This window comes from Prosthecobacter sp. (assembly GCF_029946185.1).
Lineage (GTDB): Bacteria > Verrucomicrobiota > Verrucomicrobiia > Verrucomicrobiales > Verrucomicrobiaceae > Prosthecobacter.
The window spans coordinates 1-43,341 of record NZ_JAQSEA010000133.1; the positions used below are offsets into that span (position 1 = coordinate 1).

The window sequence follows — 43,341 nt, forward strand, 5'->3', positions numbered from 1 at the left end:
ATGCAAGTTGCTGAACTCGTGAAATCCCTCGAAGAGAAGTGGGGCGTTAGCGCCGCTGCTCCTGCTGCCGCCGCCGCCGCTGGTGCTGGCCCTGCAGCCGTCGTGGAAGAAAAAACCGAGTTCGACGTCATCCTGACCGAAGCTGGCACCAACAAAATTGGCGTCATCAAAGAAGTCCGTGGTGTTGTTCCTGGCCTTGGCCTTGCAGAAGCGAAGAAGCTCGTCGAGAGCGCTCCGCAGACCCTCAAGGAAGGCTGCAAAAAGGAAGAAGCCGAAGAGATCAAGAAGAAATTGGAAGCCGCTGGCGCCAAAGTCACGATCAAGTAGTCCTCGTTCCCTCCTGTTCTTTTCCGCGTGGCGTTTGCCATCAATCCGCAGCGCCGCGCGGTCAGGAGCAATTAGTCAGTGTCAGTTTCAATCCCCCGTTTGTTTCGTTACATCGCATGCCCGCATCCGCTCGTGATCCCCGCCAGAACCTCCGCAGCCATTGCTACGGTTCCGGGGCACCTCGCGAAGTGCCGCATGCTTCTGACCCCTTTACTGGCCTGAATCCGGACTCGTTTCTGGATTCCGGCTGCTTCGTTTTTGCGACCATCGTAAATAATGCCGGGCTGGCCGCCTGACATTATTCTTTTGTTGCTTCGCGGAACTCACATTCCGCATCCCGTGCCACCGCCCATCGCCCCCTAACCGCCTCATCACTGCCTTATGTCCCAGCGCACCAACTTTGGCAAAATCCACGAAGTAGTCGAGCCCCCAAATCTCATCGAGATTCAGCTCCGCTCATACGAGGAATTTCTCCAGAAAAACATCTCGCCCTCGAAGCGCAAAGACCTCGGCCTCCAGGCCGTGTTTCGGGAGGTTTTCCCGATCACGAGTTATGATGAGAAGATGACGCTCGATTTCGTCATGTACGAAATCGGCGATCCCAAGCTCAGCTCCCTCGAAGCCATTCATGAGGCCGAGACCTTCAGCGCCCCGCTGTACGTAACCTATGAGCTCAAAGACGAGCAGGGTGCGAAGCAGGAACGCGTGTACATGGGTGAAATCCCCCTCATGACGGTGCGCGGCACCTTCGTCATCAATGGTGCTGAGCGTGTGGTCGTCTCCCAGCTTCATCGTTCCCCCGGTATCTGCTTTGAAACCAGCCAGCATCTCAATGGCCGCTGGCTCCATGGCTTCCGCATCATTCCTGACCGCGGTACCTGGCTCGAAGTGCAGTTCGACACGAACGATCTGCTCTACGTCTATCTCGACCGCCGCCGCCGCCGTCGTAAGTTCCTCGCCACCACGCTCCTGCGCGTGATCGGCTTCCCGGGCGATGAGGACATCCTCAAACTCTTCTACGAAATCCAGGACCTCAAGCTCAAGGACAGCCTGTCCGAAGAAGAAGTCGCCACCAAGATCCTCTTCAAGGACATCCTCGACGGTGAACTCATCGTCGCCCGTGCCTACGAGCCGTTGACCTCCGGCGTCATCCGCCAGCTCATCCAGCTCGGCCACAAGTCCGTCAAAGTCGTCACCGCCTCCCCGGATGACCTCCTCATCACCTCCCTGCGCAAAGACACCGCGAAGGATGAAGATGAAGCTCTGAAGGAAATCTACCGCCGTCTGCGTCCGGGCGATCCTCCGACCACGCCGAATGCACGCGCCCTTGTGAAGCGCCTGTTCTTCGATCCGAAGCGCTATGACCTCACCCGCGTCGGTCGTTACAAGATCAATCAGAAGCTCTCGCTGAAGACCGACACCGAAATGCGCATCCTCACTGCTGAGGACGTCATTTCCGCGCTCCGCTACCTCTTCCACTTGCGTGAAGGTCAGGGCATTCTGGATGATATTGACCATCTCGGCAGCCGCCGTGTGCGTGCCGTCGGTGAATTGCTCGCCAACCAGTGCCGCGTGGGTCTTTCCCGCACCGAGCGTCTGGTCAAGGAGCGCATGACCCTGTTCGACGTGAACATGGACACCATGACTCCCGCCAAGCTCGTCAACCCGAAGGCGCTTTCCGCCGTCGTGCGTGACTTCTTTGGTCGCAGCCAGCTTTCCCAGTTCATGGATCAGATCAATCCTCTGGCCGAACTGACCCACAAACGTCGTCTCTCCGCACTCGGGCCTGGTGGTCTGAATCGTGACCGCGCCGGCTTCGAAGTTCGTGACGTTCATCCGTCCCATTATGGCCGTATCTGCCCGATTGAGACCCCGGAAGGTCCGAACATCGGTCTGATCAACTCCCTCGGCAGCTATGCCCGCATCAACGAATTCGGCTTCATCGAAACGCCGTATCGTCCGGTGAAGGACAGCGTCGTCTCGGAAAAGATCGAGTATCTCACCGCCGACCAGGAAGAGAAGCACTACATCGCTCAGTCGAACAATCCGATCGACGAGAATGGCCACTACAAAGGCACGAAGATCACCGTCCGCTATCGCGGCGAGTTCATCGAAGTCGAGCCGGCCATGGTCACCCTCATGGACGTGTCGCCGAAGCAGCTCGTTTCCGTGGCTGCTGCGCTCATCCCGTTCCTGGAGCATGATGACGCCAACCGCGCGCTGATGGGTTCGAACATGCAACGCCAGGGCGTTCCTCTCCTCGAAGGTGAGTCCCCGCTCGTCGGCACCGGCATGGAAGGCAAGGCTGCCCGTGACTCCCGCTCCGTGATCGTCGCTGATGCGAACGGCACCGTCGCTGCTGCGACTGCTGACGTCATCATCGTCACCAAGGACGGCAACCTGCCGATCAAGGACGACAAGTTCCTCGAAAACCCGATCAAGTCGGTGGTGACCGACGAAGACAAGGGCACCCACGTGTATCCTCTGCGCAAGTTTGGCCGCAGCAACGCCGGCACCTGCATCAACCAGAAGCCTCTGGTGAAGCGCGGTCAGAAGATCAAGAAGGGCGATGTCATCGCCGACGGTCCTTGCACCGACCAGGGTGAGCTTGCCATCGGCAAGAACATGCTCGTCGCGTTCATGCCTTGGAACGGTTACAACTTCGAAGATGCCATCACCATCAGCCGCCGCGTGGTCAAGGAGGACATCTACACCTCCATTCACATCGAAGACTTCGAAGTCATCGCTCGTGACACGAAGCTTGGGCCAGAAGAAATCACGCGTGACATCCCGAACGTCGGTGATGAAGCCTTGAAGAACCTCGATGCCCAGGGCGTCGTGCGCATCGGTGCGGAAGTGAAGCCTGGCGACATCCTTGTCGGCAAGATCACCCCGAAATCCGAAACTGAGCTCGCTCCTGAAGAACGCCTCCTGCGCGCCATCTTTGGTGAGAAAGCCGCTGACGTGAAGGACACCTCCCTGCGTGTTCCCTCCGGCTGCACCGGCATCATCATGGACGTCCGCATCGCCCAGCGCGGCATGGGCGCCGACTCTGAGAAGGAGAAGCTCTCCCCGTCCGAGTACAAGAAGCACATCAAGCAGATCGAAGAAGACTATCGTGCGAAGAAGGAAGACCTCACCGAGCAGCTCACCGAGCGTCTCTCTGACATCCTTCTCAACGAGAAAATCCCTCTCGACATCGTGAACGGTCAGACCGGCGAGCCTCTCGTCGGCGCGAACAAGAAGATCACGAAGACGATGCTTCGCCACGTGGCTGAAAGCTACGACACCATCGAAATCGACCCGAGCCCGATCCGTAACAAGATCTTCGACATCATCCAGACCTTCGAACAGAAGTTCTCCGATGCCGACATGGAACGTGAGCGCAACCTCGACAAAATCGAGTCCAGCGAAGACACCGCCGACAGTGGCGTGGTCAAGCAGGTCCGCGTCTTCATGGCCAGCAAGCGCAAGCTTTCGGTCGGTGACAAGATGGCCGGCCGCCACGGAAACAAGGGGATCGTTGCCAACATCGTTCCTGAAGAAGACATGCCGTTCCTCGAAAACGGCACTCCGGTGGACATCGTTCTGAACCCCCTCGGCGTGCCATCACGCATGAACGTGGGTCAGGTGCTTGAAACCCATCTCGGCCTTGCCGCGAAGGCGCTCGGCATGAAGATCGCCACACCGGTGTTCGACGGTATTCCTGAGTCCAAGATCATGGAGTACATCAAGGACGCCAAGAAGGTTCCTGGGTACGAATGGATGGGCCTCAACGGCAAGTCGAAGCTCTATGACGGTCGCACAGGTGACGCCTTCAGCCTCGATGTCGTCGTCGGTTACATCTACATGCTGAAGCTGAACCATCTTGTCGCAGACAAGATCCACGCCCGTGCGGTTGGACCTTACTCGCTCGTCACGCAGCAGCCTCTGGGCGGTAAAGCCCAATACGGCGGCCAGCGTTTCGGGGAAATGGAAGTGTGGGCACTTGAAGCCTACGGTGCTGCGTTCACGCTGCAGGAACTCCTCACCGTCAAGTCTGACGATGTTCAGGGCCGCACGCGTATTTACGAACAGATCGTCAAAGGTGACCACGCTCTTGAAGCCGGCACGCCTGAGTCCTTCAACGTGCTTATCAAAGAAATGCAGTCCCTCGGCCTCGACGTTAAGGTGCACAAACGCGCCAACGCCAATGCTGACGCGGAAGCTCTCGAAGGCTTCGTCTCCTCGGTGGGTGCCTAACTCATCTTCCCCAGAAACCCAGCGCATAAACCTGCCACCCATCTCCACACATCATGAATGCTGACGCGAGCTTGAAAGAAATCTTCGGGGAACCCAAACACGGCGAGGAGTTCGACTATGTGTCGATCTGTATCGCCTCTGCGGACCGCACCCGCTCCTGGTCCTCCGGTGAAGTTAAGAACCCAGAAACCATCAACTATCGTACGTTCAAGCCTGAAAAAGGCGGCTTGTTCTGCGAGCGTATCTTCGGACCCACCCGTGACTGGGAGTGCGCCTGCGGCAAGTACAAGCGCATCAAGCACAAGGGGGTCGTTTGCGACCGCTGCGGTGTTGAAGTGACTCTGTCCCGCGTTCGTCGCGAGCGCATGGGCCACATCGAACTCGCTGTGCCAGTGACGCACATCTGGTTCTACAAGTGCATGCCTTCCCGCATCGGCCTCATGCTCGACATGACCGCCCGTTCGTTGGAGCGCGTGATCTATTATGAAGACTACATGGTCATTGATCCAGGCAGCACCCCGCTTCAGCGCGGCCAGCTCCTGACCGAAGTCGATCTTCGTGAAGCCGAAGAGCAGTACGGTGCAGACGCCTTCCGCGTCGGCATGGGTGCTCAGGCCATCCGCGACATCTTCGCCCAGCTCAACCTGGCGGACGTGACGAAGGAACTCGAAGAGGCGATGACCAAGACGCGCTCCAAGCAGATCCGCAAGAAGCTCGCCAAGCGCCTCAAGCTCTGCCAGGGCTTTGCTGAAAGCCACAGCCGTCCGGAGTGGATGATCCTCGAAGTGCTGCCGGTCATCCCGCCAGACCTTCGCCCCCTCGTTCCTCTCGAAGGCGGCCGCTTTGCGACCTCCGACTTGAACGATCTCTATCGTCGCGTCATCAACCGCAACAACCGTCTCAAGAACCTTCTTCAGCTTCGCACACCGGATGTCATCATCCGCAATGAAAAGCGCATGCTGCAGGAAGCTGTGGACGCCTTGTTCGACAACGGCCGCCACGGCCGCCCAGTGACCGGCGCAGGCAACCGCCCGCTGAAGTCCATGTCCGACATGCTCAAGGGCAAGTCCGGCCGCTTCCGTCAGAACCTTCTCGGCAAGCGCGTCGACTACTCCGGCCGTTCCGTCATCGTTATCGGACCTGACCTTCTGCTGCACCAATGCGGTCTGCCGAAGAAGATGGCCCTCGTGCTGTTCGAACCCTTCATCATCCGCCGTCTCAAGGAGATGGGCTTGGTGCACACCGTGCGCTCCGCGAAGAAGATGATCGAACGCCGCACCCCAGAAGTGTGGGACATCCTTGACGAAGTGACCAAGGGTCACCCCGTCCTCCTCAACCGTGCTCCGACCCTCCATCGTCTTTCGATCCAGGCTTTCGAGCCGAAGCTCATCGAAGGTGACGCCATTCGCGTGCATCCCCTCGTTTGTACGGCCTACAACGCCGACTTCGACGGTGACCAGATGGCCGTCCACGTCCCGCTTTCCATCGAAGCTCAGATGGAAGCCCGCTTGCTCATGCTCGCGCCGAACAACCTGTTCAGCCCTGCCAGCGGCAAGCCGGTGATGAATCCTTCCCAGGACATTCCTCTGGGCTGCTACTTCCTCACCTACCTGCGTGAGTTCCCGAATCAGGATGCCAAGGCCAAGAAGGGTGATGTCGAAGGTCGCGTGCCGATCTTCAACGACGCCTCCGAAGTTGAGTTCGCCATTTCCGAAGGCGGCTTGACGGTGAACGACAAGGTGCGTTTCCGCAATCCTGACTGGAACATGCCGAAGCGTCCGTTTGGTGACGGCAGCAAGGCCGTGATCGAAACCACCGCAGGTCGTGTTCTCTTCAACGAAACCTGGCCTGAGGGCCTCGGCTTCATCAACACCACCGTCGGCAAGAAGCAGATCTCGGACATCATCTGGCGCTGCTTCCAGACCGTGGGCCAGAAGGAAACCGTCAACGCGCTCGACCGTCTTAAGACGCTCGGCTTCCGCGAAGCGACTCGTTCCGGTTGTTCCATCGGTATCACCGACATGGTCATCCCGACCGCCAAGGCCGCTGGTCTTGAGAACGCCTACAAGCAGATCGAAGAAATCGAGAAGCAGTATCGCCGTGGTATTATCACCAACGGTGAGCGCTATCAAAAGATCATCGACATCTGGACGCAGGTGGGTGAAATCGTCGCCGACGAACTCTTCCGCACGTTGGAATACAACGAAGGCAAGAAGCACCACAATCCGCTCTACGTCATGGTGAACTCGGGTGCCCGAGGCAACCGTACGCAGATCAAGCAGCTTGCAGGTATGCGCGGTCTGATGGCCAAGCCTTCCGGTGAAATTATCGAACGTCCGATCACCTCGAACTTCCGTGAAGGTCTGAGCGTGCTCGAATACTTCATCTCCACTCACGGTGCTCGTAAAGGCCTTGCCGATACCGCACTTAAGACGGCTGACTCCGGGTACATGACCCGTAAGCTCGTCGATGTGTCTCAGGACGTCATCGTCACTGAGGAAGATTGCGGCACGGTCAACGGCATCACGCTTGCTTCCATCTATCAGGGTGACGAAGAAATCGTCGATCTCAAGACCCGCGTCTATGGCCGTGTCTCCTGCGAAACGATTCACGATCCCGTGGACAAGAGCGTCGTCATCAAGGCCGGTCAGCTCGCTTCCGAAAAAGAAGCCGCTCACCTCGCCAAGATCGGTGTCGAGAAGCTCAAGATCCGCTCCGTGCTCACTTGCGAAAGCAAGCGTGGCTGCTGCTCGAAGTGCTACGGCCTCCACCTCGCCACGCACAAAATGGCGAAGATCGGCGAAGCCGTCGGCATCGTCGCTGCTCAGTCCATCGGCGAACCCGGAACTCAGCTCACCATGCGTACCTTCCACGTGGGTGGTGCTGCCACGGCCTCCTTCAAGCAGCCCTTCATCAACGTCAAAAACGCTGGTACCGTCAAGTACACCGACATGCGTGCGGTTACCACGATCGAAGGCACCTGGATCGCTCTTACCAAAAACGGTATCCTCTCCATCCATGACGACGACGGTCGCGAACTCGAAAGCCACAAGCTGGTCACGGGTGCCGTTATCGCTGTCGAAGACGGTGGCAAGGTCAAGAAGGGCCAGCAGGTCGTCACTTGGGATCCGTATAACGTGCCAATTATCACCGAGAAGGCTGGTAAGCTGGAGTTCCGCGACATGATCTCGGGCATCACCATCACCAAGGAAAAGAACGAGTCCACCGGCAACGAAGAAACCGTCGTTATCGAGCACAAGGAAGATCTCCATCCGCAGGTCGTCGTTGTGAATCCGAAGACGCACGAAGTTCTCGCCAGCTACACCATTCCAGCGGGCGCTCACTTGAGCGTGAAGAACAACGAGAAAGTCGAAGCGGGTACCACCATTGCCAAGACGCCACGTAAGGCATCGAAGACGAAGGACATCACCGGTGGTCTTCCACGTGTGGCAGAACTCTTCGAAGCCCGTAAGCCGAAGGACGCCTGCGAAATCGCCCGTATCGACGGCACCGTCGAAATCGGTGGTCTGGTCCGTGGCAAGCGCCGCGTGATCGTCACCGACAACAAGACCGGCCAGCAGGAAGAACATCTCATTCCCCGCAGCAAGCACATCTTGCTGTTCAACGGCGACCACGTCAGCAAAGGCGACCAGATCACCGATGGTCCAGTCGTTCCGCATGACCTCCTCGAAATTCTTGGCCCACAGGCTCTCCGTGAGCACTTGGTCACGGAAGTTCAGGAAGTGTACCGCGCCCAGGGTGTGGAAATCAATGACAAGCACGTTGAGATCATCATCCGTCAGATGCTCCGCAAGGTGAAAGTCACCGACACCGGCGACACCGAGTTCCTCTGGGGCGACCAGATCGACCGCGGCGAGTTCGAGAAGGAAAACAACCGTGTCATCGAAGAAGGCGGCAAGCCTGCGGAAGCAGAGCCCGTCCTCCTCGGCATCACCAAGGCTTCCATCGAAACCGAATCCTTCATCTCGGCAGCTTCCTTCCAGGACACCACCCGTGTGCTCACCGAAGCCGCCACCCTTGCCAAGTCCGACTTCCTGCGCGGCTTCAAGGAAAACGTCATCATGGGTCACCTCATCCCAGCCGGCACGGGCTTCATCACCAACCGCAACTTCGAACTCCACGAAACCGAGCGCCCTGCGCTGCCTGTCCTCGTGGACGAAGACGCGGCCTAAGCCCGACCGTCCGTTCAAACCTCACCCGCCTCCCTCGGTGCAAACCGTCGGAGGCGGTTTTGCGTACCGGGGGGCGGTTGCCATGGTTGCATCCCATGCGTCGGTTCGCGGTTTTGAAGGTGGATTTGAAACGGGTCGGATTGTTTGGCTTCTCCCAAGGAGCGGTGGTGGCTGCTGATCTTGCCACTCTTTATCCGAACTCGAAACCGAACGCCCAGCGCGGCCGCCCTCCCTGATGAATCGCTCAGGCGTCCAATCGACGCTGTTGGGACGAAACCATGATTGAAACCAAGCATGGCATCCGATCGCCCTGAGACTTTCTTCACTCATTACCTCCCCCCAAATACAGATGAACACGATCTTAATCCAAGGCGTCTGGAACATCCTCAAGGGCAAGCTCAAGCAGACTTGGGCGTTGATCACAGGCGACCGTGTGGACTACCAGGAAGGGCGGGCGGAGGTATTTCTCGGACGCATCCAGAAGAAGGCTGGCGTAAAACGTGCGGCGATCAAGAGAGCCCAGCGTGAGTGCGAGAAATTGTGGCTGCAGATCGACCCGTGCTCGAAGTGATTGTCCACGCGGGATGCTGACTGTTCATGGTTGGCCCTGCAACCGTCAACCAGGTTAAACTTCCCCTCTCAGCGTGGCACAATGCCGATGTAGTTCCGCACCGTGCTCCAGCCGGGATCGGTATGTTCGCGGCCGTCGTTGGTGCGGTAGTAGAGGGCGGAGGAGCGGCCGCCGTCGAGATTGAGGGCACGGTTGACGGTGAATGCTGGCATGATGCCGGGAGTGGTGAGGAGCTCGGCGAGTTCACTCAGACTGATGTCGTGGGCGGTGCCGATGAGCCATTGATTGCCGCCGTCGTTGGCGATGAAGGTGCGGTTGCTGCGCTTGCGGCTATCGAGCTTGGGCACGGCCTGACCGCCATCGACCAGACGCGGGCCTGCTTGCACCAGCTCAGTTGCTGCGTCGGAGTTCACCTCCGCATTCCAGAGCAACTGGAGTTGCGACGTGACAACGACTGCTCCCGTGAGCAGCGGGCCTGTCTGCCAGGAGCCGGTGCGCTGACCATTGGCGATCATGAGACCCATGGGCTTGAATTCAGGTGTGAAGAAGCCGCCATTCACGCCCGCGACGGCTGCGGCGCCGTGCATGCATTCGGTGATGCGGCTGCCGCCGGACCAGTCTTCGGGCTGGTCGATGACCTTGAGATCAAACTGACGGCTGTCGAAGACTACGACCTGCACTTGGAAGGAGTGGTGTTCGCGGCCGATCTTGTACTGGATCAGCGAGGCACCGCCGAAAAGCGGCTGACCGTTGAAATCGGAGATGGCGGTCCACTTCGCCGACGGGGTTGGCTTGGGCGGAGGTTGGGCGGCCACTTCATCCGCCGAAGGATAGGGCGGGGCGAGGGGCGTCGGCGGCTCTGGATCTGCAATGGCCGGCGCTTGCCGTGGCGGTGTGGCGCAGCTTGCCAGCGCCAGGGAGAGGATGAAGATCAGCGGGCGCATGGGTTCAGGCCAATGAGGCGAGTTGTTCCTTCATTTCCGCGAGGGCGCGGGCACGGTGGCTGAGCTGGTTCTTGGTCTCGGCAGGCAGGACGCCGAAAGTCTCCGTGAAGCCCTCAGGAATGAAAAGGGCATCGTAACCGAAGCCACCCGCACCCACTTCCTCGGTGAGGAGCTGGCCTTCGACACTGCCATGCGTGACGTGCAGAACTTTGCCATCGCGTGCAAGGACCATGCAGCACTGGAAGCGCCCGCTGAAGGGTGCAGGCTGTCCCAGTTTGGCGAGTTCGGTTTTCAGTTTGGCACGGTTGTCAGCGGCATTGGCATCTTCTCCCGCATAGCGGGCGCTGCGCACTCCAGGTGCACCGCCGAGAGCATCCACCTCAAGACCGGAATCATCCGCGAGCACCAGCAGGCCTGGGGTGCCACGGCTGCCGCTCACGGCTTTGATGATGGCGTTGGCCTCGAAGGTATCGCCAGTTTCTTCATCGAGCATGACCCCGGGATGGCCCCGGAGATCTTCAACCTGCCATGCGTCTCCGAGGATGGCGGCGACTTCTTCAGTCTTGTGGGCGTTGGAAGTGGCGAAGATGAGACGGGGCATGGGGGAGTGACGAAGGTGGAGGTCAAGGAATAGTCAAAGGATGGTCAGGAGGTCAAGGCTCGACTCTTGACCCTGCTTGACAACATTGGGCCTTTGACCGCGATACCGACGAATGAATCGTGGGCTTGGAGCCAACCATCGTCAACCACCGTGAGCTCCGCCTTTCCCCTTCAATGCATCAGCGGTTCGAGCAAACGCTCCTCCGTAATCAGTCCCAGAGGCTGCTGGCGTTCATCGACGACGATGGCGAGGCGGCGGCCGGATTTGCGCATGCGCTGCAGGGCGTGCAGGGCTGGCAGGCTGGCAGAAATGACGTCGAGCGTGCGCATGTGGTGCCGTACGAGGCGGTCAGGTGGAATGATGGCGGGCAGTTCGGTGGTGTCCAGCAGACCGATGAAGCTGCCGCTGTCACCGAGCACGGGGAGCAGGGTGCAGTTTTGTTCCCGGGCGACGATCAAGGCCGTGCTAAGCGGGATCTCAGCGGCGAGGGCGATGCTGCGTGCCAGAGGCTGCATGACGTCGCCGGTGCGCAGTTTTTTGTAATCCAGCACGCGTTCGATGAGATGCGTGGCATTGGCAGAAAGCTGATGCTGGGTGGCAAGCTGCTGTGCCAGCGCTTTCAGATCTTCGCGGCCGCGTGTCTGACGTGCCTCACTCGGTGCTGCGGTGGGGTCGGCGGTGCGTCTGCCTGCCACCACGCGGAACAGGGGGCGGGCCAGACCGACGAAATGAACGAGCGGCGAGACGCTGCGCATGGAGCGGAAGGGATAGCTGCGGAAGATCTTCTTGGGCATCACTTCGAGGCCGATGAGAAAAACCGGCAGAGCGAGGGTGAAAGCGAGCACATAGCCCCACAGGCTCGCATGGTGAATGACGGGAAACGCGATGAGCAGGAAGGCGGCGAGATTGGTGAGGTGATTGGCCACGGTGATGCAGCCGATCAAGGCATCCCGATCTTCCAGCAGCGGCAGCAGGTTGCGTGCGCGGCGGTCTCCAGCGCTGGCCGCATGACGCACACGCACACGGCTGACGGCCATCACCGCGCTTTCCAGACCGGAGAGCATGAAGGACAGGACCATGAAGAGGATGAGCAGGAGCCAGGTCATGCGGGAGTGATGAAATTAGCTGTCGCTGGATTCATCGGCAGGTTTGGGTTTGAGGCGAAGTTCCACCTCCTGAATGCGGGCACGCACGATGCGGCGCACCTTGAGGTCGGCGTTGTCGAGGGTGATCCGCTCCCCCGGCTTGGGCACATGGCCGAGCTGATTGAAGACCAGCCCGCCGATGGTGTCGATGCCGTCAGCTTCCAGATCCACACCGAGCTCTGCTTTGAGGTGATCGAGTCGAGTGCCGCCATCCAGCAGAAAACGACCTGCTCCCAGATCTCGGATCTCCGAGGTTTCCCCATGCCAGGGCGCCGCTTCATAGAGCAGCCAGTCGGCGATTTCCCGGCGGGTGATCATGCCTTCGAGACCGCCGTATTCATCTGCGATGATCACGGGTTGGTCATCGTTATGCAGATGGTGCTCCAAAGCTTCGAGCACCGGCATGGTCTCAGGAACAAAGGCGGGCGTGCGCATGAGTGTGCGCCACTCCGGACGGTTCGCGAGCTTCCAGGCGCTGGTATCGATCACGCCTTCGACGAAGTCGGGGGTCTCGCCGTAAACGACGACAAAACGCCCGGCGGATTTTTCCAGAATGGCGGTCGTCTTCTGCGGCGAGTCATCGCTGCTCATGAGCGCGAGATCGACGCGCGGGATCATGCAGTCGCGCACGGTGAGCGCCTCGATGTCGAGTGCTTCATGGATCATGGCGCTCTCATCGCTGTCCAGCAGGCCCTGCTCCTGGCGCATTTCGACGAGGGTTTCGAACTCATGACGCGTCACAGGCATACGGGTCTTGATATGCCGGGTGACGAATTTTTGCAGCAGCACATCCGTGGTGCGGTCAACGAGCGCGGCGAGGGGGTCGATCACGTTGCGCAGCGGGTGCAGCAAACGCAGGCTGCCGAGCAGAACCACCGAGGGATTGTGAGCGGCAAAAAATTTAGGAGCCATATCTCCTAGCAGGACCGTTGCCAAGAATATGGCGGATGCTGTGATCCACCCATTCCAGCCCAATGCCAGCAGCGGCCCAGTCACCAGCCACAGGCCGAGTGCGGCGAGGGCGAGATTCAGCGCCGCAGAGAGCAGCATGGTGCGGTGCAACTGAGCAAAGGGATTCGCGGTGATGGCACGCAGTCTTTTGGCCACGGCCCCTTCACCGGCGGCGAGCAACTGAGCCTCAGTGTCGCGCGCGCTGTGGATGGCTGTTTCCGCAGCGGAAGTGACCGCGAGCAGCAGGAGCAGCGCGAAGTAGAGCAGAAAAGCGACAAACAGGGACATTTAGGGAACTGCTCAGTGTGGGTGACGGCACCGAGGGTCAAGGTGTATTACGAACTCTTGCGCAGGTTCGTTCTTGCCAAAAGTTCGCGGGACTGATAGCAAGGTCACACCATGCGCTCCATCCTCTTTACTTTCCTCCTGTGTGCCGCCGCCAGCCTGCAGGCCGCCGACAAACTGAAAGTCCTCATTGTGGACGGTCAGAATAATCACAAGTGGGACATTACCACGCCCGTGCTGCGCCATATTTTGGAGAGCAGCGGTGCCTTCTCCGTGGATGTCAGCACCACCCCGCCCAAAGGATCGCCCAAGGAGGCCTGGCATGCGTGGAAGCCGATGTTCAGCGACTACCAGGCCGTGGTGAGCAACTACAATGGGGAGCCCTGGCCGCAGAACGTGAGAGATGCGTTCACGAAGTATGTGGCTGACGGCGGTGGTTTTGTCTCGATCCATGCGGCGAACAATTCCTTTCCTGAGTGGAAGGAATACAATGACATGATCGGTGTTGGTGGCTGGGGCGGACGTAATGAAAAGTCCGGCCCATGGCTGTACGTGAAGGACGGCAAGCTCTTCCGCGACACCGTGGAGGGCAACGGCGGCGCACACGGTGCGCAACATGAGTTCGTTGTCGAAATTCGGAATCAAGATCATCCGATTACGAAGGGTCTCCCCAAGCGCTGGCTGCACGCGAAGGATGAGCTTTACAGCAAGCTGCGCGGCCCTGCGGAAAATGTGGACGTGCTGACCTCCTCCGTGTCCGATCTGACCGCAGTGGGCGAGCCGAACAACATGGTGCTCAGCTACCAAAAAGGCCGGGTGTTTCACACGACGCTGGGACATGCGGACTACTCGATGCTGGATCGCGGCTTTTACACGATCCTGCAACGCGGCACCGAATGGGCTGCTACCGCCAAGGTGGAACGCACAGCGGCAGTGCCTGCGGACTTCCCAACTGAAACGGCGGTGAGCGTGGTGAAGCTGGAGGGTTATCCCAAGCAGGTAGCGCCGAAGCCGAAGACCAAGTAGCCCTGTTACTGAGGAACAAGGCTACTTTGCTGCCGCGACATCGCGCGCGATCTGCGCCTTGAGTTCATCCAGCCCGTTGAATTTCATCTCGCTGCGCAGGTGGCGGGTGAAGCGTACTTCCAGGTCTTTGCCATAGAGGTCGCCGCTCCAGTCGAGCAGGTGTACTTCGAGGGAGGGATCGGCATCTGCCGCGACGGTGGGCCGGCGGCCGAGATTGGCCACGCCGGGGAGCCACTGGGTGTCGATGCGCGCTTGAACCGCATAAACACCGAGCGGCGGGAGCTGTTCGTTTTCGACATCGACATTCGCAGTGGGGAATCCGAGCTGGCGGCCGAGTTTCTGGCCTTCAACGACGGTGCCAAAGACGGTGTAGTCGCGGCCGAGAAAGGTGGCGGCCTTGACGAAATCACCGTTCGAGACCGCCTCGCGGATCAGAGTGCTGCTGACGACTTGATGGTCGATTTTTAAGGGCGGAACGCCATACACGGCAAAGTCATGCTCCTGGCCCATATCCATGAGCAGGTGGATGTTGCCTTCACGCCGGTGCCCAAAGCTCCAGGTGTAACCCACCGAAATGCAGCCCAGCGGGCGCGAGGCGTGCACAAGCTGCTGGAGGAAATCGCGGGCGGGCGTTTGGGCGGTCTCTGCGGTGAAGGGGCAGGCCAGCAGGCAGGCAATGCCGGCTTGAGCAAGGATGAGCTGCTGGTGGCGCGGGCCGCAAAGCAGCTTGGGGGCGGAGCCGGGGCGCAGAACCTGCAGCGGATGAGGGGCAAAGGTCACGACGACTGCCGTGCCGTGGTGCTGCGTGGCGTGCTCTTGGGCCGCGCGAATGACTTCCTGATGGCCGAGGTGGATTCCATCAAACACACCCACAGCAAGGGCGAGGGGGCCGGGAAGGGTGGAAAGGGCGTCAATGGAGCGAAGAACCTGCATGCGTGGGGGTGAGCCATACCAAGCAGCCATGCAGAGCGCAAGGCGAAGGGCGTGGTTAGGAACCCGCCGTTGCTTACTTGAGATTGCTCAGAGTGCTCCAGAAGCTCTTCAGGACGTTCATCTTGCCGAGGCTGATGCTGCTCTTCAGGTCAGTGTGGGCGGTGCCGATGACCTGGGTCATCACTTCACCGTAAGCAGGCATTGCGTTCCAGCCGAGGGTGATCTGTGGGGCGATAGCGGAGGTAGATTTAGTTTTCATAGGATTCGTAGTTAAAAGATTTTTCAGAGGTGATTTACGCTTTGATATTCAGATTTGATTGAAGCTTGGTTTACGAGTGTGATAATAGCGTCGCAAAAATGAGAATTAAAAGCCCGAAGGATGACGAGGGGAGAAACCTGCGTAGTTGCGGCCCTTGACGCGCCAGCGGGGGCCTTCGCCCGTGACCTGGCCGGAGGTGTCCATGCGAAGACCACAGATGGTGATGAAAACATGCTCCCCAGGCTTCACCCAGATGGTGATGAAGCGGCCGGCACCTGCTTCGCCGTAATTGGCGAACTCCCTGCTGGACAGGCAGCGTTTCAGCAGCCCAGCCTTCATGAGGACATAGGAAGTGCTGCTGCTGCAGTCATAAGCGCTGTCCTCGATGCTGCGATGGCCGCCACCCAGCACGTAGGGCTTGTTTTGAAGGGTGTTGGCGGCATAAACAGCGAACTGAAGGGCCTGAGGGGCGGTCTGACCGACGGAGGCAAAGCGACCGTCAAAGCGGATCTGAGAATTGCCAACGGCAGGGCGGGCAGCGGCGGTGCGCTGAGCTGCGGCGCGCTGGGCAGCTGCCTGAGCTGCGGCCTGGTCAGCATAGTAGCGAGCCCAGCCGGCTGCATTGGCCTGCTGCTGAGCATTGTAGGCGGCCCAAGCCTGCGCGTTGACCTGTTCCTGAGCGTAAGCAGCCTGTGCCTGAGGGGCGGCATAATAACCGGCGGCAGAGTAACCATTCTGAGCGTTCGCGGCGGCGCCAAAGGCGAGGAGGCTGACGGTGAGTGCGAGGCGGATGAGTGTTTTCATGGCTGCGTAAGTGGTTCTTGATTCTGCTAGTATTTATAACAGAAATTAGAATTAGTGCAACAATCATATCAGAATTAACTCACGATTTTGTAAATTTGATAATTTTTAGATGTGTTAAATCGCGTAACCCATTCTAAATAAACAAACTATATGAATGCCCAGATGGCGGCAGAAACGAGAAATTTAGATCTCAGCCTTTATAAAACTACAATAATTGATAAATATGCGTTTATATTCCATTAAATAACCGTTAATTACGATCATTATAGAGAAGGGTTAAAAATCTCTTTTCCCTATTTCTTGCGTTCAAACCGACACCTCTGAAAATGGCGACCATGAACTCACGGCTGCAGTCATTCCTAATTCCGGTGGTGGCCCTCTTCTTGTTTGCGACGTGCGTGTGGGGTGCTGAGCCGCCGAAGCTGACTTATTTTTATGACGAGGAGGGCATGCGCTATCTGACCCTGCGCCAGACTTCCGCCACAGGAGTGGAAGTGATCACGCGCTGGGCCTCGGAACCGGGATCGACTGGCGTGTGGACAGGGCAGGGGATTCGCAAAGACAATGCGGTCAGCTTTGCTGCCGTGGTGGATGAGGGGCAGGACCGTGGCTCGTATTTCATCGCCAGAGGCGGGGAGTCGAAAATGGAGATCCTGTTCAAGCCGGGGCAGAAGATGCCGCAGGACCCGGGCATCCTCGGCATCTACCGCCGTGTGAGTGATGAGAAGCGCTTGCAACTGGCCCGCAAAGAGTACCAAGCGGCGGACGAGCGGCTGACCATGGCTTTGAAGGAGGCTGCACACGCTTGGACAGGGGCGGATAAGACCGTGCCTGCCGATTGGAAGGCACGCTGGCCGGCGCTGCTGGGCCGCTGGATGAAAATCGCCTATCAGCCGCCGTAGCCTACGAAGGTGGTGAAGCCTGCTCTCCCGTTCCCCGCAGGCAAAGACGCCTTCTCACCGGAGAAGGATGTCCAGTACTGGCTCAAGTTCGCGCAAGTCACTGCGGCTGCTTACGGCTTCATTCAGCAGCCGGCTGTGATGAAGCGCTCCGCCTGGGATGGCGAGTATGACGATGGATTAGGCGGCCACGTGAGCATCCGCCGTGCGAAGGACGGCAAGCTACGCGTGAATCTGAACTGCACACGCGTGAATGAAAATCAGGGCTCCGACCTCGCGGGGCAGATTCCCGCCGAGGCGGTGAAATCGCAGAATGACGAGGACACAGCGGCCGCCGTCTTCATTGAGGCAGACGTTCCGGAAAATGCCAAGGAGGTCAGCATCACGCTGAAGCGCAAAGGCAGCTTCCTCTGGCTGGAAACCAAACGCAAAGCATCACCGCCCGGCAGCCTGTCCTGGTTCGACGGCATCTACCGCTGGTCGCCGGTGCCGGTGGAGTGAGGTGGCGGAGCCAATGCTTCTGCCAGCATGTCGCGCTGTGTGCAGACATGCATCGCAGTGAACGTGCTGGGCAAAAAGGTATCCAAATCTCTACGGAGCGACATGTTCGGAAGCGCTTAGCGCTGACAGAATCGTAGCCGTGAGTGCCAAGCCACGGATTGCGCGCGCCAGATGCATTGGTATCCGGTGGAACCGTGTAGCGGTGATACTGAGGCGTGGCATATCCCATCGCTGACTCCGCCAAACCGCCCGACTCTGGGGGGAGTTCGTACGCCACAGAGCCCGTCACACGCTGGAGGACGGGCGGGCTGTCGCCACACCCATCCCACGATCGCGCTGCTTCGTCTCGTTATGCCTTCTTGGTTGGCGTCGGCGTTTCAAAGAACGACGCGAGCGCCAGCAGGATCGCTGCGCAGACGACGCAGGAATCCGCCACATTGAAGGAAGGCCACGGATGAAACGGCCAGAAGCCGAAGTCGAAGCGCAGGAAGTCCACGACGTAGCCGTCGAAGAAGGTGCCGTCCAAAAGCTTGCCGCCGTCGTGATTGCGGAAGAGGCGGTCGGTGAGATTGCCAAAGATGCCGGAGACCAGCAGCGCGACGGCAAGGCGGCTGAGCTTGCCGGGAAACAGGCCCTTGCCGTGCATCACATAAATGAAGACGAGCGCAGCCACGGAGATGGCGGCGAAGGCGTAATTCGCATACTGCGTGCCATTGAACATGCCAAAGGCCACTCCGGTGTTCGACGCGTGGTGCAGCCAGAAGATGCCGGGGATGACTTCCTGCTCGTTGTCGTAGAGCCTGAAATGCTGCACGATCCAGCTCTTGGTGAGCTGGTCGAGAATGTACAGTGGGAGCGAGAGGAGCAGGAAAAGGCGAATCATAGAGATGTTCAGGCGGGCTGCAGCACGACCTTGAGCAGGCCTTCTTTGTTGTCATGCAGGCGCTTGAACCAGTCTGCGCCTTCGGAGAGGGGGACGACGGCACTGAGCAGGGGCTCCACCTGAATGCTGCCGTCTTGAATGCGGCGGATGGCTTCGGGGTATTCACCGGCGCATGAGCAGGAGCCCTTGATGGTGAGCTGGCGGGTGACGACTTCCTGCAGCGGGAAGGGGGTGTTGGGCTGGAGATTGCCGATCAGCACCACCTGGCCGCCTTTGCGCACGCTGCGGATCGCGAGGTCGAGAGGAGCGCCTGCGCCCACGACTTCAAAGCTGGCATCTGCGCCGTCGCCACCGCAGATCTCACGGATGTGCATGGCCAGGCCTTCCTGCTTGGCGTTGAAGGTTTCCTCGGCACCGAGCTTGCGGGCGAGTTCCAGACGGCTGTCATCGAGATCCACAGCGATCACTTTTTCCCAGCCGCGTGCTTTCAGCGCCTGAATGACCAGCAGGCCGATCAAGCCCGCGCCCACCACCACGGCGATGCCACCATTGGCTTCTGCCACGTCTTCTTCGACTTCGGCTCCATGGTTGTGCTCGCAGTCATGACCGCAGCCTTCGCCGTGAACGTGCTGGAAGGCTTCGCCTACTTCGATGCCATCGGCCAAGTTTACCGCATGCAGAGCGATGGACACCGGCTCTGCAAAGGCTGCCTTCTCATAAGAAAGGTCGTCGGGGATGCGGTAGAGGATGCGCGTTGGCAGGGCGATCTTTTCAGCAAAGCAGCCATGGCGGCGGTATTCGCCGGGGGAGACACCCAGCACACGGCGGTTCGGGCAGAGGTTCACAAAGCCCGCTTTGCAATCTTCGCACTCGCCGCAGTATTCGGTGGAGTCAAAGGTCACGCGGTCACCGAGGTTCCAGCCTTCTACGCCTTCGCCCAGGGCGATGATTTCTCCCGCTGCCTCATGGCCCATGACGATGGGCATCTGGCGGCGGCCACTGCGGCCGTCCATGCCGTGGATGTCGCTGCCGCAGATGCCGCAGGCGGCGATTTTCACCAGCACTTCGCCGGCGGCTGCGGTGGGTTCAGGAAATTCGAGGTCGTAGTTGAACTCGGAGGGGGCGGTGAGGACGAGCGCTTTCATGGGGAGCGCGGATCATGCCCCGAGAGAGGCCGGAGGCAAGAAGGTTCGCAGTTCAGTCGTCGCCACCTGGCTTGCCTCGCCCTTCTTTAATCCCAGCGCGGTGCCGCTTTCCCGCCACATAGCGCCGCTTCAGCCCCCGGGGCCGGGCGCGGGTTTGGCGGCGGAGTTTTTCGCGGTCGTTTTGGATCTCGAGCTTCGCGGCTTGAAAAGCTGCCTCCAGGCGGTCGCACAGTTCCTGGCGGGCGATGAGGCGGTTCTGTGACTGGGAGCGCTCGCGCTGGCAGCGCACCTCCAGGCCGCTGGGGACGTGCCGCAGCACCACAGTGGAGCTGGTCTTGTTGATCTTCTGGCCGCCCGCGCCGCCGCCACGAATGAACGACTCCTCCAGATCCTCCTCACGGATGCGGAGTTTCTGCATGCGGGTGCGCAGGGTGTTGTCTTCAGGCAGATCGGCCATGGCGCAATATCGGGGCAGGGGAGGTGGGGTGCAAGTGAGATGCGGAGGCAGAGTATGGCCGCGCGGGTCGTAGAATGAGTGTGGCGACAGCCGCCCGCCTGTTCATGAGCGTGTGGCAAGCTCCATGGCGCAACGGACACCCTCGAAGTCGGGCGGTTTGGCGGAGTGGGACGTGGGAATAAGAGGGCCGCGAGCGCCAAACACACCCAACCTACGACCAGATTCCCCGCAACCGAATCCATTGCATCCCCCCCGCTCCCCGCTATGTCTGCGCGATGGAAGAATACCACCGCCTGCTGCGCAAAGTGCTCGAACACGGAAGCTACCGTGAGGACCGCACCGGCACGGGGGCGTACTCCGTTTTCGGCGAGCAGAGCCGCTACGACCTCAGCACCACCTTCCCGCTCGTCACCACCAAGAAACTGCACCTGCGCTCCATTATCCATGAGCTGCTGTGGTTCCTGAAGGGAGACACGAACGTGAAGTACCTGCGCGACAACAAAGTCACGATCTGGGACGAATGGGCGGACGAAAACGGTGATCTCGGCCCCGTCTATGGCGCGCAGTGGCGGCGCTGGCAGGGCTCACCTGGAGCGGAGACGCATGATCAGATCGCCCGTCTCATTCAGGGCATCAAAACAAGCCCTTACAGCCGCCGCCACATCGTCAGCGCGTGGAATGTGCCGCACATTGAGAAGATGGCGCTGCCACCCTGCCACTGCCTGTTCCAGTTCTTCGTCGATAAGGGCAAGCTGAGCTGCCAGCTCTACCAGCGCAGCGCGGATCTCTTCCTTGGCGTGCCCTTCAACATCGCCAGCTACGCGCTGCTCACCCAGATGGTCGCGCAGGTCTGCAACCTCCAGCCCGGTGAATTCGTCCACACTTTCGGCGACCTCCACCTCTACAAGAATCATTTGGAGCAGGCCCAGCTCCAGCTCACCCGCCAGCCCCGTGCGCTGCCCGTGATGAAGCTGAATCCTGAAGTGAAAGAAATCGACGCCTTCAAATACGAAGACTTCACCCTCGAAGGCTACGATCCCCATCCGGGAATCAAGGCGGAGATCGCGGTGTGAGGGCTGGACGTCGTCATTTGGGTGTTCTTCACAACCTCGCGGCCAGTATCTCGCTGGTGTCGATCATCTACCGGCTGACTCCCGACACGAAGGCGGACAAAAGGGTGTAGCCGTTGCAGGGACCATTGCTGGATGCGAGCCCGTATTTGATCGAGTAGTTGCGGGCAACATCCGCACGCGATGAAACCATTGACTGCACCGCAGAGGTCCAGAATGGATCAACCACCGAATACACGGAAAATCAGTCACACTCAGTTTCCGTGTATTCCGTGGTCAACCATCAGGCCCCGATCAATCTTGGCACAATTCTTGACCCTTGACTGTCTTGACGGCTCGGCTCCTACCTTCCCGTCTCGATCATCCGGGCGAACTCGGCGAAGAAGTATTTCGCGTCGTGCGGGCCTGGGGCGGCTTCGGGGTGGTATTGGACGCTGAGCACGGGGGCTTCGCGGTGGCGCATGCCTTCGACGGTGCCGTCGTTGAGGTTGATGTGCGTGACTTCGACGTTGCTGGGCAGCGAGGAGGGATCAATGGCGAAGCCGTGGTTCTGGCTGGTGATGGACACCTTGCCATTGCGCAGGTCCTTCACGGGCTGGTTGCCGCCGCGATGGCCGAACTTGAGCTTGAAGGTCTTGCCGCCGTAGGCGTGGCCGAGAATCTGATGGCCGAGGCAGATGGCGAAGATGGGCATCTGGCCGATGAGCTGCTTCACTTCCGTATGGATGTAGTCGAGCGCGGCGGGATCGCCGGGGCCGTTGGAAAGGAAGACGCCGTCGGGCTTTCGGGCGAGCACGTCCTTGGCGCTGGTGGTGGCGGGGACGACGTCCACGCGGAAGCCATGCTGGCGCAGGCGGCGCAGGATGTTGCGCTTCACGCCGAAGTCGTAGGCCACGATGTGGTGCTTGGCTTCGGGAAGGGGGTGGCGCACTTGGCCGTCGGCACCGGGTTCGCGGTTCTGGGAGGGGCTGGGGATGTCCCAGTCGCCGCTTTCGAGGCTTTCAGGGTCCCAGAGGTAGGGGGACTTGGTGGTGACTTCCTTGACGAAGTCGCTGCCTTCCATGAGCGGGCTGCTGGCGGCCTGCTTCACGGCTTCCTCAGCCGTGGCACCGGTGGTGATGACGGCGCGCATGGAGCCGCGGGTGCGCAGGTGGGCGGTGAGGGCGCGGGTGTCCACGCCCTGGATGCCGGGGATGTTCCATTCCTTGAGGTAGGAGTCCAGGCTCTGCGTGCTGCGCCAGTTGCTGGGCACGTCGCAGAGTTCTTCGATGACGAAGCCGCGCACATGGGGGCGGTCGCTTTCCATATCGAGCGGATTCACGCCGTAGTTCCCGATCATGGGATACGTCATGGTCACGATCTGACCGCGGTAGGAGGGATCGGTGAGGACCTCCTGATAACCGCTCATGGAGGTGTTAAAGCAGATTTCGCCGGTGTGGGTAGCATCGGCGCCAAACGCCGTGCCTTCAAACACTCGGCCGTCTTCGAGGGCGAGGAGGGCTTTCTTCATCAAGGTTGCGCTGTGGTTATAGCCAGAAGGGCGGGAGGGGCAAGAGAGAAGCGGAGGAATGACAAAGAGTGTGGCCGCAAGGGGCGCAAAAAGGAAAGCCGAGAAAAGAAAAGAGAGCGGCGGGGAAGGGCGCCGCCCACGCTGGGAGGAAGGATTCGGCCGCAGCGACAAGCGCATCACTGCCGGCCCAGTGCGCGCCTCAGCCGCGCCATCGTGCGGGCCTGCTGCTTGCGGGAGAGGGCGCATTCCCAGAGGCGCAGGACCGCCCAGCCGGACTGGCGGAGGGCACGGGTGACGTGGCGATCACGCTTTTGATTGCGGGCGATTTTGTCGTCCCAGAACGGGCGGTTCTGCCGGGGGCGTGTGGCGTGGCGCGGGCAGCCGTGCCAGAAGCAGCCGTCCACAAAAACGGCGAGGCGCTGTTGGCGAAAGACGAAGTCCGGCCGCACGCGGGGCTTGCGCAGCTTCTTGCCAGCCACAGCCTTGGGCGGCGGCAGGGGCAGCGAGAGGTGCCGCCGCCAGCCGGTGATCTTCCCGGCACGCAGGAGGGCCACCAGCCGTAGCTCCGTGGCGGCGTTGCCGGTGGAGCGGATGCGGCTCATCACCTCGCTGCGCTTGGCTGGGGTGAAGACGTCGGGCATGGGCTGGATGCTGGAGGTTTCCTCATGGCGCCTCGATTCATCGCTCCTTGAAACTTGAAACCTTTAACTTGAAACTCGGCTCCCTAACGGCTTCGACGGAGCTTTTCAGAGCGAGCTAAAGCTCTGGAGTACTTTCTTTACTCACGGCCTGCGCGCCTGCTGCAAGGCTTCTTCCTTGAGCTTCTGGATCTCTTCATCCGCCTTGGCGATGAGGGGATCAAACATGGGGATTTCTTTGGCATTCTGACCTTGCTCGTGTTTGCGGAAGCCGAAGAGGTAGGTCTCGTTGTGCGGACGCCAGCGGTTGAAGAAGAGGGTGTCTTTGGCGATGACGGCACGGCGCAGGTTTTCGAGGGCGGCAGAGGGGGCATCGGGCAGCTTGAGGCCGAGGCCTTCGATGAGCCTGGCGCTGAGAATCTCATACCCGGCGCGGGTGTAGTGCACGCCGTTTTCGGTGAGGGGCTTGCGGATGATGCCGGGCTTGGGGAGGCCACCCATGAGCTCGAACCAATCGACAAAATACGCGTTCTGCATGAGGGCAAATTTGTGCAGGGCATCGCGCAGGCTGGAGAGGTTGCGGTTGGCGGCGCTGAGGTCCGGCAGCGGCGGCGGCAGGGTCTCCAAAGGAGGCGGGGTGGCGATTATGACGCGCACGCCGGGGGACTTGGCGCGGATGAGGTCGATGAGATTGCGGTAGCCGGTGAGGAACTCGGGCAGGCCACCGAGGCGTTCAAACGCAAGCTCGGAGCCGTAGCAGAGGATGACGACAGTGGGCTTGAGCATTTCTAGATGCACAGAGAGGCGCTGCAGGCCCTCCTCAGGCGGACCGAAGTAGGAGCGCGCATGGCCAAAGACGGTGTCACCGCTCCAGGCGAGATTGCGCACGGTGACTTTTTCTTCGCCTAGGGCGAGGGCGAGGCGGGGCTCAAAGGAGCCGTAGTTGTGCTCGCGCTCCAGCACGGTGTTGCCGAGAAGGACGAGGCGGTCGCCGTCTTTGAACTGAAAGGTCTTGGTCTGCGCAGACACCGGCAGCGCCGTCGGCTCAGTGATTTGAGCGGATGCAAAGGAGGCGCACAGGAGCGCGACGAGGCCGGCCAGGGAGGGGAAGTTCATGCGGGGCGTATTGGAGCGGAGAGGTCGGGAGTTGTCTAGGGGGAGGTGTGGGGAGTTTGCGGGGGTGGAATCTTTCTCCTCCTTTCCTCTTACTCCCGTAATTCAGAGTTCCAAACCAAAGGGAGGAAGAGTAAGAGGTGGATTTTTCAGAAGAGAGCGGCGGCCTGCTTTGCTCATTTCTTCCGCAGCACCAGCAGCACATCGGCGTAGCTGTCGTCAAATTTGCGGGGCTCGGTGATGTCGTAGGTGAAGTCGTAGCATTCGAGGTACTCCAGCTCGGGCACTTTGCGCAGCAGGGCCTTCATTTGCGCGGCGCTGTAAGTGCGGAACTGCCAGCGCGTCTCCTGGGTGTGGGTGCGACCGGAGTCGGTGATCTTGAGGCGCGTGCGCAGGTCTTCCAGGCGCGTCTTGGGGTTGGCGGGCCAGGTGTGGGTGTTGCACACGACGGAGATCTCCCCGCGCTGCGCCACCCAGCGCTCGTGCTCGGCGCTGGCGCGTGTGTAGTCCGTGAGGTGCAGGCCCAGGAAGAACACGCCACCGGGGCGCAGGGAGGCCGCGACACGCCGCAGACACTCGGCGGCATCTTTTTCCGTGTGCAGGTACTTGAAGGTGCTGACGAGGCAGTGGGCCATGTCAAAGCCGCCCTTCACCCCTTTCGGCAAGGTGAAGCTCTGCATCCAGTCCTCCCACAGGCGGGCCTTCAGCCCTGACGTGTCGAGGCGCTCGCGGGCAAACTCGAGCATGTGCGCATTCCCATCGAATCCGCTGACCGCCCAGCCGCGCCGGGCCAGTTCCTGCGCCAGCCGGCCACTGCCGCAGGCGGGCTCCAGCAGTCGGTGGCCTTTGGCAGGTCGCGCGTATTTCGCGAACGCCGCCTCCAGAAAGTCCGCCTCCAGCACGGTGCCGGCGTCAAATACGATGTCGTAGTAGAGCGGTGTGTCGTACCAGTCGTGCAGTTCGGTGGGCATGAGGCGCAGGATGGCGAGTTTGGGGGGCTGCGCTAGAAGGAGGCGCGGGAGAATGTGGAATGCGGCACCGCGCAGGGCTGGTGTGGGCGCTGGGGTCTAAAGGCCTGCTTGCAACATGGATGAGCTTCCAGCATTCGGCCATGCCGCGGAGATGTGCGCTCCCGGTTTCTCTGCGCCTGTTTTTGTACAAGACTGCCTCCTCAAAACGTGAGGGTCACATTTAGGACGCAGCGGACTCCACCAGACCTCCTGGTGGAGTCCATGAACTCACTTCTCTTCCGCGATTTCCAGCCTCGGAAACAGCGGTACGGGTGTGCCAAGCTGGTGGCCGCTGGGCAGCAGGCCCCATTGAAGATCGCTGATTTTAAAGCCGTCGGGCAGGACCCAGCCGAGCTGGGCCCTGGCGATGCCCATGGCGGTGGGCATGATGGGATTGAGCAGAACGGTGACGTGCGTGAATGCCTCCGCCAGATGGTAGAGCACGCTGTCCAGGCGGGCGGCCTGCGCGGGGTCTTTGGCGAGGGAGAATGGCTTGGTGCTGTCCACGTATGCATTGGCATGCGAGACGATCTTCCACGCGGCGGCGATGCCTTCGTGGATGTCCCAGCCGTTCATCTTTTCAAGGTAGAGCGGGGTGGCCTCCGCGACGGTCTGGCGCAGGGCTTGATTGATCTCGTCATCGTAGTCACCGGGGGTGAGCAGGCCTTCGCGGTACTTCTGCGCCATGTTGATGGAGCGGTTGAGCAGATTGCCCAGTCCACCTGCCAGCTCCTTGTTGTAGGACATGATGATGCGCTCGTCGCTGAAGTCGGCGTCATAGCCGGTGGCGATGTCGCGCATGAGGTAGTAGCGCAGGCCGTCTGGCGTGAAGGTGTCGGAGAGCACGTTCGGATCAATCACGTTGCCGAGGCTCTTGCTGATCTTCGCGCCCTTCATGTTCCACCAGCCATGCACGATGAGCTTGGGGATCTCCGCGTCGGGGAAGCCGAGCGCATGCAGCATGATGGGCCAATAGACCGCATGCGCGGGCACCAGGATGTCTTTGCCGATGATCTCGGCATCCGCAGGCCAGAGCTTCTTGAAATCGGGCATGCCTTCGTTGCCGACTTCATCGGCCATGTAACCGGCAAAGCTGATGTAGTTCGTCAGCGCGTCGAACCACACGTAGTTGACGAATTTTTCGTCAAAGGGCAGGGGAATGCCCCAGTTCAGGCGCTCCAGCGGGCGCGAGATGCAGAGGTCCTGCGCGTTGCCTTCGAGCGAGTTGAGCACGTCGTTGGCACGGTGCGGCGGGTAGATGAAATCGGGATTGCCACGGATGTAGTTTTTCAGCCACTCCACATGGTCGCTGAGGCGGAAGTACCAGTTCTCCTCCTGCAACTCCACGACCTCGCCCCACTCCGCGCCGAAGTTGCCATCAGGGCCGCGTTCTTTGTCGGTGAGGAACTGCTCCTGACGCACGGAGTAGAAGCCGGCGTAGGCCTTCTTGTAAAGCTGGCCGCAGTCGTGCAGCTTTTGCAGCATGGCCTGCACCACGCGCTTGTGTTTGATGTCGGTGGTGGCGGCCCAGCCGTCGAAGCGCACGTTCAACTTGTCCCACAGCGCGGTGAAATGCTGCGTGATGCCATCGACGAATTCCTGTGGCGACTGTCCGACTTTGTCGGCGCTCTTTTGCACCTTCTGGCCGTGCTGATCGACGCCGGTGAGGAAGTACACCTCGCGCCCGTTGAGCCGCTGAAACCGCGCCATGACGTCCGCCAGCACCTTCTCATAAGCGTGGCCGATGTGCGGCGGCGCATTGGTGTAGTCGATGGCGGTGGTGATGTAGTAGGGCTTCATGGTTGGGGCGCGGCTTTCCCATGCCGCCCTTCGCCCTGCAATTCAAGTGTTCCTGCGCTGGAAAGCACCGCAGCCGGGGTTCAATGCGCCATGCTGCCGAGGCCAACCCCCGCCACCATCAGCAGGAGGAACAAGGCGGCGAAGATCAGGTAGATGAGGGTGATGATGCCGTAAAACTTCCAAAACCGCCGCTGTTCCGCGAGTGCGGCGGTCAGGTCGGTGAATGACTGCGACTCGGCGAGCCGGCTGATGCACGAGGCATATTTGCTCAGCTTCAAAGTGGGATAAACGATGAGCATGGCGGTGATGCCAAAAAACACCATCATGAAGACCAGCATGCCAAAGCCCATGCCACCGTTGCCTTTGTCGGCCATGGCGCTGGCGGTGACCACCCCGATGATCAAATTGCCCACAATGGACAGGAGGAAGAGCGCACAGACCAACCACATCAATATCGAGATCAAGCGCACCCAGGGTTTGGTGCCGGTGAGTTCCGCGATGATGGGCAACGGCACCGCCCCGATGGCCCCGCTCTGCGTTTTGGCGCTGGGTGCCGCATAAGGATTGACGTTGGCAGGTGTCAGCCCCTTGGGTTTCGTGATCGGGGCGCTGCTGGGAGCTGCATTGGTCCTGGCCTGCGGCGCGGTGTTGGCTGGCGCTGCGGTGCCGACAATTTCAGTCAATCCCTGCCACCCGGTCATGCCTTCACGCCAGCCCCAGTCGGTGGCTTGAAAAAAACCGGTCTTCAGACCTTCTTGAATCTGGGTGGCATCAAAGGAGCCAAGTTCCTGGCCGTCGCGGGTGATCAAATAAGCGCTCATGAGTGCCACGGTTTTAAGGGTGATCGGGCACCGGTGTCGAGGTATATTTAGGCGGAAGACGGGTAAGGAGTGTGCTTATGGGGAAGGCGGCTGGGATCGCGGCGGCATTGGAATGCTGCGGTCCCAGGGCTTACTTCGGCAGCATCGTGAGATACTGCTCGTTCATCTGCTTCACTTTGGCGCGCATCGGGTCGAGCTGCGGCTGGAGTTTGGCGAGTTCGGCAGTGGCTTCGGCGATGATCTTGTCCTTCTCGGGGATTTCCTTGGTGGCTGCGGCGATGGTGGCCTCGGCGTCGGTCTTCTTCTTCTTCGCACCTTCGAAATCACCGCTCGCTTTGGCAACTTCAGCCTTCTTGGCGTCGAGCACCTTTTGCTCTGCGTCCAGCTTGCCATGGGCGGCGGCGTAGGCCTGCTCCAGTGGAGGCAGGGTGGTCTTGGCAGCGGCGAGAGCGGCGTTGATCGGCGCAATCTTCGCGGCGTAGTCCTTCTCGATCGCGGCAGGGGCAGCCTGCTTGTCGGCAAGCGCCTTGCCCTGCGCTTCGATTTCCTTCTGAATGGCGTCTCGCTGCGCACGCGGCGTGGCGGTCTGCTTCTCAGCGGCGGCGAGTTCGTTTTTGGCCTGGGCAAGCTGCTGCTCAGCGGTCTTGATCGCGGCCAGCGCCTTGGTCACGTTCTGCGGGTTGTTGGCGGCTTTGGCTACGTCCCTGGCCTTGGTGGCGGCGTTCGTGGCATTCTTCTTCGCGCCTGCATCGCCTTCAGTGGCCTGGAGGGCGCTGGCGATGTCGGCCAGCGCTTTTTCAGCTGCGGTCACTTTCGCGGTGAGGGCTGCATCACCCGCCTTGGCGGCGAGTTCCTTCTTCGCCGCAGCTACGGCGTCAGTCGCAGGCTTCTGTTTGGCGCGGACTTCATTGAGCGCTTTCTCAGCAGCGGCCTGGGCTCCCGTGGCTGCAGCCAGGGCGGCTTCTGTGTCCTTGGCAGCCTTTGCCTTGTTGGCGAGGTCAGCGGTGGCGTCGGTGTGGGCTTTCTTCGCAGCGGCCAGGGCGGCGTCTTTCGGCACAACGGCATCCTGCTTCGCCTTCACGATCTTTTCAGGACCGGCGAGCTTGGCGGCGACTTCGGCGAGGCTCTTCTTCTTGCCTTCGATCAGCTTGGCAATGTCAGCGGCGGCTTTCTTGACGGCGGCGATGCTGTCCTCTTTGGCTTTGGCGGCGGCGGCGAGTTCAGCCTCCTTCGTGGCGGCGATGGTCTTTTGCTCATTCACCTTGGCGGCAGCAGCGGCGTCCGCATCGCGCGTGGGCTTGATGGCGGTTTCGAGGCCACCCTGTTCGCCCTGCGCTTTTTTCAACACTGCTTCCAGGCCGGGCTGGGCGGCGGTGGCTTCGGCGATGGCTTTTTTGGAATCCTCAATGCGGGCGGCGGCGGAGATCTTGGCAGCTTCGGCATCTTTTTTGGCCTCGGTGAAGTCGGTGAAATCACCTTCGAGCTTGGCGAGTTTTTCCTTCTCGACGAGCACGCCGGTGTTGAACTGCGCGGCCTTCAATTCGGTGGGCACTTTTTGCAGAATGCCGATTTCATTGCTGGCGGATTTTGCAGCGGTCTGCGCGTTGGCAAGATTGGTTTTGCCGGTGGCGGCATTGCTCTCGGCTCCTTTGATGCGATCGGGCCCGGCTTTGACAAGCGCTGGCAGTTTCGGCAGTTCAGCCTTCTTCGCAGCGATGCCATCGACAGTGGCTTTGATCTTGGCGTCGGTCTCCGTGATGAGTTTATCAAGATCCGCCGGGGCGGCTGGTACGGCACCCAGCTCTGCCTTGGCTTTGGTGATGGCTGCGGTGAGTTGGTCGGCCTTCGCCTTGGCTGGAGCAATCTTTTGCTGCGTGGCTTTCGCGGCGGCGAGCTTGCCTTCGCTGTCTTTCACCTTGGCGGTAAGAGCGGCGTCACCGGCTTTTGCGGCGAGTTCTTTTTTAGCGGCTTCGAGCGCGGCAGTGGTGTCAGTCACGGCCTTGTCCGCAGAGGTCAGCTTGGCGGCTTCGGCGGCGACAGGTGCGAGTTCTTTTTCCTGGGCCGCGATCTTGGCGGATTTCTCTGCGAAGGTTTTGATGGCGGCGGTGCGCGCGGCTTTGTCCTGCTCAGCCTTGGTGCGGGCGGCCTTGAGGGCGGCGAGGGCTTTTTCGTCAGCGGCAATTTCGCCGGGCAGATTCTTGCTGCGTGCTTCAGTGGCGGCGACTGCTGCGCGCATTTTGACGAGGGCTTCATCGCGTGCCTTGGCGTCGGCCTCGGCTGTTTTGATGGCTGCCTGCAGAGCCGGGAGCTTGGTGGTGAGTTCGTCCAGACGCTGCTCGGTCTGCACGATGCGCTGGGCGATGAGCGAGGGATTGCTGGTGAAGCGGGCGGTTTCAGTCAGCGCGGTAGCACCGAAGCGCCACTGGATGACTTCGCCGCGCCAGTTGGCGGAGATGGCGGAATTGGAGTCGAAGGCGGCGATGACCTTGGTGACTAGATCTCCCTGGTTGGGAGCTTCGCCGAGTTTGGTGCCGTTGATGTCCCATACGCGGACGAGGCCGTCGTTGCCGGAGGAAACGATCTTGCCATCCGGCGTGAAGGAGACGGACTGTACGCCACCCCCGTGAGCCGCCCAGTTCTTGACCTGCTTGCCCTCGTTCATTTCCCAGGTGCTGATGGTGCCGTCCATGGAGCAGGAGGCGAGGATGTTCGAGTCGGCGCGCCAGGCGACGTCCACGCAGGAGGCCTTGTGCTGGCCGAGGGGGTAGAATTCACCGCCGGTGGCGGCTTCCCAGACGTTGACATTGCCATTGCGGTCGGTGGTGGCTAGCAGCACGCCATCGGGGCTGAACTCGGTGCTCATGACCCACTCCGTGTGCTTGTTGATGATATATTCCTCTTCGCCGTTGGAGGTTTTGTACACTTTGACCTTTTTCGAGGGGCTGCCGATGACGATCAATTTGTGATCCGGGCTGATGTCGGCGGACATGACCTGATCGAACTCTTTACCCACTTCGGTGATGCGTTTGCCCGTTTTGACATCCCACACGATGGCGTGGCCGTTTTTGCCCGCACGACCGCCACCCATGATGAGCAGGGAGCCGTTGCGGCTGAAGCTCAGGCTGCGCGCATAACCTTCAGTGTAGGGGAAAATGCCGACGAGCTGTTTTGTGTCGGTGTCGTAAAGCAGGATCTGCTTCGGCGCGGCGAGCGCCATCAGCGAGGTCCACGGACTGGCGGCCATGGCCGTGACGGCGGTGGTGCGCTGGGTGACGATGACGGGCTCCAGCAGCACATGCTCGGGCTTGGCGATGGGGCCTTCGGGTTTGCCACTGGTGACGGCCACAGCCATGTCCACCTTCGGTTTGGCGGATTTTTTGGCGATGCTCGACTTGGTGTCGAGGATGCCACCTTTGATCCAGGCGGCGAGGAGATCGAGATCCTTTGGCCCCAGCGGTGTGCCTTCCGGTGGCATGAAGGGCTCTTCCTTTTTCGCACAGGTGGTCCAGATGCGGCTGCTGTCCGCGTTGCCGGCATCCACCACGGAACCGCCGCCGCCGCCATTCATGAGCGCGCCGAAGCTGGTCAGGTCCAGGTCACCCTTCTTTTTATCGGGATTATGGCAGGAGAAGCATTTGTTCTCCAGCAGCGGGCGGATGTGATCCTGATAGGTGATTTTTTCGACAGCGTCCTGGGCATGAAGAGACACTGCGGCGAAAGCCGCACAGGTCAGCGAAAGGGTGGTTTTGGACATCATAGAGGGCATCCAAACATACGCTCGATAAAGGCGTGGACTTTCGGATAGGATTACAGCCTATCCACATCTTGCCACTGACTGCTCGAATTTTGCCAGTGGGCGTCGTCGTCCCAGTGGGTGTAGAGCCGCCTTTGCTGAAGGAAATTGGTGATCACAAGGACCAGCAAAGTGACGTCGATACCGATGATGGCAAAATTTTGGACCTGATTTATGGCGGCGCGATGCGAGGAGGAGTCAAACATCGCGAAGACGTTGATGGAGAAGCAAAGCAAAATGAAAGCTTCCAAAGTGATGAGCAAAAGGCCGAAAGAAGCCTGAGGGTGGGGAACGTCGCGGCGTGTGCGGCTCAGATACCGCATGTCTCGCAGGCATAGCAGGGGCTTGAAAAAGCTGGCGATGGGAACCAGCCACCAAAGCCCCGAAGCAAGGCTGCGGCGGACCAGACCTCCGTATAAATGCCGCAGCGAAGCAAAGGCACAACCCTGCCATATGACGACGGTGATCGTGCCCACTATGGACGAGGTTAAAGCCTGGTCATGGCTCACGAAATCCTTCAGCCTCACGGCAAATAGCTGCAATCCCTGCGGCCATGCCGCCCCGCCAGAGAGTCCGGAGTAATGAATGAAAATCATTGAAATCCAGCAGGCAATTTCAAACAGCAACGCCCCCGTACAGAGGATGAAACCGAACCAGAGCACAGCAGGCAGCCGGGTCTGTGGCAGCGCTAAAAGCCCTGACTGCGGCGGCGCATAAGCAACCGAGGCACCGGGCAGACTGGAGTCGAAAGGTTGTGCGCTGGAAGGCTGCTCCGGGGAAGGTGGCGCAGCTTCTGGAACGGGCGGTAGATCGGGCCGGATTTGCGCGACGGTGCTCCACTCTGCCGCGTCAGACCTTCTGACGCGGGAGCTGCCCAGCAAGCGCCCGCGCTGGACGAGGTTGTGCATCATGACGCCGGTGATCGGACCAAAGGTGGTCTCACCGCGTTGATAGTACCATTCGTCCATGTGAATGGAAGACCTAGCCGCCGCTACCACAGAAAAGCAAGAGGCTGCTTATTTTGCGAGCTTGTAGATCGCCCCATTAAAGTCGAGCACCAGCATTTCCCCGGCGGCATTCGCGCAGAAGGCGGTGGGCTTGACGAGCACCATCGGTTTCTTTTTGGGATCAGTGGCCGGTGTTTGCGGGCTGGTGTAGAGCAGTTCGTTGCTCAGTTTCTTGCCGCTGTCATCGGTTTTGAGCGCCCAGACCTTGCCGAGAATGAAGTCGCCATAAACGTAGGCACCTTGCAGTTCCGGCAACGCCTTGCCAGTGTATACAATGCCGCCCGTGACGCTGAGGCCTTCGGCGTGATTGTAGGCATGGACGGGCTCGATGAACTTGGCGTCAGCGGGTGGCGTGTCGGTCATCAAAGGGAAGGCGGCGGGGCCTTCGCGGAAGTTCCAGCCGTAGTTGCCGCCGTTGGTGATCCAGTTGATTTCTTCCCAGATGTCCTGACCCACGTCGGCGCACCAGAAGTGGCCTTTGGCATCAAAGCTGAGGCCCCAAGGATTGCGGATCCCGTTCGCATAGATCTGTGGCAGGGCGTTCACGCCGCTGGCATACGGATTGTCGGCGGGAATGCCGTAGGCCTTGGCGTAATCGCGATTGTTGACGTCGATGCGGAGGATTTTGCCGTACAGGGTGGCATTGAGCTGGGACATCTTCAGTTCGCCATTGCGCTTCGAGTTGTCGCCGACGCCGATGTAGAGGAAGCCGTCGGGGCCGAAGACAATGTTGCCGCCGTGGTGGTTCCAGTTCACGAGGGGGATTTCGATCAGCGAGCGTTCGGTGCTTTCATCCGCCTTGTCGCCATTGGCCTTCATCTCGGAGATGACGAGACGCTTGGGCTTCTGCATTGTGTAGCAGAGGTAGAAGAGGCCGTTATCCTTGAACTTCGGGTGGAAGGCCAGACCGTTGAGCCCTTCTTCAAAAAAGCCGTCCTTCGCTTCCATGCCACGCGGGGAGAGGTCGAGAAAGGTCTTCGCCTCAGCGCCCTGCTCGTCCTTCGGCAGGATCACAATCTGCCCGCGCTGGAGTGCCAGGAACTCCCGACCAGTGCCATCCTCCGGCATCACGACCGCGATGGGGCGCTCGGTGGTGAGCTTTTCATAAACCCGGGTGAGTTTGTGCGTGTCAGCCGCAAAAGCAGCGGAGGAGAGGAAGGCGAGGCAGAGAAGGGAGCGCATAAGTTCGAATGAGTCAGTCAGTCTATGCAGGCCGAGTCTTGCAGGGCAATGAAGATTTTTCGCGGGTGGGGAAGTGGATTGCCATCCATATACCCACCCGATAGGCTGCTGCCATGAGTTCGGTTGTTCGCAATCTACCACGCATCACGCTGCTGCTGGCCTTCAGCATGGGCCTCGCGTCATGCACTTCTACGCCGGTGCCATCCCCTCCGCCGCAGGCTGCCAAGCCGGAGCATAAAAAGGATTACTCTGCTTTGCGCATCGGTGGCCGCGAAGAGCTGCAACTGCCCGGCATCGGCCTCATTCATGCCGACAATCGTGAAAATTCGCCCGGCGGCGAGATGCTGTTCTCTGGCCGTGTGTTTCTAGATATAAAAAGCTCCGAAACTGACCTGTTATTGCTTGGGAAGGCGCATCACGCCTACGCTGAAAAAGCCCGCTGGAATCGTGAAACGGGTGTTCTCCGTCTGGAAGGGTTGTCGATCGTCGAGTTTGACAAGGTGGTAGCCGAGGGGACTGAGGCTGGTACTCTGGTTTTTTTTGACAGGAGTGGCAAGATCACCACCCGAGGTGCCCATACGCATACCTTTTATTAGCCGGGGATGGTGCGGCCTCATCAGGGGTCCTCAAAGTATCAGTTGCCTTCAAACGCCAAGGAAATAGAATTTGTGTCATGAGTCTGGAGACCATCATGCAAGAAGCTCGCAAGCTGGGCCTGCCGGAGCGTCGCCGGCTGGCGGCTTTCCTGACCACGCTCAGGGAGCCCGGCGAACCTGGCTTTGCAGAAGAAATGGCCCGTAGGATTGACGACAACACGCCCGGACACTGGGTGACTGTGGAAGAACTGAGCACAAGATACGCGGCTGATTCATGATCGAATACCGACTGCTGCTGGCGCATGAGGTCATCGTGTTTCTTGACTCCATCAAGGCGGCGGATCGGAAACGATTGATCAAGCGTTTTCTGGAGATCACCAGCTATCCAGCGCGATATGCTGACTACGAAGAGCGTGACGCGGTGGGGCGCAGACTCGATGTGCATGTCCATGCCGGCTACGCGATTGTCTATTGGGAGGACTTTGCCGACCGGCATTTGAAGGTGCTCGATGTCAGGCCAGCCGATCATTGACCGCCTGCCGAATGCTTCTATCCTACGCGTTCCCAATCCTCCCATGAGCAACGCCACCGCCATCACTCCCACACGCGCCCAAGATTTCCCCGAATGGTACCAGCAGGTCGTTCGTGCCGCCGACATGGCGGAGAACTCCGAGGTGCGCGGCTGCATGGTCATCAAGCCCTGGGGCTACGGCCTGTGGGAAAACATCCAGCGCCAGCTCGATGTGAAGTTCAAGGAAACCGGCCACGTGAACGCCTATTTTCCATTGCTGATCCCCCTGAGCTATCTCGAAAAGGAAGCGCAGCATGCAGAGGGCTTTGCCACTGAGTGCGCAGTGGTCACGCATCATCGCCTGGAGGCGCAGAAGCAGCCCGATGGCACAGTCAAGATGATCCCTACCGGCGAACTGGCCGAGCCGTTTGTCATTCGCCCGACTTCGGAGACGATCATCGGCGCCGCTTTCGCCCGCTGGGTGGAAAGCTACCGCGACCTGCCGCTGCTCATCAATCAGTGGTGCAACGTCATGCGCTGGGAGATGCGCCCGCGTCTCTTCCTGCGCACCGCCGAGTTCCTCTGGCAGGAAGGCCACACCGCACATGAAACCGCCGAGGAGGCCATCGCGGAAACCCGCACCATGCACAAAGTGTATGAAGACTTCATGCGCGATCACCTCGCCATTCCGGTGATCCCTGGCGAGAAAACGGAGCGCGAACGCTTCCCTGGTGCTGTGCAGACCTTCACTGTCGAAGCGATGGTGCAGGACAAGAAGGCCATCCAGGCCGGTACGTCGCACTATCTCGGCCAAAACTTCGCCAAGGCTGCGAACATTCAATTCCTCGGCCGCGACAACACACGCCAGCTTGCCCACACCACAAGCTGGGGCGTCAGCACGCGCATGATCGGCACAGTCATCATGGCCCATGGCGATGACGACGGCGTCATCATCCCACCACGCGTGGCCCCGAATCAGATCGTCATCCTCCCCGTCACGCCCAAAGCGGACACTCGGGATGAAGTCATCGCCGCCTGCGAGGCGCTGGCCCAGACGCTGCGTTTGCAGACGTTCGCCGGCGAGCCGTTGCGCGTGCACGTTGACAAGCGCGACCTTCAGGGCGGCGCGAAGAACTGGGAATGGATCAAGAAAGGCGTGCCGATGCGTCTTGAAATGGGCCCCCGCGACATCGCCAACCGCAGCGTCGCGGTCTGCCGTCGCGATCAAGGGCCAAAAGCCAAGGAGTTCGTGCCCAAGGAGGACTTCCTCCAGAACGTGACCGAGCGGCTGCAGGAGATTCAGGATGCGCTGCTCGCACGTGCCACCGCCCTGCGGGATGCGAACATGAAGAAGATCGAAACGCTGGAAGAATTCAAAGCCTTCTTTGCCGAAGACTCCGAAGGCGGCTTTGCCCTGATGCATTGGGCCGGCAGCAGCGACGATGAGGACACCCTCAGCAAGGACCTCAAGGTCACCATCCGCTGCATCCCCCACGGCGATCAGTTTGCCGAGGAAGGGAAATGCTTCCTCACCGGCAAGCCAAGCTCACACCGCGTGGTGTTTGCGCGGAGTTACTGAGGCGGAAGGGAACGGTCAAAGGTCAAGGAGTGGTCAAGACTTGGATCTTGACCACCTTGACAATACTTGACGCTCTTGACTGCACTTCATCGCAGCACCTCGCCCTTCGTCACATCCCCCGGCACATCCAGCAGCATGATCTGATTGATCGTCTTGAACTGGCTGTGGTCGGCTACTTCCCAGACGATCTTTTTGTCACGGGTGACTTCGATGACCTGGGCCTGCTCGCCGAGGTGGCCGTGGCCGAGATAAACGCAGAAGACGGTGTTGCCGTTTGGCAGGCGCTGGCAGCCGGCCATGAGGCGCAGGGTGTAACCGGGGATGTCGTTTTCCGCGAGTTCCCACACGATGTTTTCTTTGGCATCAAGCTCGCGCACTTGGTGGCCATCGCCGCAGGTGATGAGCATGCCACCTTCGGGCAGCGGCACGACTTCATGCGGATCTCCGGGGACTTTGATTTCGCGCAGCACTTTGCCGTCGCCATCGAGTTCGACGATTTTGCCTTCGCCTTTGAATGTCACGAGGTAGTGGCCGTTGGCGAGCTTGCGCGCGCCCCGAAACTGGTTGTGCAGTTTGATCTCAGGGGCTGTGGTCAGTTTGATCTCCTTGGCGATTTTCCCGGCGCGATCGACCTCGATGATGCGGCTGGTGCCACACTCCACGATCATCACATTGCCGTCTGGCAGCGGCTGGCAGGAATGCACTTCGACCTTCACATCCGTCGGCGCTTTGTATTCCCAAACGATCTTCTTGTCTGGAGTCACCTCCAGGGCCCCGCTGACAAAGCAGAAGAGGTAGTTTCCATTCGGCAGCTTCCAGCAGTCCTGCGGGCTTTTGCAGTCCCACTGCCATTCGATTTTGCCTTCGGCAGACACCACGCAGACCTTGCCGCCCCCGTAGTCGCAGCAAAGAAACGGATGGGCCGCAGAAGCGGTGGAGACGAGGGCGAAGAGAAAGGCGATGAGTCGGATCATGGTGAATGTCGGGGATGGAGTCGGACATCAACGCATGCAGCAGCGCGTTTGCTTCAAATCATTCGCAGCGTCTTAGCGCCAAAATCAGCGGATGAAGTAGCTCAAATTTTCCAGCTCCACCGCCAGATCGACGCTGTTCACCACCACATGCTCCGGCACGTCGAGCACGGTGGGGGAGAAGTTAAGGATGGCCTGGATGCCATGCTGCACCAGATCATTGACCACGGACTGGGCGTTGCTGGCTGGCACAGTGAGGATGGCCATTTTCACGTTCTGGCGGCGGATGAATTCGGCCATGTCGGTCATCGCCAGCACGGGCACATTGACCTGAGGCAGCTTGCGCGGCGAGAGGTCAAATGCTGCAGCGACTTCAAAGCCCTCTTTGCGAAAGCCACCGTAGCGCAGCAACGCGGAGCCGAGATTGCCGACGCCGACGAGGATGACGGGCTGCAATTTGTTTTGCCCCAGCACATCGCCAATAGTGCCGCTGAGGGCATCCACATTGTATCCCAGACCCCGGGTGCCGAGCTGACCGAAATACGCCAAATCCTTGCGCAATTGCGTGGACTTCACCCCGGCAGCCTTTGCCAGGGCGGCAGAGGAAACGGTGTCCACCTGGTTCTCACGCAGACGCTGGAGGCAGCGCTGGTAGATCGACAGGCGGTAGATCGACTTGCGGGGAATGTCTATTTTGGCAGGCATTAGTAGGAACAATGTGAAAATTCACCCGAAAGTGGTGAATGTCAACCGGGCTAGGCTTCTAACCTATTAACGCTGCGGCCCCGCCTGAGGATCAGCACTTTTTCTGACGGGGCTGGCATCCGGGATGCGCTGAGCCGCAGGGATGTGAAGATTCTGTTCCAGCATCTTCAGGAATTCGATCAGTCCGGGGGTGGCCTTTTTCTCGTCGTAGAGCTTTTTCAAGATCGCGTAGCCCTTGGCCCATGAAGCCGGGTCGCTCGACTGCGCATAGGCAAAGCCAGCGAAGCGCTCGCTGAAGTTCAGACCGCCGTGCTGAAAGGAGTTCAAATAGGCATCTCCTGACGCCTTGAAGTCCTTGCTACGGTTCCAGTGCAGTTCAGCCAGCTTCTGCCATAGCCGCGAGTTGTCCGGCATGAGCTTCAGCCCTTCCTCTAAAATGTCGGTGCCACGCTTCACATAGTCATGGTACAAGCTTCCACGCAGCCCCGGTTTCAGCTCTTTATTGTAGAGGTAATAGGAGGCCGCATTGTAGGCCATGTGCCATGACGCCTCCTCCCAGTAGCGGGAAACACGCGGCTGCAACTGCGTCACAAAGCCATAGTACTTGTCCACCTGCGCCCAGTTCACCCGCGTGAACTCCACATGGGCCCGCAGTTGGAAAATGGTGGCGATCAGCCCGCGCAAACCGCCGAACGCTGCCGCCAGCCCCATCTGCCCCATGTTGCCTTTCACGCCCAGATTCAGGGGCGCATCCACCAGATGCATCGCGCGCAGATCATGCGTCACCCGCTGCTCCAGCGGCAGTTTTAGAACACCAAAAATCAGCAGCACAGCGACAGCCTGGAGTTTTCGTTTCATAGTTCCTTTTCCACAAAGACCAGGTGCGTGACAAAGAGATAAACCGTGATGTACAGAGCCGCGATGCCGGTCATTTCATACACCGCTGCCCAGGGCACGATCTCGCCGTTGGCCACGCTGTCCACGACGTCGAATTGCGCGAGGTCTGGGCAAATCGCAGCCAGCACAAAGGTGGAGATGCGCGTGGCAGTACTCCCGAGATTTGGCTGGAATACGAATTCGCGGATCATCGCATGACCATGGCCGATGATGGTGATGCAAAAGGTGATGACGATGGTGAACAGCGTCGAACTCGCGATGCATGAGAGCAGCAGGGCCACGGTCGTCACCACGGAGGCCTTCAGGAAGATGGCCCACACCGCCCAGTGCAGATTCCAAGTGAGCCCCTGTCTGGCCACGATCTCGCGCATCTGCGCCACAGCCTCGGGCGAATCCTGATTTTCTGTGTGAAGCTGGGCCACTGCGGCATTGAACAGCATAGACTGCTGCAGCCACAAAATGAAGCTCAGCACGGCATCGATGATGACCAGGCCAGAGGCGATGAGCATCAGTACGCCGAGCAGCTTTCCTAGCACATAGTCAAAACGCGGCACTGGCTTTGACAAGATCGTGTACAACGTGCGGTCTTCGAGGTCTTTCGGCAGCAGCAGGGCGGTGGCCACAATCCCAAACACGATGCTGAAAACCTGCAGGACGCCCAGTGACATGGTCTTGAACTGGGTGAGCTGCTGCTCGGGATTGATCACGGAAAAGCCAAAGCCCATGGCCGCTACCAGCGCGCAAAAAAGCAGCAGGAAGGGCAGGATCTTCATCCGCATCAGTTGCGTCATCGTCGCATAGGCAAGCGTCCACACGCGTCGGGGCGAGAAGCGCACCGGAGTCACGGAGGCAGGTGCGGAACTTGAGGAGGCGTTGCTCATGGTTTTTTCGGTTCGTTGGTTGCTTCAATGAACAGGCGTTCCAGCGTTGTGCGTGGGTGGCCGCTGCGCAGGAGGCGAGTGCCGCCCCCTTCGGCCTTCACCAGCGCATCAATCTTGGCCAGCAGGTCAGGGGAGGCGTTTTCAAAAACCAGTTCGGTTTGGTTTTCCACGGCGATCAGATCTTCCAGTCGTCCTTCGCGCACCATGCGCCCGTGCGCCATGATGCCCACGCGGTCGCACACCTCCTGCATCTGCTCCAGCAAATGCGAAGTCACCAGCACCGTAATGCCACGCGAACGGAACTCGATGATCAGGTCTCGAATGATGCGGGAGCCGGAAGGGTCCACCCCTGCGGTGGGTTCATCCAGAATGAGCAGCTGCGGCTCATGGATCAAAGCCTGCGCCAGGCCGAGTCGTTGCAGCATGCCTTTGGAATAACCGCCCACACGCCGCGTCGCCGCATCTTCGAGGCCGGTCAGTGCCAGCATTTCCTCGGTACGGGATTTCAATTGATCACCCGCCATGCCGCACAGCTTGCCGTAGAAGTGCAGGGTCTCGCGTCCGTTCAGGTGTTTGTAGAAATACGGGTTCTCTGGCAGGAATCCCACGCTGCGGCGGCTGGCCACTTCCATGCTCGGGATGCCGAAGATGCTGGTGTCGCCTTCGGTCGGCTTGATCAGGCCCAGGATGGCCTTCATCGTGGTGGACTTGCCCGAGCCATTAGGACCGATGAGGCCATAGACCTCGCCTGCTTCCACGGTGAGCGACACATCATGCACGGCGCGAAAGGCACCTTTACCAAGGTGGCCTTTGAAGACTTTGGTCAGATGGTTGACTGAAACGGCGGGCGTGGCGCTCATAGGTTGGGACAGGTTAATCACGCAGAATGCTAAATCCACGCAAGTTTGGTTCTGCGGCAATGGCGGTGACCTCTCGCTGCTTGATGTGCGAGCCCAAGCTGCTCTGCTGGATGTCTTCAATAAAGGCGTCCAATTCATCGGCTTCCAATGCCTGCGCCAGCATTTCCACGCGACCATCGGGCAGATTTTTGACCCAGCCGGTCACATCAAATCCCGAAGCGATGCGCTTCGTGCTGTAGCGAAATCCCACGCCCTGGACGCGGCCTGAATAGAGAACATTTTTTGCAGTCATCACTTCATCAAAAGTTTCAATGCGGCCCTGGCTTCTTCGCTGGCCGCTTCAATCAACACCACACCCGCGTCGCCGCGATTGCGCAGCAGGCTCACAAACCGGCCCTGCGCAGTGAATTCGCTTTCGCCCTTGGTCTCATAGCGCTGTTTCAAGGAGTTGAGCATCGCCTTGTAAAAAGCATCGGCTGCGGACTTGTCCATGAACAGCGTCTGCCACGCGGCGTGGTCGCGCTTGGCTCCGCCATCCGCCACCCAGGCCAGCAGCCGATCCGCCACCAGTCCGCGTGCGCCGAGTGCGGCGTCTTCATCGGGGTTGTAGGTGCGTAAAGCCGTCACGCAGGCGAATTTGCCGAGACAGTCATCGAGATAAGGCAGCACACCCTTGAGCTTCACCGCATCCAGTTGGATTTCGACTGGGGCGAGGCGTTCGGGATCCAGATACATTTCCGGCTCTATGACCTCTGCTGTGCTGACGGGCGGGCGGCTGTACGCGGCATTGAGCTGGGCAAAATTGCCGGCGCTGTGCAGAGTTTGGGCAAAATCAAAACCACGGCTGAACGGAAACATCGCCAGTTCGCGCAGATAAGCCGGCATGGGCACCTGGTTGATCGGATGATCTGGATCTTCCGCAGGCAGATCGTCTTTCAATTCTGATGCCGGGTTTTGCAGCGAATGCAGGAAACGCGTGAGTGCCGCATCGCCTGCGATCAACGAATCCCGCGCCAGCCGCATGTCGGTCTTCAAGGGCCCGTGCTGTGGCTGAAACAAAATGTCACCGTATTCGCGCAGCAACTGGCCGAAGGCGATTCCCAAAGGCTCGTTCGAAGTCACCGCAGGGCCGGAAGCCGTGGAGGGATCTATCGTGTACATCGTCTCCGACTCATCGTCGTACCAGCCGCCGAGCTGGCGGGCTAGCAGTGCAGCGCGCAGCGGCAGCGGATCGATTGCTTCCGGAATCCAGCCCAGCGCAGCGAGTCCGCGTGCGAGCTTCTTTCCCTCTTCATTGGGCTGCTGGCGTTTCAACCAGGCCAGGATCACTGTTTCCACTTCCTCCTGGCTCACCGACGTCGTCACCAGGGGCAGCGCATGCAGCTTGCGCATTTTCATCATCTCCAAACCCATGCCCACAAAGTCAGGTGCCACATCATCATCCTTCAGAGTCATCTTCGGCGCATCCTTCATGCCCAGCATGCCGAGCTTCTGAATCATCTGCGCATTCTCATCCTTAAGGGCGTCGTTCTGGCCTTGGAGATACTCGATCTGGCCTTCCAGCAGAATGATCTGCTTCTTGAGATCTTCCACCACGCTGTTGGTGGCGGCGATCGGAGCCGCTTCAGGCTTCACCGCGACCGCAGGCGGGGTTTCCGGCTTTGATTCTGTGAGAAACAACGCCGCCGCACCTCCGAGCGCGAGGAGGATGATCAGCAGAGTGGCCGGGTTGAGTTTCATCATCAAACCATGCAGCGGGAAATCGGTGCGGGCAATCCTGCCTGCCGTTTTCAGCGTACTTTTCCGCTTGGCGCAGGCCTGATCCAATTCAACATACCCGGCACCGGGCACAACCGCCCGCCCCACCCATGTTCCGCTGGCAATTCGGTAACCACGATCTCGATCTCACCCATCGCGGTCTCATCATGGGCATCGTCAACGTCACGCCCGACAGCTTTTCGGACGGCGGCCGCTTCAACGATCCCGGCCGTGCCGTCGAGCATGCCTTCACACTGCTGGCGGAAGGCGCGGACATTCTCGACATCGGCGGTGAATCCACCCGCCCCGGAGCCGAGCCTGTGAGCGAAGCCGAGGAACTGCACCGCGTGCTGCCCGTGATCCGTGCCGTGCGCTCTCAGACAAAGGCTCTCATTTCCATCGACACCATGAAGGCCGCCGTCGCTCGCGCTGCACTCGATGCCGGGGCCGACATCATCAACGACGTCACCGGC

Annotated in this window: 41 protein-coding genes; 15 read left to right on the top strand and 26 right to left on the bottom strand. The window is 59.9% G+C overall.

Features of this window, described 5'->3' with window-relative positions; genetic code table 11:
- From rplL to PSV43_RS10815, 6 genes are all read left to right on the top strand, one after another.
- The coding region (gene rplL / locus PSV43_RS10790) for a 50S ribosomal protein L7/L12 (RefSeq protein ID WP_300196616.1) at window positions 1-327 on the top strand (327 nt) is incomplete at its 5' end.
- 116 nt (window positions 328-443) lie between these two features.
- Window positions 444-623, top strand: a complete 180-nt coding sequence (locus PSV43_RS10795; protein ID WP_300196618.1) for a hypothetical protein — start codon at window positions 444-446, stop codon at window positions 621-623.
- An 85-nt stretch (window positions 624-708) separates the two neighbouring features.
- Window positions 709-4,569 (top strand): DNA-directed RNA polymerase subunit beta, encoded by a 3,861-nt coding sequence (gene rpoB, locus PSV43_RS10800; RefSeq protein ID WP_300196620.1) that lies wholly within the window; start codon window positions 709-711, stop codon window positions 4,567-4,569.
- Between the two features lie 53 nt (window positions 4,570-4,622).
- Window positions 4,623-8,762 (top strand): DNA-directed RNA polymerase subunit beta', encoded by a 4,140-nt coding sequence (rpoC, locus tag PSV43_RS10805; protein ID WP_300196622.1) that lies wholly within the window; start codon window positions 4,623-4,625, stop codon window positions 8,760-8,762.
- 95 nt (window positions 8,763-8,857) lie between these two features.
- Complete coding sequence (locus PSV43_RS10810; RefSeq protein WP_300196624.1) at window positions 8,858-8,998, top strand: hypothetical protein; 141 nt, start codon at window positions 8,858-8,860, stop codon at window positions 8,996-8,998.
- 113 nt (window positions 8,999-9,111) lie between these two features.
- A complete protein-coding gene (locus PSV43_RS10815) occupies window positions 9,112-9,333 on the top strand; it encodes a CsbD family protein (protein WP_300196626.1) in 222 nt (73 codons plus the stop codon).
- 68 nt (window positions 9,334-9,401) lie between these two features.
- Here the strand turns inward: PSV43_RS10815 and PSV43_RS10820 are convergent, their stop codons facing one another.
- From PSV43_RS10820 to PSV43_RS10835, 4 genes are all read right to left on the bottom strand, one after another.
- Entirely contained in the window at window positions 9,402-10,277 is an 876-nt protein-coding gene (locus PSV43_RS10820; protein WP_300196628.1) for a phosphodiester glycosidase family protein, read from the bottom strand.
- Window positions 10,278-10,281: 4 nt separating this feature from the next.
- Window positions 10,282-10,878 carry a non-canonical purine NTP pyrophosphatase gene (locus PSV43_RS10825; protein ID WP_300196630.1) on the bottom strand — a complete coding sequence of 199 codons (597 nt, stop codon included), beginning with the start codon at window positions 10,876-10,878 and terminating at the stop codon, window positions 10,282-10,284.
- Window positions 10,879-11,048: 170 nt separating this feature from the next.
- Window positions 11,049-11,984 carry a CNNM domain-containing protein gene (locus PSV43_RS10830; RefSeq protein ID WP_300196632.1) on the bottom strand — a complete coding sequence of 312 codons (936 nt, stop codon included), beginning with the start codon at window positions 11,982-11,984 and terminating at the stop codon, window positions 11,049-11,051.
- 15 nt (window positions 11,985-11,999) lie between these two features.
- On the bottom strand, window positions 12,000-13,262 hold the full coding sequence (locus PSV43_RS10835) for a CNNM domain-containing protein (RefSeq protein WP_300196634.1): 1,263 nt from the start codon (window positions 13,260-13,262) through the stop codon (window positions 12,000-12,002).
- 111 nt (window positions 13,263-13,373) lie between these two features.
- Between PSV43_RS10835 and PSV43_RS10840 the strand changes: the two genes are divergently transcribed.
- A complete protein-coding gene (locus PSV43_RS10840; RefSeq protein WP_300196636.1) occupies window positions 13,374-14,285 on the top strand; it encodes a ThuA domain-containing protein in 912 nt (303 codons plus the stop codon).
- 21 nt (window positions 14,286-14,306) lie between these two features.
- Here PSV43_RS10840 and PSV43_RS10845 read toward each other — a convergent pair whose 3' ends face one another.
- The 3 genes from PSV43_RS10845 to PSV43_RS10855 form a co-directional block, all read right to left on the bottom strand.
- Entirely contained in the window at window positions 14,307-15,218 is a 912-nt protein-coding gene (locus tag PSV43_RS10845; RefSeq protein ID WP_300196638.1) for a bifunctional riboflavin kinase/FAD synthetase, read from the bottom strand.
- Between the two features lie 73 nt (window positions 15,219-15,291).
- On the bottom strand, window positions 15,292-15,477 hold the full coding sequence (locus tag PSV43_RS10850) for a hypothetical protein (RefSeq protein ID WP_300196640.1): 186 nt from the start codon (window positions 15,475-15,477) through the stop codon (window positions 15,292-15,294).
- Between the two features lie 105 nt (window positions 15,478-15,582).
- The gene (locus PSV43_RS10855; RefSeq protein WP_300196642.1) at window positions 15,583-16,281 is read right to left on the bottom strand and encodes a hypothetical protein; all 699 of its coding nucleotides are present in this window, start codon (window positions 16,279-16,281) and stop codon (window positions 15,583-15,585) included.
- Between the two features lie 335 nt (window positions 16,282-16,616).
- On the opposite strand from PSV43_RS10855, the gene PSV43_RS10860 reads away from it, so the two are divergent.
- Together PSV43_RS10860 and PSV43_RS10865 are read left to right on the top strand one after the other, a co-directional pair.
- The gene (locus PSV43_RS10860) at window positions 16,617-17,183 is read left to right on the top strand and encodes a hypothetical protein (protein WP_300196643.1); all 567 of its coding nucleotides are present in this window, start codon (window positions 16,617-16,619) and stop codon (window positions 17,181-17,183) included.
- Window positions 17,184-17,195: 12 nt separating this feature from the next.
- The gene (locus PSV43_RS10865) at window positions 17,196-17,681 is read left to right on the top strand and encodes a hypothetical protein (protein ID WP_300196645.1); all 486 of its coding nucleotides are present in this window, start codon (window positions 17,196-17,198) and stop codon (window positions 17,679-17,681) included.
- 349 nt (window positions 17,682-18,030) lie between these two features.
- Here PSV43_RS10865 and lspA read toward each other — a convergent pair whose 3' ends face one another.
- From lspA to PSV43_RS10880, 3 genes are read right to left on the bottom strand one after another with little or no spacing between them, the layout of a single operon-like run.
- Complete coding sequence (lspA, locus tag PSV43_RS10870) at window positions 18,031-18,564, bottom strand: signal peptidase II (RefSeq protein WP_300196647.1); 534 nt, start codon at window positions 18,562-18,564, stop codon at window positions 18,031-18,033.
- 8 nt (window positions 18,565-18,572) lie between these two features.
- Entirely contained in the window at window positions 18,573-19,709 is a 1,137-nt protein-coding gene (locus PSV43_RS10875; protein WP_300196649.1) for a galactitol-1-phosphate 5-dehydrogenase, read from the bottom strand.
- 52 nt (window positions 19,710-19,761) lie between these two features.
- Window positions 19,762-20,166: a peptide chain release factor-like protein gene (locus PSV43_RS10880; protein ID WP_300196651.1), complete on the bottom strand. Its 405-nt coding sequence runs from the start codon at window positions 20,164-20,166 to the stop codon at window positions 19,762-19,764.
- 275 nt (window positions 20,167-20,441) lie between these two features.
- Between PSV43_RS10880 and PSV43_RS10885 the strand changes: the two genes are divergently transcribed.
- Window positions 20,442-21,239: a thymidylate synthase gene (locus PSV43_RS10885; RefSeq protein ID WP_300196653.1), complete on the top strand. Its 798-nt coding sequence runs from the start codon at window positions 20,442-20,444 to the stop codon at window positions 21,237-21,239.
- Between the two features lie 340 nt (window positions 21,240-21,579).
- Here the strand turns inward: PSV43_RS10885 and carA are convergent, their stop codons facing one another.
- The 9 genes from carA to PSV43_RS10930 form a co-directional block, all read right to left on the bottom strand.
- Window positions 21,580-22,746, bottom strand: coding sequence for a glutamine-hydrolyzing carbamoyl-phosphate synthase small subunit (gene carA, locus PSV43_RS10890; protein ID WP_300196655.1), 1,167 nt, complete (start codon window positions 22,744-22,746; stop codon window positions 21,580-21,582).
- A 176-nt stretch (window positions 22,747-22,922) separates the two neighbouring features.
- A complete protein-coding gene (locus PSV43_RS10895) occupies window positions 22,923-23,387 on the bottom strand; it encodes a very short patch repair endonuclease (protein ID WP_300196657.1) in 465 nt (154 codons plus the stop codon).
- Window positions 23,388-23,528: 141 nt separating this feature from the next.
- Window positions 23,529-24,500, bottom strand: a complete 972-nt coding sequence (locus tag PSV43_RS10900) for a GDSL-type esterase/lipase family protein (RefSeq protein WP_300196659.1) — start codon at window positions 24,498-24,500, stop codon at window positions 23,529-23,531.
- Window positions 24,501-24,673: 173 nt separating this feature from the next.
- A complete protein-coding gene (locus PSV43_RS10905; RefSeq protein ID WP_300196661.1) occupies window positions 24,674-25,468 on the bottom strand; it encodes a class I SAM-dependent methyltransferase in 795 nt (264 codons plus the stop codon).
- A 267-nt stretch (window positions 25,469-25,735) separates the two neighbouring features.
- Entirely contained in the window at window positions 25,736-27,307 is a 1,572-nt protein-coding gene (gene metG / locus PSV43_RS10910; RefSeq protein WP_300196663.1) for a methionine--tRNA ligase, read from the bottom strand.
- A gap of 80 nt (window positions 27,308-27,387) precedes the next feature.
- Window positions 27,388-28,128, bottom strand: a complete 741-nt coding sequence (locus PSV43_RS10915) for a DUF5362 family protein (protein WP_300196665.1) — start codon at window positions 28,126-28,128, stop codon at window positions 27,388-27,390.
- A gap of 130 nt (window positions 28,129-28,258) precedes the next feature.
- Window positions 28,259-31,885, bottom strand: coding sequence for a c-type cytochrome domain-containing protein (locus PSV43_RS10920; protein WP_300196667.1), 3,627 nt, complete (start codon window positions 31,883-31,885; stop codon window positions 28,259-28,261).
- Between the two features lie 50 nt (window positions 31,886-31,935).
- Window positions 31,936-32,889, bottom strand: a complete 954-nt coding sequence (locus PSV43_RS10925; protein ID WP_300196669.1) for a GYF domain-containing protein — start codon at window positions 32,887-32,889, stop codon at window positions 31,936-31,938.
- Between the two features lie 48 nt (window positions 32,890-32,937).
- On the bottom strand, window positions 32,938-34,110 hold the full coding sequence (locus tag PSV43_RS10930; RefSeq protein ID WP_300196671.1) for a PQQ-dependent sugar dehydrogenase: 1,173 nt from the start codon (window positions 34,108-34,110) through the stop codon (window positions 32,938-32,940).
- Between the two features lie 113 nt (window positions 34,111-34,223).
- On the opposite strand from PSV43_RS10930, the gene PSV43_RS10935 reads away from it, so the two are divergent.
- The 4 genes from PSV43_RS10935 (at window position 34,224) to proS (ending at window position 36,796) form a co-directional block, all read left to right on the top strand.
- Window positions 34,224-34,706 (top strand): hypothetical protein, encoded by a 483-nt coding sequence (locus tag PSV43_RS10935; RefSeq protein ID WP_300196673.1) that lies wholly within the window; start codon window positions 34,224-34,226, stop codon window positions 34,704-34,706.
- A gap of 77 nt (window positions 34,707-34,783) precedes the next feature.
- Complete coding sequence (locus PSV43_RS10940) at window positions 34,784-34,984, top strand: hypothetical protein (RefSeq protein WP_300196675.1); 201 nt, start codon at window positions 34,784-34,786, stop codon at window positions 34,982-34,984.
- Complete coding sequence (locus PSV43_RS10945; RefSeq protein ID WP_300196677.1) at window positions 34,981-35,238, top strand: hypothetical protein; 258 nt, start codon at window positions 34,981-34,983, stop codon at window positions 35,236-35,238. Before PSV43_RS10940 ends, PSV43_RS10945 begins: the two co-directional genes overlap by 4 nt.
- A 43-nt stretch (window positions 35,239-35,281) precedes the next feature.
- A complete protein-coding gene (gene proS / locus PSV43_RS10950) occupies window positions 35,282-36,796 on the top strand; it encodes a proline--tRNA ligase (RefSeq protein ID WP_300196679.1) in 1,515 nt (504 codons plus the stop codon).
- Between the two features lie 86 nt (window positions 36,797-36,882).
- On the opposite strand, the gene PSV43_RS10955 is transcribed toward proS, so the two are convergent.
- The 7 genes from PSV43_RS10955 to PSV43_RS10985 form a co-directional block, all read right to left on the bottom strand.
- Window positions 36,883-37,770 carry a PQQ-binding-like beta-propeller repeat protein gene (locus tag PSV43_RS10955; protein WP_300196681.1) on the bottom strand — a complete coding sequence of 296 codons (888 nt, stop codon included), beginning with the start codon at window positions 37,768-37,770 and terminating at the stop codon, window positions 36,883-36,885.
- Window positions 37,771-37,854: 84 nt separating this feature from the next.
- A complete protein-coding gene (locus PSV43_RS10960) occupies window positions 37,855-38,472 on the bottom strand; it encodes a redox-sensing transcriptional repressor Rex (RefSeq protein WP_300196683.1) in 618 nt (205 codons plus the stop codon).
- Between the two features lie 66 nt (window positions 38,473-38,538).
- Window positions 38,539-39,330 carry a hypothetical protein gene (locus PSV43_RS10965; RefSeq protein WP_300196685.1) on the bottom strand — a complete coding sequence of 264 codons (792 nt, stop codon included), beginning with the start codon at window positions 39,328-39,330 and terminating at the stop codon, window positions 38,539-38,541.
- The gene (locus PSV43_RS10970) at window positions 39,327-40,250 is read right to left on the bottom strand and encodes an ABC transporter permease subunit (RefSeq protein WP_300196687.1); all 924 of its coding nucleotides are present in this window, start codon (window positions 40,248-40,250) and stop codon (window positions 39,327-39,329) included. The genes PSV43_RS10965 and PSV43_RS10970 overlap by 4 nt, the downstream gene beginning before the upstream one ends.
- Entirely contained in the window at window positions 40,247-41,110 is an 864-nt protein-coding gene (locus tag PSV43_RS10975; protein WP_300196689.1) for an ABC transporter ATP-binding protein, read from the bottom strand. Before PSV43_RS10975 ends, PSV43_RS10970 begins: the two co-directional genes overlap by 4 nt.
- Window positions 41,111-41,123: 13 nt before the next feature.
- A complete protein-coding gene (locus PSV43_RS10980) occupies window positions 41,124-41,402 on the bottom strand; it encodes an acylphosphatase (RefSeq protein ID WP_300196691.1) in 279 nt (92 codons plus the stop codon).
- Complete coding sequence (locus tag PSV43_RS10985; protein WP_300196693.1) at window positions 41,402-42,853, bottom strand: hypothetical protein; 1,452 nt, start codon at window positions 42,851-42,853, stop codon at window positions 41,402-41,404. The genes PSV43_RS10980 and PSV43_RS10985 overlap by 1 nt, the downstream gene beginning before the upstream one ends.
- A 125-nt stretch (window positions 42,854-42,978) precedes the next feature.
- On the opposite strand from PSV43_RS10985, the gene PSV43_RS10990 reads away from it, so the two are divergent.
- Window positions 42,979-43,341, top strand: a 363-nt coding sequence (locus tag PSV43_RS10990) for a dihydropteroate synthase (protein WP_300196695.1), incomplete at its 3' end; no start/stop codon positions are given.

What these genes read in the sequence shown, in the direction of transcription:
- PSV43_RS10795 (WP_300196618.1), top strand. Translation starts at nt 444, where the DNA reads ATGCCCGCATCCGCTCGTGATCCCCGCCAGAACCTCCGCAGCCATTGC.
- rpoB (WP_300196620.1), top strand. Translation starts at nt 709, where the DNA reads ATGTCCCAGCGCACCAACTTTGGCAAAATCCACGAAGTAGTCGAGCCC.
- rpoC (WP_300196622.1), top strand. Translation starts at nt 4,623, where the DNA reads ATGAATGCTGACGCGAGCTTGAAAGAAATCTTCGGGGAACCCAAACAC.
- PSV43_RS10810 (WP_300196624.1), top strand. Translation starts at nt 8,858, where the DNA reads ATGCGTCGGTTCGCGGTTTTGAAGGTGGATTTGAAACGGGTCGGATTG.
- PSV43_RS10815 (WP_300196626.1), top strand. Translation starts at nt 9,112, where the DNA reads ATGAACACGATCTTAATCCAAGGCGTCTGGAACATCCTCAAGGGCAAG.
- PSV43_RS10820 (WP_300196628.1), bottom strand. Translation starts at nt 10,277, where the DNA reads ATGCGCCCGCTGATCTTCATCCTCTCCCTGGCGCTGGCAAGCTGCGCC.
- PSV43_RS10825 (WP_300196630.1), bottom strand. Translation starts at nt 10,878, where the DNA reads ATGCCCCGTCTCATCTTCGCCACTTCCAACGCCCACAAGACTGAAGAA.
- PSV43_RS10830 (WP_300196632.1), bottom strand. Translation starts at nt 11,984, where the DNA reads ATGACCTGGCTCCTGCTCATCCTCTTCATGGTCCTGTCCTTCATGCTC.
- PSV43_RS10835 (WP_300196634.1), bottom strand. Translation starts at nt 13,262, where the DNA reads ATGTCCCTGTTTGTCGCTTTTCTGCTCTACTTCGCGCTGCTCCTGCTG.
- PSV43_RS10840 (WP_300196636.1), top strand. Translation starts at nt 13,374, where the DNA reads ATGCGCTCCATCCTCTTTACTTTCCTCCTGTGTGCCGCCGCCAGCCTG.
- PSV43_RS10845 (WP_300196638.1), bottom strand. Translation starts at nt 15,218, where the DNA reads ATGCAGGTTCTTCGCTCCATTGACGCCCTTTCCACCCTTCCCGGCCCC.
- PSV43_RS10850 (WP_300196640.1), bottom strand. Translation starts at nt 15,477, where the DNA reads ATGAAAACTAAATCTACCTCCGCTATCGCCCCACAGATCACCCTCGGC.
- PSV43_RS10855 (WP_300196642.1), bottom strand. Translation starts at nt 16,281, where the DNA reads ATGAAAACACTCATCCGCCTCGCACTCACCGTCAGCCTCCTCGCCTTT.
- PSV43_RS10860 (WP_300196643.1), top strand. Translation starts at nt 16,617, where the DNA reads ATGAACTCACGGCTGCAGTCATTCCTAATTCCGGTGGTGGCCCTCTTC.
- lspA (WP_300196647.1), bottom strand. Translation starts at nt 18,564, where the DNA reads ATGATTCGCCTTTTCCTGCTCCTCTCGCTCCCACTGTACATTCTCGAC.
- PSV43_RS10875 (WP_300196649.1), bottom strand. Translation starts at nt 19,709, where the DNA reads ATGAAAGCGCTCGTCCTCACCGCCCCCTCCGAGTTCAACTACGACCTC.
- PSV43_RS10880 (WP_300196651.1), bottom strand. Translation starts at nt 20,166, where the DNA reads ATGGCCGATCTGCCTGAAGACAACACCCTGCGCACCCGCATGCAGAAA.
- PSV43_RS10885 (WP_300196653.1), top strand. Translation starts at nt 20,442, where the DNA reads ATGGAAGAATACCACCGCCTGCTGCGCAAAGTGCTCGAACACGGAAGC.
- carA (WP_300196655.1), bottom strand. Translation starts at nt 22,746, where the DNA reads ATGAAGAAAGCCCTCCTCGCCCTCGAAGACGGCCGAGTGTTTGAAGGC.
- PSV43_RS10895 (WP_300196657.1), bottom strand. Translation starts at nt 23,387, where the DNA reads ATGCCCGACGTCTTCACCCCAGCCAAGCGCAGCGAGGTGATGAGCCGC.
- PSV43_RS10900 (WP_300196659.1), bottom strand. Translation starts at nt 24,500, where the DNA reads ATGAACTTCCCCTCCCTGGCCGGCCTCGTCGCGCTCCTGTGCGCCTCC.
- PSV43_RS10905 (WP_300196661.1), bottom strand. Translation starts at nt 25,468, where the DNA reads ATGCCCACCGAACTGCACGACTGGTACGACACACCGCTCTACTACGAC.
- metG (WP_300196663.1), bottom strand. Translation starts at nt 27,307, where the DNA reads ATGAAGCCCTACTACATCACCACCGCCATCGACTACACCAATGCGCCG.
- PSV43_RS10915 (WP_300196665.1), bottom strand. Translation starts at nt 28,128, where the DNA reads ATGAGCGCTTATTTGATCACCCGCGACGGCCAGGAACTTGGCTCCTTT.
- PSV43_RS10920 (WP_300196667.1), bottom strand. Translation starts at nt 31,885, where the DNA reads ATGATGTCCAAAACCACCCTTTCGCTGACCTGTGCGGCTTTCGCCGCA.
- PSV43_RS10925 (WP_300196669.1), bottom strand. Translation starts at nt 32,889, where the DNA reads ATGGACGAATGGTACTATCAACGCGGTGAGACCACCTTTGGTCCGATC.
- PSV43_RS10930 (WP_300196671.1), bottom strand. Translation starts at nt 34,110, where the DNA reads ATGCGCTCCCTTCTCTGCCTCGCCTTCCTCTCCTCCGCTGCTTTTGCG.
- PSV43_RS10935 (WP_300196673.1), top strand. Translation starts at nt 34,224, where the DNA reads ATGAGTTCGGTTGTTCGCAATCTACCACGCATCACGCTGCTGCTGGCC.
- PSV43_RS10940 (WP_300196675.1), top strand. Translation starts at nt 34,784, where the DNA reads ATGAGTCTGGAGACCATCATGCAAGAAGCTCGCAAGCTGGGCCTGCCG.
- PSV43_RS10945 (WP_300196677.1), top strand. Translation starts at nt 34,981, where the DNA reads ATGATCGAATACCGACTGCTGCTGGCGCATGAGGTCATCGTGTTTCTT.
- proS (WP_300196679.1), top strand. Translation starts at nt 35,282, where the DNA reads ATGAGCAACGCCACCGCCATCACTCCCACACGCGCCCAAGATTTCCCC.
- PSV43_RS10955 (WP_300196681.1), bottom strand. Translation starts at nt 37,770, where the DNA reads ATGATCCGACTCATCGCCTTTCTCTTCGCCCTCGTCTCCACCGCTTCT.
- PSV43_RS10960 (WP_300196683.1), bottom strand. Translation starts at nt 38,472, where the DNA reads ATGCCTGCCAAAATAGACATTCCCCGCAAGTCGATCTACCGCCTGTCG.
- PSV43_RS10965 (WP_300196685.1), bottom strand. Translation starts at nt 39,330, where the DNA reads ATGAAACGAAAACTCCAGGCTGTCGCTGTGCTGCTGATTTTTGGTGTT.
- PSV43_RS10970 (WP_300196687.1), bottom strand. Translation starts at nt 40,250, where the DNA reads ATGAGCAACGCCTCCTCAAGTTCCGCACCTGCCTCCGTGACTCCGGTG.
- PSV43_RS10975 (WP_300196689.1), bottom strand. Translation starts at nt 41,110, where the DNA reads ATGAGCGCCACGCCCGCCGTTTCAGTCAACCATCTGACCAAAGTCTTC.
- PSV43_RS10980 (WP_300196691.1), bottom strand. Translation starts at nt 41,402, where the DNA reads ATGACTGCAAAAAATGTTCTCTATTCAGGCCGCGTCCAGGGCGTGGGA.
- PSV43_RS10985 (WP_300196693.1), bottom strand. Translation starts at nt 42,853, where the DNA reads ATGATGAAACTCAACCCGGCCACTCTGCTGATCATCCTCCTCGCGCTC.